Annotated in this window: 48 protein-coding genes, 1 tRNA gene and 2 pseudogenes; 36 read left to right on the top strand and 15 right to left on the bottom strand. The window is 59.0% G+C overall.

What is annotated here, in order from left to right:
- Positions 1-1,988 (bottom strand): annotated as a pseudogene (locus BGO16_RS09775) (hypothetical protein); the annotation flags it as partial.
- Positions 1,989-2,454: 466 nt separating this feature from the next.
- A complete protein-coding gene (locus tag BGO16_RS09770) occupies positions 2,455-3,006 on the bottom strand; it encodes an invasion associated locus B family protein (RefSeq protein WP_292618494.1) in 552 nt (183 codons plus the stop codon).
- A gap of 180 nt (positions 3,007-3,186) precedes the next feature.
- Here BGO16_RS09770 and BGO16_RS09765 point away from each other — a divergent pair, with 180 nt between their 5' ends.
- Positions 3,187-3,825 (top strand): response regulator transcription factor, encoded by a 639-nt coding sequence (locus tag BGO16_RS09765; RefSeq protein WP_292618493.1) that lies wholly within the window; start codon positions 3,187-3,189, stop codon positions 3,823-3,825.
- A 67-nt stretch (positions 3,826-3,892) separates the two neighbouring features.
- Here BGO16_RS09765 and BGO16_RS09760 read toward each other — a convergent pair whose 3' ends face one another.
- A complete protein-coding gene (locus BGO16_RS09760; protein ID WP_292618492.1) occupies positions 3,893-5,641 on the bottom strand; it encodes a hybrid sensor histidine kinase/response regulator in 1,749 nt (582 codons plus the stop codon).
- A gap of 19 nt (positions 5,642-5,660) precedes the next feature.
- On the opposite strand from BGO16_RS09760, the gene BGO16_RS09755 reads away from it, so the two are divergent.
- Together BGO16_RS09755 and BGO16_RS09750 are read left to right on the top strand one after the other, a co-directional pair.
- Positions 5,661-5,945, top strand: coding sequence for a hypothetical protein (locus BGO16_RS09755; RefSeq protein WP_292618491.1), 285 nt, complete (start codon positions 5,661-5,663; stop codon positions 5,943-5,945).
- A gap of 802 nt (positions 5,946-6,747) precedes the next feature.
- On the top strand, positions 6,748-7,182 hold the full coding sequence (locus BGO16_RS09750) for a DUF3016 domain-containing protein (RefSeq protein WP_292618490.1): 435 nt from the start codon (positions 6,748-6,750) through the stop codon (positions 7,180-7,182).
- A gap of 192 nt (positions 7,183-7,374) precedes the next feature.
- Here BGO16_RS09750 and BGO16_RS09745 read toward each other — a convergent pair whose 3' ends face one another.
- Entirely contained in the window at positions 7,375-8,613 is a 1,239-nt protein-coding gene (locus BGO16_RS09745; protein ID WP_292618489.1) for an FAD-dependent oxidoreductase, read from the bottom strand.
- Positions 8,614-8,943: 330 nt separating this feature from the next.
- On the opposite strand from BGO16_RS09745, the gene BGO16_RS09740 reads away from it, so the two are divergent.
- The 4 genes from BGO16_RS09740 to BGO16_RS09725 all read left to right on the top strand — a co-directional run bounded on the left by BGO16_RS09740 (position 8,944) and on the right by BGO16_RS09725 (position 13,670).
- A complete protein-coding gene (locus BGO16_RS09740) occupies positions 8,944-9,195 on the top strand; it encodes a conjugal transfer protein TraD (RefSeq protein ID WP_292618488.1) in 252 nt (83 codons plus the stop codon).
- Positions 9,196-9,512: 317 nt separating this feature from the next.
- Positions 9,513-10,022, top strand: coding sequence for a sigma-70 family RNA polymerase sigma factor (locus BGO16_RS09735; protein WP_292618487.1), 510 nt, complete (start codon positions 9,513-9,515; stop codon positions 10,020-10,022).
- Between the two features lie 112 nt (positions 10,023-10,134).
- Positions 10,135-11,085: a FecR family protein gene (locus BGO16_RS09730; RefSeq protein ID WP_292618485.1), complete on the top strand. Its 951-nt coding sequence runs from the start codon at positions 10,135-10,137 to the stop codon at positions 11,083-11,085.
- A gap of 131 nt (positions 11,086-11,216) precedes the next feature.
- Positions 11,217-13,670 carry a TonB-dependent siderophore receptor gene (locus tag BGO16_RS09725; protein WP_292618484.1) on the top strand — a complete coding sequence of 818 codons (2,454 nt, stop codon included), beginning with the start codon at positions 11,217-11,219 and terminating at the stop codon, positions 13,668-13,670.
- Positions 13,671-14,052: 382 nt separating this feature from the next.
- Here BGO16_RS09725 and BGO16_RS09720 read toward each other — a convergent pair whose 3' ends face one another.
- The gene (locus BGO16_RS09720; RefSeq protein WP_292618483.1) at positions 14,053-14,289 is read right to left on the bottom strand and encodes a hypothetical protein; all 237 of its coding nucleotides are present in this window, start codon (positions 14,287-14,289) and stop codon (positions 14,053-14,055) included.
- A gap of 296 nt (positions 14,290-14,585) precedes the next feature.
- Here BGO16_RS09720 and BGO16_RS09715 point away from each other — a divergent pair.
- Positions 14,586-15,305, top strand: a pseudogene (locus tag BGO16_RS09715) (L,D-transpeptidase); the annotation flags it as partial.
- A gap of 285 nt (positions 15,306-15,590) precedes the next feature.
- On the opposite strand, the gene BGO16_RS09710 reads toward BGO16_RS09715, so the two are convergent.
- Positions 15,591-16,145, bottom strand: coding sequence for a thioredoxin family protein (locus BGO16_RS09710; RefSeq protein WP_292618482.1), 555 nt, complete (start codon positions 16,143-16,145; stop codon positions 15,591-15,593).
- Between the two features lie 329 nt (positions 16,146-16,474).
- Between BGO16_RS09710 and BGO16_RS09705 the strand changes: the two genes are divergently transcribed.
- The 7 genes from BGO16_RS09705 (at position 16,475) to BGO16_RS09675 (ending at position 23,249) form a co-directional block, all read left to right on the top strand.
- Positions 16,475-16,990, top strand: coding sequence for an RNA polymerase sigma factor (locus BGO16_RS09705; RefSeq protein ID WP_292618481.1), 516 nt, complete (start codon positions 16,475-16,477; stop codon positions 16,988-16,990).
- Between the two features lie 138 nt (positions 16,991-17,128).
- Positions 17,129-18,100 (top strand): FecR family protein, encoded by a 972-nt coding sequence (locus BGO16_RS09700; protein ID WP_292618479.1) that lies wholly within the window; start codon positions 17,129-17,131, stop codon positions 18,098-18,100.
- A gap of 153 nt (positions 18,101-18,253) precedes the next feature.
- Complete coding sequence (locus BGO16_RS09695) at positions 18,254-20,743, top strand: TonB-dependent receptor (protein ID WP_292618478.1); 2,490 nt, start codon at positions 18,254-18,256, stop codon at positions 20,741-20,743.
- A 3-nt stretch (positions 20,744-20,746) separates the two neighbouring features.
- Positions 20,747-21,013: a hypothetical protein gene (locus tag BGO16_RS09690; RefSeq protein ID WP_292618477.1), complete on the top strand. Its 267-nt coding sequence runs from the start codon at positions 20,747-20,749 to the stop codon at positions 21,011-21,013.
- 1 nt (position 21,014) lies between these two features.
- Complete coding sequence (locus tag BGO16_RS09685; RefSeq protein ID WP_292618476.1) at positions 21,015-21,308, top strand: hypothetical protein; 294 nt, start codon at positions 21,015-21,017, stop codon at positions 21,306-21,308.
- Between the two features lie 7 nt (positions 21,309-21,315).
- Positions 21,316-22,965: a PepSY-associated TM helix domain-containing protein gene (locus BGO16_RS09680; RefSeq protein WP_292618475.1), complete on the top strand. Its 1,650-nt coding sequence runs from the start codon at positions 21,316-21,318 to the stop codon at positions 22,963-22,965.
- A 98-nt stretch (positions 22,966-23,063) separates the two neighbouring features.
- Positions 23,064-23,249, top strand: a complete 186-nt coding sequence (locus tag BGO16_RS09675; RefSeq protein WP_292618474.1) for a hypothetical protein — start codon at positions 23,064-23,066, stop codon at positions 23,247-23,249.
- 526 nt (positions 23,250-23,775) lie between these two features.
- Here BGO16_RS09675 and BGO16_RS09670 read toward each other — a convergent pair.
- Positions 23,776-24,012 carry a hypothetical protein gene (locus BGO16_RS09670; RefSeq protein ID WP_292618473.1) on the bottom strand — a complete coding sequence of 79 codons (237 nt, stop codon included), beginning with the start codon at positions 24,010-24,012 and terminating at the stop codon, positions 23,776-23,778.
- 470 nt (positions 24,013-24,482) lie between these two features.
- On the bottom strand, positions 24,483-24,881 hold the full coding sequence (locus BGO16_RS09665) for a hypothetical protein (RefSeq protein WP_363091790.1): 399 nt from the start codon (positions 24,879-24,881) through the stop codon (positions 24,483-24,485).
- A 285-nt stretch (positions 24,882-25,166) separates the two neighbouring features.
- Here BGO16_RS09665 and BGO16_RS09660 point away from each other — a divergent pair.
- From BGO16_RS09660 to BGO16_RS09645, 4 genes are all read left to right on the top strand, one after another.
- Positions 25,167-25,238 (top strand) — tRNA-OTHER (locus BGO16_RS09660).
- Between the two features lie 1,029 nt (positions 25,239-26,267).
- Positions 26,268-27,683, top strand: coding sequence for a hypothetical protein (locus tag BGO16_RS09655; protein WP_292618472.1), 1,416 nt, complete (start codon positions 26,268-26,270; stop codon positions 27,681-27,683).
- A 31-nt stretch (positions 27,684-27,714) separates the two neighbouring features.
- Positions 27,715-28,455: a class I SAM-dependent methyltransferase gene (locus BGO16_RS09650; RefSeq protein ID WP_292618471.1), complete on the top strand. Its 741-nt coding sequence runs from the start codon at positions 27,715-27,717 to the stop codon at positions 28,453-28,455.
- A gap of 671 nt (positions 28,456-29,126) precedes the next feature.
- Positions 29,127-29,279, top strand: a complete 153-nt coding sequence (locus tag BGO16_RS09645; RefSeq protein WP_292618470.1) for an aa3-type cytochrome c oxidase subunit IV — start codon at positions 29,127-29,129, stop codon at positions 29,277-29,279.
- A gap of 226 nt (positions 29,280-29,505) precedes the next feature.
- On the opposite strand, the gene BGO16_RS09640 is transcribed toward BGO16_RS09645, so the two are convergent.
- Complete coding sequence (locus tag BGO16_RS09640) at positions 29,506-29,745, bottom strand: hypothetical protein (RefSeq protein ID WP_292618468.1); 240 nt, start codon at positions 29,743-29,745, stop codon at positions 29,506-29,508.
- An 89-nt stretch (positions 29,746-29,834) separates the two neighbouring features.
- On the opposite strand from BGO16_RS09640, the gene BGO16_RS09635 reads away from it, so the two are divergent.
- The 9 genes from BGO16_RS09635 (at position 29,835) to BGO16_RS09595 (ending at position 36,748) form a co-directional block, all read left to right on the top strand.
- Positions 29,835-30,077, top strand: coding sequence for a hypothetical protein (locus BGO16_RS09635; RefSeq protein WP_292618467.1), 243 nt, complete (start codon positions 29,835-29,837; stop codon positions 30,075-30,077).
- Between the two features lie 499 nt (positions 30,078-30,576).
- The gene (locus BGO16_RS09630; protein WP_292618466.1) at positions 30,577-30,729 is read left to right on the top strand and encodes an aa3-type cytochrome c oxidase subunit IV; all 153 of its coding nucleotides are present in this window, start codon (positions 30,577-30,579) and stop codon (positions 30,727-30,729) included.
- 717 nt (positions 30,730-31,446) lie between these two features.
- A complete protein-coding gene (locus tag BGO16_RS09625) occupies positions 31,447-31,737 on the top strand; it encodes a hypothetical protein (protein WP_292618465.1) in 291 nt (96 codons plus the stop codon).
- 407 nt (positions 31,738-32,144) lie between these two features.
- The gene (locus BGO16_RS09620; protein WP_292618464.1) at positions 32,145-32,495 is read left to right on the top strand and encodes a PRC-barrel domain-containing protein; all 351 of its coding nucleotides are present in this window, start codon (positions 32,145-32,147) and stop codon (positions 32,493-32,495) included.
- A 445-nt stretch (positions 32,496-32,940) separates the two neighbouring features.
- The gene (locus BGO16_RS09615) at positions 32,941-33,312 is read left to right on the top strand and encodes a hypothetical protein (protein WP_292618463.1); all 372 of its coding nucleotides are present in this window, start codon (positions 32,941-32,943) and stop codon (positions 33,310-33,312) included.
- A 57-nt stretch (positions 33,313-33,369) separates the two neighbouring features.
- A complete protein-coding gene (locus BGO16_RS09610; protein ID WP_292618462.1) occupies positions 33,370-33,663 on the top strand; it encodes a hypothetical protein in 294 nt (97 codons plus the stop codon).
- Between the two features lie 1,246 nt (positions 33,664-34,909).
- Positions 34,910-35,110, top strand: coding sequence for a twin transmembrane helix small protein (locus BGO16_RS09605; protein WP_292618461.1), 201 nt, complete (start codon positions 34,910-34,912; stop codon positions 35,108-35,110).
- Between the two features lie 206 nt (positions 35,111-35,316).
- Positions 35,317-35,532, top strand: coding sequence for a hypothetical protein (locus BGO16_RS09600; RefSeq protein WP_292618460.1), 216 nt, complete (start codon positions 35,317-35,319; stop codon positions 35,530-35,532).
- Between the two features lie 1,078 nt (positions 35,533-36,610).
- Positions 36,611-36,748, top strand: coding sequence for a hypothetical protein (locus tag BGO16_RS09595; RefSeq protein WP_292618459.1), 138 nt, complete (start codon positions 36,611-36,613; stop codon positions 36,746-36,748).
- Between the two features lie 400 nt (positions 36,749-37,148).
- Here BGO16_RS09595 and BGO16_RS09590 read toward each other — a convergent pair whose 3' ends face one another.
- A complete protein-coding gene (locus tag BGO16_RS09590; RefSeq protein ID WP_292618458.1) occupies positions 37,149-37,298 on the bottom strand; it encodes a hypothetical protein in 150 nt (49 codons plus the stop codon).
- A 267-nt stretch (positions 37,299-37,565) separates the two neighbouring features.
- On the opposite strand from BGO16_RS09590, the gene BGO16_RS09585 reads away from it, so the two are divergent.
- On the top strand, positions 37,566-37,946 hold the full coding sequence (locus tag BGO16_RS09585; RefSeq protein WP_292618457.1) for a hypothetical protein: 381 nt from the start codon (positions 37,566-37,568) through the stop codon (positions 37,944-37,946).
- A 370-nt stretch (positions 37,947-38,316) separates the two neighbouring features.
- Positions 38,317-38,580, top strand: coding sequence for a hypothetical protein (locus tag BGO16_RS09580; RefSeq protein WP_292618557.1), 264 nt, complete (start codon positions 38,317-38,319; stop codon positions 38,578-38,580).
- A gap of 12 nt (positions 38,581-38,592) precedes the next feature.
- On the opposite strand, the gene nadC is transcribed toward BGO16_RS09580, so the two are convergent.
- The 4 genes from nadC to BGO16_RS09560 are packed head-to-tail and all read right to left on the bottom strand — an operon-like array spanning position 38,593 to position 42,966.
- Complete coding sequence (gene nadC / locus BGO16_RS09575; protein ID WP_292618456.1) at positions 38,593-39,456, bottom strand: carboxylating nicotinate-nucleotide diphosphorylase; 864 nt, start codon at positions 39,454-39,456, stop codon at positions 38,593-38,595.
- A gap of 8 nt (positions 39,457-39,464) precedes the next feature.
- Positions 39,465-40,997, bottom strand: coding sequence for an L-aspartate oxidase (locus BGO16_RS09570; RefSeq protein WP_292618455.1), 1,533 nt, complete (start codon positions 40,995-40,997; stop codon positions 39,465-39,467).
- Positions 40,994-41,977 carry a quinolinate synthase NadA gene (gene nadA, locus BGO16_RS09565; RefSeq protein WP_292618454.1) on the bottom strand — a complete coding sequence of 328 codons (984 nt, stop codon included), beginning with the start codon at positions 41,975-41,977 and terminating at the stop codon, positions 40,994-40,996. Before nadA ends, BGO16_RS09570 begins: the two co-directional genes overlap by 4 nt.
- 50 nt (positions 41,978-42,027) lie before the next feature.
- The gene (locus BGO16_RS09560) at positions 42,028-42,966 is read right to left on the bottom strand and encodes a hypothetical protein (RefSeq protein ID WP_292618453.1); all 939 of its coding nucleotides are present in this window, start codon (positions 42,964-42,966) and stop codon (positions 42,028-42,030) included.
- A gap of 251 nt (positions 42,967-43,217) precedes the next feature.
- Here BGO16_RS09560 and BGO16_RS09555 point away from each other — a divergent pair, with 251 nt between their 5' ends.
- Genes BGO16_RS09555 through BGO16_RS09540 form a run of 4 tightly spaced genes read left to right on the top strand, consistent with a single transcriptional unit; the run spans position 43,218 to position 46,580 of the window.
- The gene (locus BGO16_RS09555; RefSeq protein ID WP_292618452.1) at positions 43,218-43,511 is read left to right on the top strand and encodes a Dabb family protein; all 294 of its coding nucleotides are present in this window, start codon (positions 43,218-43,220) and stop codon (positions 43,509-43,511) included.
- 47 nt (positions 43,512-43,558) lie between these two features.
- Complete coding sequence (locus BGO16_RS09550) at positions 43,559-44,689, top strand: 8-amino-7-oxononanoate synthase (RefSeq protein ID WP_292618451.1); 1,131 nt, start codon at positions 43,559-43,561, stop codon at positions 44,687-44,689.
- Positions 44,686-45,321, top strand: a complete 636-nt coding sequence (gene bioD / locus BGO16_RS09545) for a dethiobiotin synthase (RefSeq protein WP_292618450.1) — start codon at positions 44,686-44,688, stop codon at positions 45,319-45,321. The genes BGO16_RS09550 and bioD overlap by 4 nt, the downstream gene beginning before the upstream one ends.
- Entirely contained in the window at positions 45,318-46,580 is a 1,263-nt protein-coding gene (locus BGO16_RS09540; RefSeq protein WP_292618448.1) for an adenosylmethionine--8-amino-7-oxononanoate transaminase, read from the top strand. The genes bioD and BGO16_RS09540 overlap by 4 nt, the downstream gene beginning before the upstream one ends.
- 6 nt (positions 46,581-46,586) lie before the next feature.
- On the opposite strand, the gene BGO16_RS09535 is transcribed toward BGO16_RS09540, so the two are convergent.
- On the bottom strand, positions 46,587-47,063 hold the full coding sequence (locus BGO16_RS09535; RefSeq protein WP_292618447.1) for a hypothetical protein: 477 nt from the start codon (positions 47,061-47,063) through the stop codon (positions 46,587-46,589).
- A gap of 188 nt (positions 47,064-47,251) precedes the next feature.
- Here BGO16_RS09535 and BGO16_RS09530 point away from each other — a divergent pair, with 188 nt between their 5' ends.
- Both BGO16_RS09530 and BGO16_RS09525 read left to right on the top strand, forming a co-directional pair.
- On the top strand, positions 47,252-47,923 hold the full coding sequence (locus tag BGO16_RS09530; RefSeq protein WP_363091781.1) for a Crp/Fnr family transcriptional regulator: 672 nt from the start codon (positions 47,252-47,254) through the stop codon (positions 47,921-47,923).
- A gap of 285 nt (positions 47,924-48,208) precedes the next feature.
- The coding region (locus tag BGO16_RS09525) for an ABC transporter substrate-binding protein (protein ID WP_292618445.1) at positions 48,209-49,066 on the top strand (858 nt) is incomplete at its 3' end.

Below are 49,066 nucleotides of genomic sequence, written 5' to 3'. Positions count from 1 at the left end.
GTCACCGTCACAGCGTCGGCATTGCCGCCACTGCCGCCAGTGCCGCCGTGGGCGACGACGCCAGCACCGCCGCCACCGTGACCGCCGGTACCGCCGACGCTTTCAGCGAATACGCCATAGGCTACGGCACCACCGGTGTTGAGGGTGCCATCGACGTTGACCGTCACCAGCTTGCCCGAGCCCGCAGCGCCGCCAGTGCCGCCGCTACCGCCAGCACCGCCGGCGTCGTCGCCGTTGCCGCCCATGCCTCCGGCGCTTTGCGCAAACGCGCCATAGGCGGCCGTGCCGGTCGTCTTGACGGTTCCGTTTGCATTGATGATGACGATATCGCCATCACCTCCAGCGCCACCATTGCCGCCAGCGGCGTTGAACGCGTCACCGCTATTGCCGTTGCCGCCATTGCCGCCGGCGCTCAACGCATACAGCGCCACGGCATTTGCTCCACCTGTGGTGACCGTGCCGCTGGAGGTCAGCGAGACCGCGCCGCCGGCACCGGCATTGTGGCTATTGCCCGCATTGGCATTGGTGAGCGAGAAAGCATGGCCGCCATTGCCGCTGTCGCCGCCCTGGCTGTAGGCAAAGAGACCGAATGCTCCTGCACCGCTCGTGGTGACGTTCGCTGTCGTATCGATGGTCACGCCACCGGCCGCACCGCCATCCGCACCATTGCGTGCGTTGGCGTTGAAGGAACCCAGCGCATTGGCGCCGTCGCCACCGCGGCCGCCAAGACTTTCACCAAAAATGCCGATGGCGTTGACGCCATCCGTTGTCACGCTGCGGACGCCGACGCCGTTATCGGCAATCGTCACCTGCCCACCCGCACCACCGATGCCGCCGTTGCCGCTGGTCCCGTCAACGGTCAGACTGTCGCTGGCGTCGCCACCGACGCCGCCCACGTCGCCCTGGCTCAGGGCATAGATGCCATAGCTGGTGGAACCATGGGTTTTCACGACAACGGATCCGTCCATCGTCACGGTAACGGCGCCACCCGTACCCCCGGTGCCGCCATCGCGTCCCACCGCCGTACCGCCGGTGGCGCTGCCGCCGTTGCCGCCTCGACCGCCAACGCTGTTGGCAAAAATGCCGATGGCGTCGGCATCCGCGGTCGTCGCCACGCTGCCTGAGGCCGTGACTGTCACGGCGCCGCCAACGCCACCCGCTGCACCGTAACCACCACCAGTATTGGTCGAACCCCGCTCGCCGGCCGCGCCGCCGGTGCCGCCGAAGCCGCCCTGGCTTTGCGCGTAGATGCCGTAGCTGCCGTTGCCGTGCGTCGTGATGCTGTCAGTCGTCGTGACCGTGACCGCGCTGGCGTCGCCGCCCAGGCCGGCATTGCCGCCGCTGGCGCTGCCGAGACGGTTCTCGTTTTTGCCGTCGCTGCCGGAACCCGCGATGTTGACGGCAACGATGCCGTGAGCAAACGACAGCGGATCAGTCAGACTCGATGTCCCGGAGGTTTCGATCGACCCGTTGTTTGTCACGGTGACGGTGCCGACGCCGATACCATAGGTGCTGCTGTTGGTGGTGTGACCCGAGCTTGAAAACGCGTAGATGCCGGCAGCACCATCGTTTGTGGTCGTGATTGAGGCTGTGCCGGCGTTGGTGACCGTCACCACGCCGCCCGGCGCACCGAGAGCGCCGTCGTCCTGGTTGTTTGGCCTGCCGTTACCGCCAATCGAACGGGCCAGGATGCCGTATGCATTGACGCCAGTGGTGGTGACCACGCCGGCATTCGACACGGTCACGTCACCGGCGATGCCGCCGTGTCCCTGGCTGACGTCAAAGGAATTGCCGCCGGTGCTCGAGACATAGATGCCACTGGCGCCGCCGGTGGCGTGAATAACGACGGTATCGTCCGTAGTGACACTCAGGTTCGTGCCGTCTGCGCCACTGCCGTTGTTACCCCCATCGGCGCCCTCCGACCTGAACGCGATCCCGTTCGGCGGCCCGATGTTCGTCGTTACTGACTGGACGAACAGGCTGGTCAAGCCGCTGCCAGTATTGATTTGTATGCCAGCCGATTGGTCGCCCGAGCAGGTCGCGGTCGTACCATTGATAGTGCAGGGATCAGCACGTGCCGGGCCGATCGCGCAAGTCGCAAGCGCAAAAACGGTTGTTGCCAGCGGAGAAGCGCCGGCGCGTAGCTTAGGCAATCTAAGCTGACGACCGGATAGGTCGAATGGTTGCACGGTTTGCCCCAACTGTATTCACGAGAACGCGTACAGAACGCATTTGCGTTGCTGCGCATGCCCAATGAATCGTCCCGCGCTTATCTTTGAACGGCCCGATGCGCTCTAACAAGTGCAAGCCAATCCGTTTGAGGTCTTAAGACTTAAGGGCAGCCGTTCGAGGCAAGGTCACGGCAGCGGTCTCCAAGGCATTGGAGCATGCGAACGCGACGGTCTCACGCCGAGAGGATAGGGCGGCTTAGTGCTACGCTCCGACAGCGAATGCTTACTTGATTTTATCGTAGGCCGGCACAAATCCGGTCAGCGGCATTTCGACCAGAACAGCTTGTTTGTTGGCGTTCTGAAACGCCACCTTCAACACCTTGCCCTTGCGCATGGCATCGAGCAGTTTGTCCGAAATTTGCGCACCGGCATAACATCCTGATGGCGTACAGGTCTGAATGGCCAGATTTTCGGCCGTACCTTCATCGACCCTTATAGCCATCGGTTCAACGACAAGAATACCGAGCGGAAGCTGCATCATCATGACCGGCTTTTTGGTTTCCGCCGGGACGCGAACCGTGATGCCGGTTACGATCTGGTTGTTATCACGCTGTAAAACCTGTTGGAATGCCCGACAATCAAGCACTTTACTATCGCTGGTACATTCGACCCGCCAGCCATTCGAGACCGACGCCGGTTTGGTGTTTTGTGCCTTTGCATCGTTGAGCGTGACGCAAAGACCCGCCACACTGATGCAGACGAGAGCCAGACCTATGAGACGAGCGCGGACGATGTTTCGAAATGTCGACGGTGCGATTGACGTGCTTCCCTGCATCGCTCACGCATATCCCCTGAATTGAGCGGCCGTCCATCTATTTCTGGTCGATCGCACCGCTGTCGAAGTCCTAAGACGGGCATGTACCATACGACCAAAGGGCCAGCTTTTGCTCCATGGCCGGTTACCGTGTATTCATGTCGCGTTGAGATCCGCCTCTGCTGACTGGAGCCGCCTGCCGTGAAGCTGCTTCTCATCGACGACCATTCAATCATGCGCGCTGGATTGGCCGCGCTCCTCACGCAAACCAGGGCGGATATCGAAATCCTTGAGGCAGGCGATGCCGCTGGTGGGATACGCGAAGTCGATGCGCATGACGATCTTGATGCAGTCTTCCTCGACCTGAACATGCCGGGCGAAGACGGCATGTCCGCGCTGCGCGAGATCGGCAAGCGGCGGCCGGACCTGCCGGTTATCCTGCTGTCGTCTTCGGAAAATCCGGAACACGTCAGGCAAGCTCTGGCGGCAGGCGCCCTCGGCTATCTGCCCAAATCGGCCAGCCCGCAGACATTGATATCGGCGTTGCAGCTGGTGCTGTCCGGGGAAGTTTATGTTCCTCAAATTATGTTGCGAACTGATGCGTCGCAGGCAAGCGACAGGCCGCCGACGGCTATGATAAATTTCAGCGCTCCGCTCACCGAGCGCCAGATTGATGTGTTGAAGCTGCTCGGCCGCGGCATCTCCAACAAGGAGATCGGCCGCGAGTTGCTGGTTTCCGAACGCACCGTGAAAGCGCATGTCACTGCGATCTTCAAATCGCTCGGTGTCGTCAACCGGACGCAGGCCGTCGAGGCTGCCCGGCGCGCCGCCCTTATTTAGAGGGCCGAGTCTGGCATTCAATCGCGAATTTCGCGCTCTGGTGGCCAGCTAACTCAAATCCACTACCCTAGGCCGGTTCTCCGGAACGGGTGCTGGCGATTGTCAAATTGGTGATCGCCGCACGGAGTTTGCTATTCGAAACCGGCTTGTGCATCAGAAAGCAACTGCTCTCGCTCGCCTCCCTGATGCGGTTTGGCGCGGTATCGCCTGTCATGAGAATGGCGGGAATATTCTCGTTAAATTCGGACCTCAGCTGCTGGATCGTCTCGATGCCGTTTTCAGTCGATCGTAAGCGATAATCTGAAATGATGAGATCGGGTACCACAGTGAAGTCGGCAATCTGCGCCAGCATGTCCTGACATGAGCCGGCGACGGTGACGACGTGCCCCCAGGAAATAAGCAGACTTTGCATCGATGTCTGAATCGCGACCTCGTCATCGATGACGAGAATGAACAGTGAATTCGCCGCGGCCGGTGGGCCGTCAATTTCCTGCATCGTCACGGATGGCTCTCGCTGCGATATCGGAACCGACAGCTTGAATACGGAGCCGCGACCAGCCGAAGATTGCAGCGTCAGCGGCGTTTTCAAAATGTCCGTCAATCTGGCGACGATGGCGAGGCCGAGTCCTAGTCCCCGGCTACGATCTCGTTCAGGATTTCCTACCTGATAGAACTCCTGGAAGATGAGGTCGCGCTCATCCGGCGCTATGCCGCGACCGCTATCCCAAACTTCGACACTCAGCCGCTCGCCGCGACGACAACCGACGACGACGCGTCCATTATCGGTATATCGAATCGCATTCGAGATCAGATTGCGCAGGATGCGTTCGAGCAGCACCGGATCGCTCTCAACGAGCAGCGAGCAGGGAATCAAGGTCAGCTTCAGATTTTTCCGCGTCGCTTCGGCGCCTTCATCGCGACATATTCGCTTCAACAGCGCCAGAATCGGAAACGATTGAAATTGTGCCTGAATCACTCCCGCATCGAGCCGGGAAATATCCAGCAGCGATGTGAACAGGCCATCAAGTGCACCGACCGAGTCGTCGATCTGTTTGACCAGTCGTCGTGCATCGTCATCCATCTGCCGGGTGCGTAAAGCACCGACAAACATGCTCAGAGCGTGGACCGGTTGACGCAGATCGTGGCTCGCCGACGCCAGAAAGCGGGATTTGGCGATACTCGCTTCCTCTGCCTTCTCCTTTTGCAGACGCAAATTCGTTGCCAGGTCGAGGTTTTCAAATTGCAACCGGAGAGACTTATTGAGGATTTCGCTGTGCTTCTTCGCCAGCATGGCAATAACGGCAGTCCATAATGTGGCGAGTGCAGCGTAGGTCCAGTGTAATACATCAGGATGCGAGGCTGCCCAGATCGTAGTGGGCACCATGATAGAGCACAGATTGCAATAATATGCCGGGAGATAGGTCGCGAAGGCGGTGATGGCTCCAGCCGCGATACCCGCGCAAACCAGCAGCACGATAAACTGCAATTCGACGCGGCTCGGACTCATCAGCAAGAGCGAGCCGAATCCCCAGGTCAATCCGCCGGCAAGAGTACTGGCTATGGCGCGTTGCGCCCAACGACGCCAATCCGGCGGCGCCGGCCTTGATTTCCAGTAGGCGCGGATGAGCACGAACCTCGTCATGGATTGTCCGAAGACGAGCGTCACAAAGATCACAGCCGCCGGCAATGGCACCGCGCCGAGGCTCACCAGCATGCCGGACAGGATCGCAGCCGCAATCAGGCTTCCGACCGTCCCTTCCACCGCGTTTCCGTAGAGCGCGGCGACCTGTTCGGCACGTAATTTGTCGTGGTGCAAAATAGACATTGGAAATGTAATGTGTGGGTCCGTTGCCTCGATCCTGGTCGGCAACAAGCCACATCGCTTCCGCGACATCAACATGGATTTCCTCCGCAGTCACGTTGCAGCGGCAAGCTATGGCCTGACCGGCGACAGCTCCTGGAGGCGAGTACAGTCTCGCGAGACATCCTTTTTGATCGCGGATCGCTGCGCTCGCGTCGGTGACAAGTGGGAATCCTACAACGACGAACTCCGTGAGGCTCGCCATTGGGCGATCGGCCTCGCCGAGGGGATCTCGCTGGTTGCGCGCGATGGCGGCTGAGCAGCCGCGTCCGTCGTCCGCTCATTCACGCTTCAACAAATGCCCGGCCCCGCGCCGGGCATTTCGCATTCAACGCACTTATTGAAAGGAGGCCCATGATGGGATGGCTCTATATGCAATCGTTCGACAGACATTCGGGGCCCCGCCGGTGCCTCGACGCGCAATTCACCTGTCAGTGTGACGATGTGAGGTTGAAAGTGTTGCGCTCTGCGCTTGTGCGTATGCGCACCTATTTGCGCCACCCTCGAATACGCGCGCGTTACAACCGTCACTCCGTCGTCGTCATCGTCTGCCTCGTTCGCTATAACCCTGTTCTAGAAAACCGGCCTTGGGCTAGGCGCGCGCTCGATCGAGGTTTGCCTCGAACGCCTGTTTCCTAGTTTGTCGCGCCTTCAATGATCATTGTCAGGAGGCTAACGCATGACGCAGATCAAACGCTAAAAAAACCCTTTGCAACTTCCGTAGTCACTTAAGGAGACGGCGACTCGTCTTACTATGAAGGATGTCCGAGGCGAAATTGGACAGTCTCACCGCCTGGCTGTTGGACCTGCCGCAGGACATGCCCAACATCTAGCCCGGCACCGCGGGAACCTACCGACGCAGGATCGAGAGCCTGACTGCCGCTCTCCCATCTTGATGACGTGCTTGTAGTCTCCGCCGGGAGGCCGCAAATCTGGATCGTTTGCCTTCCGTGCTTATGTTCTGTTGACACAAGCTGAAAGGTGAAACAATGCGCTGGAATTTTAGCCTTGCCGTGGTTCTTGCTATTGTCATCCTTGCGCCGGCATCGAGCTTCGCCGGCGTGCAGGTGCGTTTTATCGGCTCGGACCGCTATACCGATGCCGGCTCGTTTGAGTCCTCGCGCGCGTCGACCGAAGCCGCGTTGCGCGCTCATCTCAATCGCCTCGGTAAGCGATACCTCACGCCCGGGCAGACCCTCAGCATCGACGTTCTGGATATCGATCTTGCCGGTCAGAATGAGCCATTGCGCTTTGGCCCCTCCGACCTGCGGGTGATGCGCGGTGTAACACCGCCCAGAATCAAGCTGCGCTATGCTCTGACCGAAAGAGGCCGGCACCTACGGAGCGGTGAGGAAACCCTCAGCGATATCAACTATCAAATGAATCCTTCCGCGCATCTTTCCAGCGACCGCTACGTTTACGAAAAAGCGCTGCTGGACGACTGGTTCGGGCGCACCTTCCCCGGCCGGCAGATCGATCGGCGTCACAAGTTCTGACGAGCGCGGCGCTCGCCCGCCCGATACGCACAGCGCGAACCGGGTGATCGGGACGGAACGAAAGAGTGATCGGCAGAGCACGGTCGATCATCATGCACGATTCAGCCCTTTGACGCGCAAGGGCCGCTCTTGGTGATCGATGCAGGCTGCCGTGCGCTCAGCGCTCAACTTGCTCCCATGCGCGGAGTAGTATTAAGATTCCACGTCGCCAGCGCGAGGAGTGCGTAATGTCCGTTCCTGTACGCATTCCGATCTGAAACCGAGCCCGACGAGCCGGCCCGCGAGATGCGCAAGAACGGGCCAGCGGGCGATGTAGCGCATGAAGATCGGCGGCCCTTGGCGTTGTTTTTCGGCGGTTTCTCGGTTGTTTCGGTCGCGCTGCATCATCAATTGCAATTTCTGCGTCGCCTTTGTCGGGAATGACCGTCGTGCCTCGACAGCGATCAGATGCTTGTCCGTCAGCGTGCCGTCGCGCAGCGGCCCGGCCAGGATATTCGCGGCGGCGACTGCATCCTGAATTGCGAGATTGACGCCGAAGCCGCCGATCGGCGACATCGCGTGCGCGGCATCGCCGATGCACAGAAGTCCCGGTCGCCACCAACGCTTGAGGCGATCGATGCGTACACTCAGCAGATGAACATCGTCCCATGAGCGGACCTCGTCCATGCGTTCAGGCGGCAGCGGCGAGATCGCGGCGACGGTCGTGCGAAATGCTTCGAGTCCCGCAGCCTTGACGTCGTCGAACGAGCCTTTGCCGACGACGTAGCCGCATTGCCAATAGTCGCCACGGTCCACCATGACAAAGCCCTGTCGCGGACCGCCGTGGCCCATGACGTAGGGCGGGTCGTCGGGCTTGTGCGACAGCCTCATCCACAACACGCTACGCGGACTGCCGAAGCGCTCGATCTCAAGGCCAGCCTTGTCCCGCACGACCGAATTGCGGCCATCCGCGCCAACGACGAGAGTCGATCTGATTTGCAGGTCGCCGGTCGGGGTCGCGGCCCTGATACCAACGATCCGCCCGGCTTTCTCGATCAGCTCTGTCACCGCTGCCTGCATCACCAGTTGGAAATTCGGGAAAAGGGCCGCTTCTTGCGCTACGTAATTGAGGAAGTCCCATTGCGGCAGGAACGCAATGAAGCGGCATTTGGTCGGCAGTCGTGAGAAGTCGGCAAGCGTGACGTCCTTGCCGCCGATCTCGGCATGAAGCCTCGGAGCCTGGGTGTGCGGCAGCTTCAGAAGCCCGTCGAGCAGAGCGAGCTGGTGCATCACCTCGAGGGTCGAAGGATGTACTGTGTCGCCACGAAAATCGCGCAGGAAGTCGCTGTGCTTCTCCACTACGGTGACATCGATGCCGGCACGGGCAAGCAACAAGCCGAGCATGAGGCCGGCGGGACCGGCACCAACGATGCAGCAAGTCCGGTCGGTCATCTCGTGACACTTCCCGGAGTACGTCGTCTCAACGAACTGATCTCCTGATATTCCGATCCGGCGATGCTGGGACGTTGGCACAGTTGACAGATCGCGGAAGGAAAAGCTACCCAGAAATGTAATATTATAACATTATAAAACGTACGTCGATATGGCGACGGCCCGCACTGCTTTATCCGGGCGCATGCTCCACTTGTCGAGCAGACGGACGCGCGATGGATGGCGCGGGTGACGGAATTCGCGGCGTTCAAGCGCAATATCCGGTTGCGTGGGCGTGGGAGTCTGTGATCGTGAAGGTCGACGAGGCTGACGCCAATCATTTCGCATGACATGCGCACCTGGCAGGTCGAGCGCCGCAACCGCACGCGGCATCTGATCGAACTCGGTGGCCTCTTCGTCAAAGCCGGGATTGTGGACCTGACCGGCGACGACTGCGCCACCATCAATGGCGCTCTTGTCTGGATTGCCGACAAGCTCCGGAGCGAGGACGGTGAACGGGCGCGCGCGCGTCTGGACAAAATTGGGAAAGTTGGCGTTCTGGCGGATCGTTCGGCAGGCGAAAATAACAGGATGAAGTCGTAACGGGATAAAGCGTGACCGATGGCGGCCGGCGCGGAGATCCCGCATATCGCAGCGCCGCCGCCATCGCGCGGCTTGCCGTGGAACGGTGGCGGTGCTGCCGTTCCGCGTTGCCCCTGCAAATTCTCGAATCAAATTCAATGTCCTGGATCGTCAACCGTATTTGGGCATCAAGTGCGGTCGGGCAGGGTGGGTCGACATCGTTTAGAGCCGATCTAATTTATTGAGATTGCCACCGTTTTCGTGGCTCACTATAGGAGCCTGACCACCGCGACGATGAGAACCAAGCGCGCCTTCGCGTACCTAAGCGGCGTTATGCAATGACCGAAGCCATTGTTCATCCAATTGGTCAACTGATCGAAAGCCATTATTTCGAGTTGCGGTTGTTTGCTCGCCGCAAGCTCCGCGACGCGACGCTTGCGGAGGATGTGGTTCAGGAAGCGTGTCTGCGGGTCGCGAGTGCGCAGAATGGGGAGATCGAAAACCCTCGCGCTTTCCTTTATCGCGTTGTCAGCAATCTCGTCATTGACCACCAACGAAAAGCACAGCGGCACGCATTAACGACCGGGTGCTCTGTCGACGATCTGGAGATCGTCGACGAATCGGCGGATGCTGAACGCCAGCTTGTCGCCAAACAACGGCTTGCACTGTTGTCCAGGGCCATTGCCGAACTGCCGCCGCGCTGCCGCGAGTGTTTCGTTCTTCGGCGCTTCGACGACCTCGACTATGACGAAATCGCCCGACGCATGGGTATCAGCCGCAACATGGTCGCGAAGCATCTTCGACTGGCAATCACCCATTGCACCCGGCGGGTACGAGAAGGCGATTGATTTTTTTCCGATCCGACCTCCTGTTCTTTTGAATTTCGTCGTCATACAGGCGAGAGTGCGGGTTCGACCGCAACATCCATCCTGCGGATGCGCGAGGATGCCGAACTGAACCATGGAACACGGCGAAAAACCATCGACCCTGGATGAGGCTGCCGAATGGTACATCAGGCGCGATGGGGAAGCTTTGTCGGCGGCGGAATATGCCGATTTCGAGCGATGGATAAGCGATCCGGCGAACCGGGCCGCCTACGCGGAAATCGACGCGACGTGGCGTGACGTGGCGGCGCTTCCGCGCCCGGCCGTGGTATCTGCTTACACGTCATCCCGCCGCTCTTTATGGCGCGGCGTCCGCCAACAGGCGCTGGCGGCGGTCGCCGCCATCGTCGTGATCTTTGGGGTCGGATATGGCTTCGACCTGCCGATGCGCTTCAAGGCCGATGCGTATACCGAGACCGGAGAAACGAGAACGGTTACGCTTTCGGATGGCTCAAGTGTCGTTCTCAATACCGCGAGCGCGATCGCGATCGATTATTCCGCCGGCGCGCGGCGCATCCGCCTGCTTCGCGGCGAGGCGTTGTTCACAGTGGCCAAGGATGCCTCACGACCATTTCTCGTTGACGCCGACACCGGCGAGGCTCGGGCGCTGGGGACAGCCTTTGCGGTTCGGCGGGAGTATGAAGGGGTGTCCGTAACGGTGCTGGAGAGCCGTGTCGGCGTGTCATACCTTGCCGGCCAACCCCCCATGGTCGAACTGTCGCCCGGCGAGACCGTCAGTTATTCGAAGGCTGGGGTCGGTGCGGTCCGATCGGTCGATGCGAATGCGGAAACGGCCTGGCGGCGTGGCAAGCTGATTTTCGTCGATAAGCCGCTCGGTGACGTGATCGCCGAGCTTAATCGCTATCACTCTGGACGTATTCAAATCACTGATAGCTCGATCAGCAGCCACCCCGTGAGCGGCGTGTTCGACACGCGAAACCCCATTGGCGTTCTCGATGCCATCGAGGGAACGCTCGGGCTGCATTCGACCCGGCTGACAAACCTCCTGATCCTCCTTCATCGCTGACGCGATTTTATTTTCATTCGCGACCTCCCCGTTTGGAGCCGTGCGGCGTCACACCAATGAACGCCCGACCTGCGGCACCTTGAATGGCGCCGCTGCCGCGGGGCGCTGACGGGTTTAACGGGGGCACGGGAATGCAAGCGAAGACGGGCAGGGCCAGCCAGATAGGTGCGAGCTGGAAGACCTTAGCGGCGGTTCTGACCGCAACGACAACACTCTCGACGGTGCTGATACCGATTCCCGCGAACGCGCAATCCGCGGCTCAAGCCTCAGCCGCTTCATCCACCCGAAACTACGCCATTCCTGCCGGCCCGCTACCCACCGCGCTCAATCGTTTCGCGGATATTTCACAACTCCAACTGCTTTACAGCGGGGAAACGACGCGCGGCCTGCGGACCGGCGGTCTCAACGGCACCTACACGTCGCAGCAGGCGTTGGCGCAGCTTCTGAAGGGCACGGGACTCACTTATCGATTTACAGGCCGCTCGAACGTCACGATCGAGCGGCCGGGGGCACCCGTGGCTGTGGGCGGACTTCCAGCCGGCGCGATCTCGCTCGACACGATTGATGTGCAGGGCGAGACCGCGTGGGGGCCGGTGCAGGGCTTTGTCGCCAGCCGCAGCGCCACGGGCACGAAGACCGACATTCCGATCATCGAAGTGCCGCAGTCGATCTCGGTCATCACGCGAGATCAGATCGAAGCCCGGAAACCGTCCGTCCTCGTCGATGCCTTGACGTATACGCCGGGAGTGACTGCGGAAGTCAACGGCATCATGCCGAGTGATAGTGTTATCAAAATTCGCGGCTTCGATGCGTGGGACAGGAATACTGGAAAGGGCGCGTTTTACCTGAATGGTCTTCGGACACCCAATGGCGCTTATGAACCTTACGGACTTGAGCGCATCGAGGTGATGCGGGGGGCAGCCTCGGTCCTCTATGGGCAGGGTCAGCCGAGCGGCATCGTCAACCTGGTGACCAAACGCCCGACCGAAACGCCCGTTCGCGAGGTCATGCTTCAAGGCGGGTCATTCGACCGCAAGGTCGGCGCGTTCGATATCAGCGGGCCTGCGAACGACGACAAAACATTGCTCTATCGTTTCACGGGCCTGATCCGGAACGCGAATTCCCAAATCGATTTCTCGAAGGATGATCGCGTATTTTTTGCCGGAGCCGTGACCTGGCGTCCCACTGACGCGACGGATATCACGCTCTACGGGAACTATCAGAAGGACCGCTACCGATATAACTACGGTCTGCCGGCGCAAGGAACAGTTTTACCAAATCCGAACGGGCGGATCCCGCTGACGCGCTTCTTGGGCGAGCCAACACCTGACCTCATGAATTCTCACGAAGAAGCCTCCATCGGATACAACGCCGAGCACCGCACCGACATCGGCTGGACGTTTCGGCAAAATTTCCGATATGACGATGGCAGCAATTACCGTCAAAACATGGGACTCTTGGGTCTTCAGGCTGACCTGAGAACAGTTAATCGCAGCCATTTCGTCTCTCCGCGTTTCGAAAGCGCGCTCGCGGTCGACAATCAAGCTGAACTCAAGGCGACTACGGGACCCCTGAAGCACACGCTCTTGGTCGGGCTCGACTACAGGCGGACAAGCTATCGCGAGAAGTACTACTGGAATCTGGCTCCGCCCATCGACGTCTATGCGCCGGTCTATGGCCAGCCTCTGGCTCCAGTTCTGTTCGATTGGGACCAGACTTCCACCCTGCAGCAGACGGGATTTTACCTGCAGGATCAGATCAAGCTCGACCGCTGGATCCTGACGCTGGGCGGCCGCTATGACTGGGCGACGTCCAAAGCATACGACAATTTGACGAATGCAAATGTGGAACACCAGCGCGATCGTGCTTTCACCAAGAGAGTCGGGCTTGGCTATGAGTTCGATTTCGGACTGGTGCCCTACGTGGGGTACTCGGAATCCTTTGAACCGCTTAACGGCATGACATTCGACGGAACGCTGTTCAAGCCCGAGACGGGCAGGTTGTATGAAGCCGGAATCAAGTTTCAGCCGCGAGACACCAATATGCGGCTTACCGCCGCTATCTTCGATCTACGACGCCAAAATGTCCTCGCGCCGGACCCGGATCCAACGCATCTGTTCGAGAGTATCCAGATCGGCGAGGTGACGTCGCGCGGGCTTGAGCTTGAAGCCGTTGCGAGCCTGACAAACAGCCTCAATCTGACCGCTGCTTATACTTACAACAATGTAAAGATTACGAAGAGTTCAAGCATCGATGAGACTCTGGGCAAGCGCCTTCCGCAGGTCCCTCAGCACATGGCATCGATCTGGGCCGACTACACTATTCGCGAAGGAGTGCTAAGTGGCCTGGGATTTGGCGGGGGCGTGCGCTATGTCGGCGACAGTGCCGGCGACGATCTCAACACCTTCTACGTGCCCGCCTATACGCTGGTGGACGCCATGATCCGCTACGATATCGACAACTGGCGCTTCTCCGTCAACGCAACCAATCTATTTGATAAATACTACGTCCCATCGTGTTACTACGCGACGTGTAGCATCGGTCGGACCCGGACCGTTCTCGGAACAGTGACGTATCGCTGGTAGCGGTCATCGACAAGAATTGAGACGTGACGCCTGTTAGTCGAGAGCGTCTCCATAAGGAGAACCAGAATCAGCGAAGAGTTGGTTTGTGGTCCTCGGTTGGCTGGCGCTCCCGATCTAGGTGTTCCTGGTTTTGTCTGCCTGACAAGGGCAATTGCCGCCGTCAAGCAGGAGATCGTGTGGCTTGCAAACCCTGCAGTGCGGCCAACGCGCCGGCCGCGAATGTGCCTCTGCTCGACGATGAGAGCTTCGCTTCGGCGATTGCCCGAACGACCAAACTTGCGAAGCAGCAGCCCCGATCAAGAGGCTGGCCCTCCTTTATGTGAGGACATGCCGATGCTGACGCCGGTTTAGGATGTGTCGGATCATCAACACCTGACGCCGCTCAATCGTCGATCAGAGCCGCAATCGCCGAAGCGATTATAACCGCTGCCGCTTCGTCGGCTCGCTGCGCGACGAGATGGCGGTGCTGCGTGCTCTCGGCATGGATGATCGCCGCATCGCCGCGCAACTTGACCTCGAGAAACATGACGTGCGGGTGTTCTCTCCAAAACCAAGGGAGATAATCCTGCGCCGCAACATTCAGTGCAGCAACAATCGGCGCATCTTCGTCCGTCGGCATTGGATGGCCAAAAGGAAGCCCTGAAACTCGCTGCAACCTTCCTGGCGTGTGCAATCGAGATGATCGCAGGTCCTCGACGCCCTTTAGCCAGGGTCGTAACACCGAATTTGGCCGAGGTCTGCGGCCGCCCTGATGATGGGAACTTCTTCTGAACGCTAACTTGATGGTTCCCTCTCGGACAGCCCACATCAAAAGCTTCTCCAACCATGAGTTCTCGGCCTCAAGCGGGAATCGCTTCAAAGTTTATTATAATTTGCTGAGGTACCGCTTTCAGGAAGATCTCTCTGGGGAGAAATATGAGGAAGCGGACAAAACGGGGAAAGACAAAGGCGATAGCACTTCCGCTGGCAGGAAGAATTGTAATTGGCTCCGTGGCCGTCGCCGCACTGGGGTACGGTTTGCTGTCTCAGCCTGCGAGCGTTCAACCGATTCAGAGGCCGTCCGTGCACCAAGTCCAGACACCGTCGACCTCAGCTCACGTATCAACGCCGGTTCATGTAACGTCAGCTCCAACTGTAATCTCGGTCCCGGCACCTCGGGTCGAAACACCAAAAGCCGCTGACGCTCCAGATAGACTTGTTCGGCAGGTGGTTAACTATGTCAGTCACCAGGCGCCAGGTACTGTCATCATCGATACCAGAAACACATTTCTTTATCTCGTTCTGAACGAGGGGCAAGCGATGCGCTACGGCATCGGTGTTGGCCGCAAAGGTTTCACATGGTCCGGCCAACAGACTGTGGCCCGTAAAACTGAATGGCCGGATTGGCGTCCACCGGCAGAGATGCTATCGCGTCAACCTTATTTGCCGCGGTTTATGGCAGGCGGTCCCGGCAATCCGCTCGGCGCTCGGGCGATGTATCTGGGCGAGACCGAATATAGAATTCACGGGACCAACAAGCCGGATACGATCGGAAAGCGGGTTTCGTCCGGCTGTATCCGGCTGACCAATGACGACGTCATGGACCTTTATGATCGGGTGAACGTCGGAGCGAAAGTGATCGTGCTTCCGGCAACCGGCGCCTCGCAAGGAACTCCGCCCCGCGCCGTCTTCTGATCGCCGGCTCCGCCGAACCGGTCCTCGGCAACCAATGCGCAGGTATTGTCAACCGAAGATGGCCGACGCCCAGTACTCAATTCTGCAGTTTAGTTCTGTAACCAAGGACACGCGGACATTCGAGAGTATGCCAACCCTCCCAACTATAGCGATAAGGAAAATAACGCGTCATGCGCTCCCAGAGCCGCAGCGAGGAGCCATGACTTTGACCACGTAGTTGGTGCAGCTTATGGTGAAGGATAGGTTTTAGGCATCTTTCCATTTGATCGAGCAGCCAAGGGATGGGTTTTGATCAGCCGGCGCCTCACCGGTCTTCGCAATCGCGCGCATGGCTTCGACGAGCTCTCGGGGCGCTCCCGCGCGGGGCGGAGTTTTGCGGCCTTCGTCGAGCCGGCCGCGGTACTTAAGCTTGCGATCAGCGCTATAACCGAAGAAGTCCGGCGTACACACCGCCCCATACGCTCGCGCAACTGCTTGGGTCTCATCGTGCAGATAAGGAAATGGAAAACTATGAGCCTTGGCGAAATGCTTCATATTCTCAAATGAATCTTCGGGATGGCTCGCCGCATCGTTTGAGCAAATCGCCACAAAACCAATGCCCTCCGACATCAGCACCCGCGCGTCCGCAACCATGCGGTCGATTATCGCTTTGACATAGGGGCAATGGTTGCAGATGAAGACGACGACGGTGCCCTTTCCGCCGGCAAGGTCGTCCAGTTCGTAAGTCTTGCCGTCGGTTGCCGGAAGCCGAAACTCTGGCGCCGGGGTGTCGAAGGTAACCTGGTCGGCTGTCATCGCCATGTCGCGTCTCCTTGTGACGGAAATAAAAATATATGTTAGCGGATTTCAAAGTTCGGCTTTTTTCGACTGCAAACGGTGAGCCCTCGAGGAGCAAATCTCGCAGTCGTCGCGACCACTTGCAAGGCGCCAGCACCTCGCGAAGCAGCTGGCGAGCCATCGGTCGCTCGATGAAGAGGCACTTCATCGGCACCGGCTTTCAGTAACCGACCATCACTCTAGATCCAATCTAAATCATCGAGTTTGCGGGAAAAGCGTTCGCCCGCTATTCGTGTGGCGAGCGGTCCCCAACGACGCGGGCTGTCGGACCGTTAGCCCCCGGTGTTGCGTTTATGAGCGACCTGACGACCAATTTGGCGGCGCTTTATGCGGATGAACAAGGGAAGCTTCAACGCCTCCTGATGCGGCAAGGCATGTCCAGGACAGCCGCTGCCGATCTCGTCCAGGAGGCGTTTCTGCGTCTGCTCGGTGCCCCCCGCGATGACGTGCGTGACCTGCGGAGCTATCTCTTCCGAACCACCCGGAATCTGTCTGTCGATCACGCGCGTCAGCGGCGCCGGAACACAATCAGCAACGCTGTTGAACTGGACGAAAATATCGTCGATCCAGCGCCGCTGCCAGACGCCGTGCTGATCTCGCGGCAGGAGTTTCAGGCGTTGCACGCGGCGCTCGCCGACCTGCCGCCACGTTGCCGCGAGGTGCTCATCCTCCATAAGTTTGAAGGCCTGAGCTACGCTGAGATTGCCGACCGTTTGGGCGTCGCCAAGAACACGGTCACGGTTCATATGGTGAAGGCCGTTTCCTGCCTGAAAGCCCGCTTCAGTAAAGTTTCTTTGCCGGGTGGCTAATTGGTTTTCCGCACAATAACGTCTTAATCTTGTAAGCTGGGCGGTATTCGAATCTCACGCGAGATCGAATCGCCAGGGAAGGCTCCTTGTATCATGGTCGATCATTGACCGCGAAATCGTTGCACCTCCTGAGGCCGCATGGACAAGCATGATATGCAGTCTGTGGACGAGCAGGCTGTCCAGTGGTTCGTCCTTCTGCGCGATGACGACGCGACGGCCGAAGATCGGAGCGCGTTCGCGAGCTGGCTTGCCGCCGACCGGGCGCATGAAGCAGCGTGGCGCTCTGTGGAACGGATGTGGGGTGGTCTCGATGCGCTGGCGCCGGACGCGGCCCGGTTGCGGCGTAAACCGAGGCGCGCGGGCCGATTGAAAGGAATTGCCGCGGCGTCCGTGTTGCTGGCTGTGCTTGGGATCGCCTGGCAGATGACCCCGGTCGGTCTGCTCGCCGACTATCGAACGGCGATCGGCGAACGCCGGGTGATCGCGCTGCAAGACGGGTCCCAGGTCGAACTCGGCGCGGCGAGCGCGCTTGATGTCGCCTTCAGCGCTGGTGAGCGCAGGGTCAAACTTTTGTCGGGCGAGGCATTCTTTACTGTAACAAAGGACGAGGCCCGACCGTTCGTCGTTGCGGCCGAGAACGGAGAAGTCAAAGTCTTGGGCACTGCGTTTGACGTCAAGATCGCCGATGGCGTCATGGTGGCGGTCACACGGAATGCAGTCCGCGTCTCCGCCCGTGCCAGCACCACCTCAAGCGCGCCGATCGTCGTCACGCAAGGTCAGGCTGTTCGCTACGATGCAGATGGGATTTCCGCCGTCAGCGCGGCCGATCTGGATTCCATCCAGGCGTGGCGACAGGGCCAGCTCGTCTTCCGCAATGTCCCCCTCGACGCGGTGCTCGCTGAGCTTCAACGTTACCGCTCCGGCCGCATTGCCTTGATTGGCGGTGCGCTGGGCCAGCGGCGGGTCACTGCGGTGTTCGACGCTCACAACGCGGATGCCGCGCTCGATACTATCGCTGAATCCCTGTCGCTGCGTGTCTATCGCGCCGCCGGCTTGCTGACCGTCATCGTTCCAAACAACGACGCTGAAAAAATTTCAGCGGGCGACTAATTACCTTTCCCAATTCCGTCGTCTTCAACACAGAGAAGGCCGCGCCGGGCTCGCTGACCTTCTGTCAACAAATGTTGAAGACGGGGGCGATTGGGCATGAGATGTGAGAACGGAAGCCGGAACGCGTGTTTTACCCGGTGTCGGACGCTGCTGATGGCGGGAACCGCGATTGCATCGGCAATGACCACCGATATCGCCAAGGCCCAGAACGTGCAACCCGCCCGCGTCGATGCGAGCGCCGGCAGCCTCAAGCTGAATATTCCGCAGCAGGGACTGGCCAGCGCGCTCATCGCATTTTCGCGGCAGACCCGCGTACAAATCTTCATCGATCAAACCCTGGCATCCGGCAAGAGTTCGCCCGGCGTCAGCGGCGTACTGACGCCTGCGGTAGCGCTCAACCGTCTCCTGTCCGGAACCGGGCTCACCTATCGCTTCACCAACGCGAGCACCGTTGCGATCGAACCTCCGGGTGCTGCGGTTACCGCTGGCGCGCTGCCAGCGGGCGCGATCCCGCTCGACACTATCGATGTACAGGGTGCGAGTAATCCTAACTCCACGATGACGCTGATGCCGGCTTATGCAGGGGGACAGATTGCGAGGGGCGGTCAGGTCGGAATGCTCGGCAATCGCGACGTGATGAACACGCCGTTCAGCCAGGCAAGCTACACCAAGAAGCTGATCGAGGACCAGCAGGCGCGCACGCTGTCGGACGTCTTAGCCAATGAATCTTCGGTAATCACCAGTTCGGGTCCCGCAGGCAGCACAAATGAATTCTGGAGCTTTCGAGGCTTCATGACCCAGACTTACGCGGCAGGGCATAGTTTGAACGGGTTGCCGGCGATGTCGCCGATGCAATTCCCGAGCACCGATTGGATCGAACGCGTCGAGGTGCTGAGAGGCCCTGCTGCTCTGTTGAAGGGCGCAGCTTTCGCCGGGCAAGGGGCCCTAGGAGGTTCTGTCAATCTAGTCACCAAGAAGGCCGGCGACGAACCGCTGGCGCAATTGACCACCCGCTATATGTCGGACTCGCGGTTCGGCGCTCATGTCGATCTAGGTCGACGCTTTGGCGATAACAAGGAGTTCGGCATCCGTTTCAACGGCTCTCTCGACGGGGGAAATACGGCGGTGGATACCCAACAGTCGAAGTTCCGGAACGCGGCATTGAATCTCGATTACCGTGGCGAACGGGTCCGGCTGTCGGCAGACTTCGCACATCAGTTCCAAAGCCTGACCGCGCCCGCAAGGAACATGGACCTCGGCAACGTAGCCGGCGGCCTGGCAAATCTCAGACAGGTTCCCTCGGCGCCGAGCACCAGCCTACCCCTCTCGCCACCATGGGGGCGATCCGAACACGAGATCACGCTGGGTATGGTGAAGGGCGAAGTCGACATTCTCGACAATGTGACGGCCTACGGGGCGGTCGGTCAACAACGATACGACGCCTTCGGCAATGTGGGAAATGTTACGTTGCTCAACTCTTCAGGTGCGATCGGCATTCGATCGCAATCGTATCGCGAGCGCTACGATGTCTTGTCCGTGCAGGGCGGCGTCAGGGCCACTGCGGATACAGGTCCCATCGCTCATGCGCTTAGCCTCGATCTGTCGCAGGTTCAATACGCCGCAAGCTTTACTAATCAGGCCAGGTCGACCAATGGTGTCGGCCCGATTGTCCCAGTCGGAACCATCTACAATCCCGATTTCTCGCTCGCCCCGATCCCGGCAGATCCAGGAAATCCTCGTAAAGCGAATGAGATCAACCTCTCGAGCATCGGCATCGCCGACACGCTGTCCATCCTCGATGAGCGAATTCAGTTTATCGCCGGGGTCCGCTATCAAGAAATACAGACGAAATATTTTGGAGGAATTAGCATCGTCGGCTCTGCTGGAGACTACAAAGCATCGGCGTGGTCGCCATCCTATGCGGTCGTCGTAAAGCCCTGGGAAAACGTTTCCCTCTACGCAAACTATATCGAAAACCTTCAACCGGGCACGACCGCCGGCAGTCGTTATGCCAATAGCGGGGCGGTATTTCCGCCGTACCAGAGCAAGCAGTATGAGACGGGCGTGAAGGTCGATTGGGGTCGCGTGACAACGACTTTGGCGGCGTTCCAGATCAGCCAACCGAGCACGCTCTCCGTTGCCAATCCCAATGGCGGGTTGCCGACGCTGGCGCTGGACGGCGAACAGAGAAACCGTGGTATCGAGCTGAATGCCTATGGCGAGTTATTCGAGGGCGTCAGATTGCTTGGCGGCGTTACCTTCCTCGACGCTCGCCGAACGAAAACCGCAAATGGCACTTTCGACGGCAAAAAGGCCGCCGGTGCTCCGGACTTTCGTGCGGTGATCGGTGGCGAATGGGACACGCCGTTTATCGATGGTCTCACCTTGTCCGGGCGCCTGACCTATACCAGCGATGTCGTGGTCGCTAACAGCGTACCGAACCTGACCGTTCCATCATGGACGCAGTTTGATTTGGGTGCCCGCTATACCTTCGCATCGCCTTGGAATGCCAAGCCAATTACCATCCGTTTCAACGTCGATAACGTCTTTGACAACAGCTACTGGAAGGTGATGCATGTTATTGGAAGTGTTTATAAGAGCGATCCGCGCACTTATCGCCTTTCGACCACGTTCAATTTCTGAATCATGGTCGTGATTCTGGCGTTGACGCTGACCATCTGCGGCTGTGCGTGCTGCTACCTTGCCAGCCCCAACCAGAAATGGTTGTCGTGGTTTCCATCGCGATGGCCGTTTCTGGCGGCGGCGAGTCTGCTGCTGGGGGCCGGTCTTGTCTCATGGATTGCGGCATTGCGGCCCTTGGCTGGCTTCTTCGTAACGCTGCACGTAGCGATGGTTTGTCTCTTCGTCTTTCCTTATTCGGCTGCCCTTCGCAGCTTCGGCCGGGGCAACTGAAATGGCCGGCGGCATTCGCCCCGACTGGTGGAGCAAGGCCAGCGCCGGCGCAATCCTGGGTTTGGGCTTGGCGCTCTCGCTGGTCGGTCTCTACGCTTATCTGGGTCCGGGCGGCATCAACGCACCGGGCGGACGCTACTCGCTGATGCGCCATTTGGAGGCGTTCGTCTGGATCATGGTATTCGGTTTCTGCTTTCTGTTTCGCAGCGGGCGCGCGGCCTGGGCGTGGTTGGGCGCGGCGAACCTGATCGCATTTGCGGCGCTGTTTGCCTGTCGCTTCTATTTCTTCGCGTGAGGGCGACATGATCCGCGCTGAGATCGTCAAGCTCTACAAGACCGTTCACACTTGGATCGGCGTCAGTTGCGGACTCGCTCTGTTTATCGCCTTTTATGCGGGCGCGCTCACGATGTTTCAGGAGCCAATCGCACGCTGGGCATCGCCGCCCGCCGTGGGGGTGGAGGCGGTATCGCTTGAGGACGCGCCCCGTCTCCTCGAACTGGTAGCCGCCGCCTATCCTGAAGCTCGGGAGGAAGGCATCACGCTGCATCTGCGGGGGCACGAGAACGAGCCTGCGCGGGTGACATGGGTAGAAGACGAGCCGCATGAGGCGGGTCAGCCGCACGGGCATGTACACTGGTGGGCAACGCTCAAGCCTGATGGCTCGCTAATGGCAAAGCAGGAGGAGCCGTCCGACCTAGCGGAGTTCATTAATGACGTCCACATGCGCATCGGGATTCCGAACCCATGGGGCTCCTATTTCATGGGAGTGGTTTCACTGCTCTACGGCGTGACGTTGATCGCCGGCGTGATCGTGCTACTCCCGTCGCTCGCCAAAGATTTCCTGGAGCTGCGGATCGGCAAGAACCTCAAGCGCATGTGGCTGGACGCGCACAACGTCGTCGGGATTACGGCGCTCCCGTTTCACCTTGTGATTGCTGTCACCGCGACAGCATGGGGGTTTGGCGTTCCGCTCTGGTCTGCGCAAGAAAGCGTAATCTTCGGCGGAAAGCAAAAGATCGCGATGGCACACGATCTCGAGCGGTGGCGCGCGCCACCGCCGACCGGCGAAGCAGGCGCGATGATGCCGCCTTCGCAGTTGCTCCAACGCCTGAACGCTCAGGTGCCCGATTTCGAGCCTAAAGTCATGGTCTTCAGAAATTTTGGAGACAAAGCCGCTGCCGCTAAATTCGCTGGAGCCGAGCGCGGCTACGTCGGGGATACACGCTTTGGAGGCGTCATTCTCAGCGCCGTCACCGGCACGCTCATCAAAGATAACCGCGCATCGCGCCAAGATCTGGATCGACGAGTCGGAACAGTGATCCTCGCGCTGCACACCGGGGAATATGGCGGGATAACGATTATATGGGCCTATTTCTTCCTCGGATTTTCCGGCGCATGGCTGTTCTATAGCGGCAACCTGCTATGGATCGAGACACGCCGGAAGAAAGCGCGCAAGGAAGGGGAGGTCGAGCAATCGCGTTCGACGCGCCTTTTGGGCAGCGCGACCGTAGGCATTTGCCTCGGCTGTGTGGCCGGCCTTTCGCTTACGATCGTTGCGGCCAAATGGCTGCATGGTCGCGTCGCCGATCTCGACGCGTGGCACGCATATATCTACTATGCGGTGTTTCTCGGCTCAATAACATGGGCCTTCGCATGGGGCGCGGCGCGCTCGGCGGTGCATTTGACGTGGCTCTGCGCCGCCTTCACCGTTGCCATTCCGCTGACCACACTGCTGGCTTGGGCTTTCCCTATGCTTGGAATGTGGGCGCATGGCAGCGCCGCGACCGTCGGCGTCGATATCGTCGCCTTCATCGGCGCGCTCTGCTTCGCCTGGGTAGCGACCGCTACCGCGTGGCGCGTCAAGAACGGCCCCGCCGATAGTGTCTGGTCCATCCGCAAGGCCGAGGGTCGCACGGCAGCGCGACAGTCTGTCGCGATTGCGGCAGAGTAACCAGCAGACGTGAAGTCTCCGTAACAATGGAACGGAGGTTCCTGAGGAACGCATTGCGGAGCGTGCCGTTGTCTCCTTCTCAGCAAAAGGAGATGCAGATGGGCAGCGATAGCAGCACGAACTTTCCTCCTGCCGGACAGCCGAAGGAGGACCCGAAGAAGACCCTCGGCAAGAGTATGCAAGAACTAACGGACGAGGCGGATAAGCACCTCTCCGAAAAAGAAAAGAAGAGTGGCGAAAGCATCAAGCACGCCCCGCCGGGCCGCAGCGACATCATTCCGTAGCACGCGAAGCTAAGTGACGAGAAAGCCGTTAGCGGCCGTAAGGGGCTGACGGCTTTTTTGGCTTGGAGCGCTTCAGGCTCTTGGATACGGCATTCCTTGCCGTGGATCGGCGCTGAATTTGCGATGACCGAGCGAGTTGCGCAGAACTATATGCGGTCTGCAACAAGTTTGTAGCAAATACTGACCGAGTTTCGGATTTGAGCTTCAGCGCATTTGCCGCCTTGACCGCGCTATTAACGCCACCAGAAGTCTGCGCGAGCCGGCCGCCTAAAAGCGCGATGGACAAAATTCCAGAGTGCTTCAAATAGGTAAAGTGTAGAGCAAACAACTGTCGCAATGACCGTTCACGATGCTTGCGACTACATCATTGTGTACTATCGAACAAACTCATACAGAACTATTTGGGGCGAGCTCGAAATAAGCTCGATCACATGAAATGCCCGGACGAACACGATCACTCAGGGTGAGTGGCACGATCTCACCGTCGGTGAATGAGCCTTTGAGCAAGAGGAGCATCGCTTACAGCCTACGGCGTTTGCATATTATTCTCAGAGTCGGCTTCGGCGACTCCATTAAGATAGTCTGCCATCGCCACGAGGTCGAAGCGCCCGTCGAGCGCAACGATTCCATCATTCCCCAAGGTGCTGCCGTATGCGTCCAAATCCGCAGCCGCTGCCCGCAGGGCATCATATAAGTCTCGTGGCGTAATCGGTTTTATTGCGGCCATCTGGGTTGGGTTGCCGGCTCTTGCTTCGGTGGACATGGGATTCTCCTTTGTCAGGACGGAGCAACGCGATCGGCGCGGAAAATGTTCGCACCGCCGCGATCCCTCGGGCCGGAGCGTGCACCGTATGAAAGAAGGCGAGCAGCCACCATAACAATCCGATAAGCAGGAGCAGCCCGGTCGTTATTGCAAGAATGAAATAACGAGACATACCCGCCAACGCGGCTGTGAAATGTTGGTTTCGAGGCGCGACAAAAAAATGGTGGCAGTTCAGTAAGCTGCCTCCTGTCACCACGATGAACGGCAGGCGTTAACGTGCGTATCAAAGGTCGCGGCAATGAGGGTGCGTCAACGCGCGCGAGTTCCACTCCCGCGACGGAACCGGAGTTGCCCGGAACGCGTGCTGAGCGCGCCGGTTGCTCGTCGCTTCCAAGTCGGCAGCCGGATGAATGAACGCTTCGCCCAACGCCATCGCCTGTCAAGCGATCCCAAAATCGTATCTAGCCAAATTAGTCGCCTACCAAATGCTCTAGCATCGCGTCGCAGGCGACCTCAGCCTCTTCAAGAGACTTAAATGGCGATCCTGTGATCCCGATTGCGCGACGGCCTCCGTAAAGCGGACGCCATGACGCCACATAGCCTGATCTTCCGTGAAATCCGGGGCCGCTAAAACTTTTAAAGAAACTGATTGCGAAGGAATAATCGTCGCTATTCGCGCTCCAAACTTCCATCTCCCCGACGGCACGCTGGAATTGGAGCGCCGCCATTCGATAGGGCAGGTCTCTCAAGGTACTGGGCATCGCGATACTCCACATGCGATGCAGGAAATCTATACCCAGCCGCGCCAATTGGGGAGTCCCGGTATTGAGCAGGATCGACTGGTTAGGAGGGACAAACACAATCAGCAAAGGCGGCTGCGCTCATGTTCGCACTCGCATCATTTGGCCGGAATGGGTTTACCTCAATCCGCAGTTCCGCTCATCTGGCCGCTATGTGGCTAAACTCGAGGCCTCTTGGAAGTTGGCGTTTGGGTTCCCGAATTAACTCCGAGCGCCGATATAAAGCTTAATTTTAATCGATTGTTGTGCGCACCGCCCGGGGTGCTACGCCTTTTTCACCGGACATTGCCCTACGTCCGGGCCCACCTTGACGAAGTCGCCGACCGATTATATTCCGTTCGGTGACTTCGTTTCGCGGATTTAGCTCAGCGGCAGAGCGGCGCGTTAACGACGCAGGACCATGTTCGACTCATGGAATCCGCACCACACACCATCATCCTTTACAGGTCGAGGCTTTGAGCCGCCGATTGGCGGCAAACAACGCGCCACGCATAAAAACGCGCTCGTTTCCGTCTGGCCGAGCGCGTGACATCAATAGAAGATGATCAGCCACTCAATTCACGAACAGCGGGAGAGGATCAGTTTCTCGCCGGTTGCGCAGTGTTGAATTCCATCAGTCCTCCGGCAATTCAGTTCGCCTCTGCTCGAAAACTGAACGGTTGATCGCCATGAACCCTTGTTCAATGCAGGATCGTCCAATATTCAGCCAACGCTTATCCGTCTCTGGAGAGACCTCGTATCGATCGAGTAATCTGAGAATGCGTTCCTCCAGCTTCCGATGATCCTTGACCCGCAGCACTCCCAATCTCTCCCGATCCCTACAAGCTTTGGTCTTGGTTACGCGCTTTGACATCGAGTTACCCTTCGTACGGAAAACAAAATACTCTGCCCCGCCTTTGATAAATCAGTCTCCATAATGCTGCCTAACAAAAAACCGCTCGCGGATTTCTCCGGAGCGGCGGATGCAGTTATTATGCATGAATACCGTTAGCGGATGACTGTCATACAGTCAAGCCGGGTCCGCAGGGAAAGCGGTCTGTGACGCGTGACGCGTTCTACTGAAACGAAGGAAGTGGCATTCGCCATGCCAACGACTTGGCTACAGCATCCGCGACCAATGCACGATGGTCGCGGGATGGGCCTGCCTTTTACAGACCGTGGTCCATCCTTGAGGGGGCGCCTCGCCAGAGATCATGAGCGATGTGCATTCACCCGCGTCGCTGTCATGCCAAACTTGCGACTACAAACAGAACGGTTGCGATTGGGTCCATCGCCACATTAGCGCCCTGACTTACCCCTTGAATAAGGGGCGAGCCTGCCTCGTGCAATGCCGCGCGCGATGCGCCAGGCGAAACTTCGAAAGCCCTTCGGAAATCGAAACGCAGGTATCACACCCGCCCGGCTAAATATCTGGAGCCGTATGATGATGGTGGCTTAGGACGCCAGGGGAAGGCGATGATGTGGACAGCTCCATACTGGGCGATACGTCTGTTTGTCGTGCTTGCGACGGCAGCCTCGGCGCTCCCTGCCGCTGCCCAGCAGGTGGACAAAAGCAGTCCTTCCGCCTCAGCAACCGCCTCGTCAACGAAGGTAACGTTAGGCGCCATTCGGTGGGATAATTGGAGTCTCGACAGTCCTTATGGGCAGGTCTTGGCCGACCCTGGATTGCGAGAGCGCGTTCCGTATTACACCGAGCGTCTGCCAGATGGAAATCTGGGTTTCCCCGGCAATACCGAAAGAGTACTGAATGCCGATGTGCATTACGCGAAGGCTGCAGGCCTGGATTATTTTATCTTTGGCTATTACCTGGAGAGCGCTGCTTGGGGACGTGATCCAAGTCGTGCGGTGGCGCTTAATCAGGCGCTGACAAATTTTGTTCGCCTCCCGGACAAACTCGGCATCAAGTACGCTCTGAATTTTAACCTGTCATTTCCTTCTCGTGACGTGCCGATGGTTAGCGCTGCAATCACCAAGGCGCTAGCCGGGCCTGATTACATGCGTACGAATGACGGCTCGGCGCCAGTGTTTTTCCTTGTTGGTTCGATCTCGACGTGGCTAGAAGGTTTGGGCGGCGAGCAAGGCGCAAAGACCGCCATGGCCGATTTGAGAAAGCGAGTTAAGGCGGCAACTGGCCGAAATCTTTATCTGGTTGCCTTACTTTTCAACCTATCTGAATCAGGGCCGGTTGCCCACGCGGTCGGTTTTGATGCGACTAGTACATATGCGACGGCCCTTGGAGCGAATGGAAAATCTCTCTCGTACGCCAGTTGCGCCGCTCTTGCACAGCACGCATGGCATTTTGAAGCTAAAAATGGCTTGGGAGGCTTTCTGCCAACCGTTACACTTGGATGGGACTATCGTCCGGCTTTACGCGATCCTCATGAAAAGAAAAGTCGGAAGCCCAATCCTGATTGGTGTCAGCCTGCTACCGATGTGGAATGGACGCGGCAAATCCGTGACGCAATAAACGAGGCGGCTAACAATCCGCGCAACAATCGGTTCCAGAGCGTTGTGATTTATGCCTGGAACGAAAGTTCCGAAGGTGGCTGGATTCAGCCAACGCTGTCTGAAGGCGTGCGACGGCTCAAAGTGATAGCTAACGCGGTGGGCCGGCACCCGACGATTTCGCCTTTCAAGCTAACGTGGCCAACCCGGATTGATCCAAAGACGTGTCCCGTTGGCGCTTCTTCCATCTCGATAGCGGCGGCTGGTGCCGGATGCAAACCCGCCAACGATACGATGACGATGGCGTGGCCATGCCCGCCAGGCATGCACGTTGCCAACGAGGAATTGCGCCGGGGACCTTCAGAGAAAGGAGAAAAAACACCGCTTATCTGGCAGGAGAGGCTTTGTGTTCCGCAGGGCAGGTAGCAGCGACGCTTTTAATCGATGGGGGATCCCAATGGACGAAGTCTGGAGCGATGAGAATACTTTCGTGATCAACGGTATGAAGTTTTGCCTGATTAGACAGAACTTCAATGACGCCAGGACAACAAAGGATTCCATAGCGCTCATCAAGAATCGCGGGATGATTGATCGATACAAGAACCTAATTCGTGATAACGCGGTTACCAATATCCTGGAGTTTGGTATCTTCGAAGGTGGCTCAGCCCTGCTTCTTGCCGCAATCGAGGAACGCATCAAATTCGTCGGCATCGATATTAGACCGTCGAGCCCTGCGGTCCTTGGGCTGATACGGGACCATGGTCTAACGGATCGTGTAAAATTATACTACAACACATCACAAGGCGACACTGCGCGCGTCCAGACAATCATTAAGACGGAATTTCCTGAAAAACGAATAGATATGATTATCGACGACGCCTCTCATCAATATGAGCTCTCCCGAGCAAGCTTTGAGGCGTCTTTTCATTTTCTCAAGAGTGAAGGCCTTTACCTCATTGAAGATTGGGCCTGGGCTCATTGGGAGGAACCCTATCAGACGCAGCAATGGGCCGATATGCCGGCACTTACCAACCTTATTTTCGAACTTGTCATGCTTTGTGGGAGCAGGCCCGATATCGTCTCAGAGATGAGTGTTCAAAACGCGATCGCCATCTTTCGGAAGGGCCGACAAGAGGTCGGTAACTTCAGCCTGTCGAGGCTTTATCGCCATCGTAACAGGTGGACCCCCGCGCTGTAGGGAGGGCCATCTCCAGCATGACAAAAAGCCGGATGCAAATCGAAACTCTCGACGAACGCTAAGGCCGTGAAGGACAGGGAGCAGAAGAAGGTCGGGCTTGCGTCGCTCGGCTGTAAGAGCGACTCAACCCTGCAACTGCCTGTCGATCCCCACCAAGGACAAAGATACAAACCCTAGGCTCCAAGCAGGGTTTGCTCTTCTTCTGCCAGTCGCGCCGGCGACGGAGACGATCATCTTCGGGTTTGCCGCGCCTCGCGATCAGATCCGTCAGGTCACGAGCAGCGCGGCGGCCGGAGATCGAGTGTCCGCGATTGCGGTCAGACATTTGCGTGTCACGGTCGTCAACGACGCGGCGGCACCTGATAGGGGCTGGGTTGCGGTGCCGCTCCAATTGGCGGCCCTTGCCGGAAGCGGGCTATTAAATATTTACGCAGCTTTTTCGGCTTACCCGCACGGGCTGGCCGCGCCCTCTCGGCTCGCTGGTCCTTGGCCGGCGGCCATTTTCGTTGTCCCATTTGCGCCTGGGCAGCCATCCACGCCACGCATTGCTTTGGGCTAGAGCAAAAACATAGACATCGAATGTATGTATCGTTGCTGCGTCGCATGGCGGCGGCCGAGAGTCATGGTCACCGTCGTGAAAGAGGCAATGAACCTACATTTGGAGACTTGGCATGTCTGATCATGGCGGACCTGTGTATTCGACGGCGGAAGGAATGGATTATCGGGAGCATGAGCGAACGTATAAGGCCTTCGTCAAATTAGGAACGATCTTCGCATCGACCGCCGCCACTGTTATCGCGTTGTTGGCGATCTTCCTGACCTGATCCTCAGAGCAGAGCCCTTTGGGCTGGCCTGCTCGGTATCCGTGTCAAGAATGGTCGCCAAGGTTCGCCTCCAATGCCTTGGCGACCTTTCACGACGCACAGCGCTAGCCGGCGGAGTATGTTCGCCGGCAGCGCTGGCCTAAGGCTGGTCCTGAAATTTCCCAGCGGTGATGAGACGTTGGACATCGATCAATGGTTCAAACGCGATGTTTCATCCGCGACGCGGTCAATCGGCGCTCCGCAGGCGCTTCATCGTGAACTCGATCTCGCCCCCCGGAAGTTCCCGCCAGGATTCAACGGCTGACATATAGGCCGCCCCCGGCCAGCGATCGAGAAACGTTCTCGCTGTCTGGCGAGCTTGTTCTCGCGGCTGGGTGAACGTCTCTCGCGTGAATCCGTCGTCGGCCAGCGATCGGGCGTGCGCCGTTGCCATCCGATCGGCTAAATCTTTGGGGGTGCGAGGCATCACCATGCTCCATGCCGGACGTCCTTCTTACTTGTTCTGTCGCCACTTTGGCCGGTCCGGATTTCTGCTTCATCTTCCCTGCAGTTACGATGAAGCAGAAATCCTTCTATTCGGGAGGTTTCCTAATTGGTCTCAGAGGTGCTGACAGCAACAAGCCAGAAAGGATCGTGCACGCGGCCGCGGACTGGCACGCCAACACACCCGGCGACTTGCTTCGGATACGGGTGGAACTGGGATTAGACACCTCGCAGACCTGGGATCCTGCAACCAGCCTTTCCGTGATTGATGCGGCAGTCTTCAGTGAAAAAATCCGAGACTGGCCGCAACAATAAGTCCGAACCCCATAATAAATGCGATAAGCCCGAAGCTGCCTGCGACGAGGAACAGATTGTTTGTCGGCTGCTGAGGCATTCGGTCAGCCCTGTCGTGGTCCATGATGATCCTCCTATTTTCTTAGATTACACGCTGGTTCCGACAATGTTCCCGCACGTTGCGAAAACCTTGGGCTATAGGCGGAGCGATGTAAGGTCCTCAGGGACGCCGAAGGCTCAATGGATCGCGGTCGCAAGTTGTCGACATCCGGTCTGTGACGGCCAGCGCATTGCGTAAAAGCCACAAAACGACTTCTTCGCCTGCTGTTAAACACGCTGCGACCGCGATCCCCTACTGATTCCGCGAACGTTTCGTTGTTCAGGTGATTGAGACTAGTAGGGATCGAGGTCGCTCTATTACCCAAATGTGTCACATGATCGTGACGCGCTGAAGGATCGACAGCAATGGAGATTGCGCTAAGCTCGTGAGGCAAGCTCAACCTACCTTGGGAGACTTGACATGTCAGATCATAGCGAAATCGTGTATTCGACATCGGAAGGGATGGATTACCCGGCGCACGAGCGGCAATTTAAGGCTTTCATCAAGATAGGGATGATCGCCACAGCGGCCGTGGCCACCGTTGTCATTTTGTTGGCGATTTTCCTCGGTTGATACCCCGGTCGTTGTTGCGGCCGTCCCTGATTTAGTTCGCTGGCGATGTGGCCCACCACATTAGTTATGTGAGTTGTGTGCGGGATCCGATGCCACGCGCCATCACAAACCACCGGCACGACGCCCGTTGGGGCATGAGAATGAGGCTCTTGCGCACGTTGTGAGTGCTTCGACTTCATCCCGATCGATGGGCGCCGTGCCGTCTTTCGCTGTGTAAAGCGCTATATTATTAAGCGCCGGGATCCGCTAATAGCCCCGTCAACTTCGATCCGACGTGCTATCTCACCGCCGGCCGTCCCCCCAACTTGGACATATCAGGGGTGAAGATGCGGGAGGCCTTCCAGCTAATTTGCAGCTAATCTAGGCATATGGTCTTTTCGCTGCGAACCCGTCGAAGCGGCTCAACCTCACCTCACGTCCGTCCGGAAGGTGATGTGCTATCCCGTGTACCGATTACCTTCGTGAAGGATGACGTGTGCGGCGGGTGGAATGCGCGTATGCCGGCATACGTAAAAAGAACACCACGGAGGCGAGAATTGACCTCAGAATCAGACCGCCGAGACCGGCGGCCAGCGTCAAGAAAACCTTGAGTATGGCAGTCATTGGACCATTCCTTCTCTCAATAAACCCTTTGCACGTTAACTCAGCGTTGCATCACTCCGTTCCGCGTCAGGATAAACGACCCCGTGAAGCCTGGTGAACCAATCCTGTTTCGAAATGTTAGCATCCATCACCGCACGGCCCTTGGCTTCCATCGGTGATGAGAACGCCAGTGGCGCTCCCGCCTTCTTCCCTGGAAAGGAGTGCGCCATGTGCATACGGCAGCGTTTCAAGAAACCGTTTCAAGAGCGTCTTTCAGATTTCATTGCCGATGCCAGTGCGAAAGCTGGCTCCCTTCCGGATGGTCGGGAACGAGATGATCTGCTCAATAAGATCGATACGGCGCATGCTGCTGCAAATCTCTACAAATGGGCAAACTCGCCGGGATTGCAGTCGCCGAAGAAGTAGGGGTCGTCTCTCTATTTCGACTTTTTATCCGGAAATTTCTCTCCTTCGAAGGAAGCGCCGCGGGCCTAAGCCCCACATGTCGCGTTGTTGATTTTCTGAGCAAACGCAGGCCAGCCAGTCCGATATAAGCTGGCGGCTTGTAAGTTGTTTGTCGCTACGTTGTTTGTCGCTACGTTCTAAGTTCTAAGGCAGACTTTTTCCTCAGTTATCTTTTTCTCGCTTCCTCGGTCAGCTGAAGGACCGCGGTTCCTTCCTTACGGTTTGTTCACTCGCATGAGCTGCCTGTCTAAGGCGCAGCCCACTCGATTCTGGACGCAATCTCTCTCAATTAAGAGGCCGAAGTTTCACCGGAACGCATCCGGAGCATACCGGTTGACATCACATGGCTAACCGAAACGGAGTTTCTGATGACTGATCAGAGCGACCTAATCGCCAGCGATAAAGAGGCGGGCAAAGCTATCTATGGGGCCGAGAACAAGAAGATAGGTTCCATCGAAAGCGTCATGATCGATAAGGACAGTGGGGAAATTGCCTACGCAGTCCTGAGCTTTGGCGGCTTTTTTGGTGTCGGGGACGAGCATTATCCGGTGCCTTGGAAACTGCTCCGATACGACTCCGAGCTTGGCGGCTACCGCAGCGACATAAGTGGCAACCGCTTGAAGGGCGCGCCCAAACATGGCTCTGAACTCTATGACTGGACGGCCCGCCGCGCGGAGCTGGACGACTACTACAACGATGTCGTGATACGCCCGGGTTAAATGGCCCTGGATGATGGGGTGCAGAGCGATCGGGGCTGAAGATCGTGGCCCGTCTGCTGTCAACAAAGCCTTTCTCAGGAGGAACGATGGTAAAGGAAGAAAACGGACGCATAGTCGAGACTGCAATGGAAGCGCGAGGAGCTGAGCGAGGTCCCACAATACGTAACGTGCTGGTTGCGGGGACTGGGCTGGTCGTGGCGGCCTTCGTAATTGTCTATCTCGTCTATTTTGCAGCCTGAGTTGACCGGGATCGATGAGACGGGCCGCCGAGAAATCGGCGGCCCTTCCTGTAATAAACTAGCTGTAGCAAAAGGCGGCTTGCCCGAAGCCAACACGGCCGGTTGCACATTGTAGCCATATCAGATTCACCGAATGACCGCACAAACCTCCGGCGTTCGACATTTTCGGGCGATATATTGCGGTATCTACCTAAACCGGAGGGATCATGCGCGCATTTACATTATCAACAGTCGCCGCTTTGCTTGTAGCTGGATCGCCCTGGGCAGCAGCGCAAACTGCACCAGCGCCTTCTCAGTCCCAGACTTCATCATCCCAGACGAAATCTGGGGAAGGCATCGCAATTCGAAGTATCCAGGTTATCGATGTTGAAGAACTGAAAGCGGATGCCCGCTCACAGGTTGAGGCTCTTGTCACAAATGCAAAGCAGGAAGAGATCAAATCCCTGCGGGCCTCCATCGAGGCGATTCCACAGGCCGTGTCAGCGCTAAAGGCAAAAGGTCGCAGCTCGGCGCAGGTTGTCGCCGTCAATATCGACAAGGAAGGCGTTCTGACCATGTTTACGAAGAAGCCCACCTGATCTGGCGACATCGTTTACAAAGACCAACAAGCTTTTTGAACCAGCATAGGAACAGCCATGAAACTTACTGCGACTCAGGTGCAGCAGACCCTGAACCAGATGGATGCACAGGTTCTGCCAGACGATCATCCGGCAGCTCGTAAATTGAGTGAGGTGTTCGGTGACCACACCTTCTTTGTAGACGGGACCGGCCTGAAAGTTCTGGAATCGACAGGGCCGGCGGCAGCGGAAGCTCAAACGGGTTCGGTAGTCAGTCTCGCCGATTGGAACGATGAAAAATTCAGCAGCTTGAAGCCTCACGACCCGACGCTAACGGGCACGGTGATCGTCCTGGGACAGTCGAAACAGTGATGCGACTGCTAGTCTCGTTCCGTGCCGCCGCTTCTTTCATTCATATATGGCTCGACTATTTCGCCCAGTCGATCCTCAGGCCATTCTTACGACAACCAGATGTTGCTCAATGGACCATCTGTGTTAAACAACACTTCTAACGATTAATAGGAGTGCTGATTTGTCTAAGAAGACAAAGACTATTCGCCGCGAGTGGACTAAGGACGACGTGAAAACCCTGAAGTCACTTGCAAAGCAAAAGGCCGGTGTCACGCGGATTGCAAAAACGTTGAAGCGCACTCCCGGCGCAACGGCGGCGAAAGCTCATATACTCGGAGTATCGCTAAGCACGCAGTAGTGGGTCGTCCAGCGCCGTCTCGCTATCAATTCTTGACCCACCGCTGATCGCCAGGCGCTGTACGTTGGCATAGCAGGACCGGTGATCCTGCCGGCGGTGAGTACACTGACGCGGGTGTGTCGCGACTCGCCTGGTGTTGGTGCCGGGCGATGAGGCGCAGGCCGGTTGGTGAAAGGCGATGCCAGACAAAGAAAATTTCGCCGCAGCGGTTGATTCAGGGAACGGCTTTCACTCACTCGTGAGATAGCCTGGCCGCTTCCGGATATAGTCCATGGAGCCTGTTTCAACTGCGTTGAATCGGGCTCGTCGCCTATCTTTTTGTTTGAGCATGATCTTTTTATCTTTTTCAAAAACCGGTTTCCACTTTTCGGGATCATGCTCTAGGATCGGGAAATGGTCGGCACTCGACAGCCGGTCTGACGCCCGGGTCCCGCGCGGGTCGGCAGTCCATTCCCGATAGGGTAGGAGGGCTCGATGAACGAGCGCCAGGCTCTGATCTCGATCAAAAGATTAATTAAGGCGACAAACGAGCTCGATGACATCGAAGCTGTTCGGGATCAGCTTCATACGATGCTCCTCGTCGCAAATCATGCGCTTCGTCCTATCGAACGCAGGCCAGCGAAGAGATAGAAGCCCTGCCGAAACAGTGTCTGTGAGTCCGGCATCGGATTGTAGCATCATCGTGTGCAAGATCGTGCAGGGGATACAGGAGACCGCCGCTCGCAAGCGTAGATCCAGTATAACGCCCAACTACCCTCCGAATCAGCATTGCGCCGCGCCGATAGCGCCTGAGTACCGTGCCGGAGCAGGATCTCCACGCTGGCTGCGAATCAAAGAACACGGGGTTGACCGGAACACTTCTCGTCTCCCGCGGTTACCCAAAATCTCGGGGGCGTGAGGCCAGCCGACATGACCTTATTCCTGAGCAAAATTCTGGTTCCAATTGCGGTGGCCTCGGTGGTCATCGTGTTGCTGATGGGTCTGATTAACATGATGCGCGGCGGCAGCCCCAACCGCTCGCAGAACCTGATGCGAATGCGCATCCTCATGCAGTTCATTGCGATTGTCATCACCATGACGACGATCTGGATGATGGGGGGACAGCAATAGGTCGCGCGCCATGCCGGAAACCCTGCGCATTACTTTACCTGGCGCATGGAGGGTGCGTGGTCGGCCAATCTCCGCCTCGGTGGTAGAGCAGCCGCTTCTTTTTGCCGGCAGCCGCTTATTGTCCAATCCGGATAATTTTAGGCGTCAGTGAAAATTGATCTCAGCACTTTTTAGCTATGTTCAGGCGTCGGCTGGAGATCGTTACAATGCCTGCGCTGCTCGAAGATCACGGATTACCCCTTGTCCAATTGAAAGAGCGGCGTCGCGACCTGATAGTCGCGCTGATGGGACAACATGGCCCACTGTCGAAACAACAGATCGCGGAAATCGCCTCCATCCAAAGTGCGATCGTTGCCTTTGAGGCAGTTCTCGATGACCTGGACGCCGAGGCGGAAGTCGCCTTGCGAGAACGCGCGGCATAGTCCCTCGCTCCGACAACTGCATCCAGTCGTTTACCGGCCATTCACCATGGGAATCCGACCTCAGCTTCAGGGGGTGGAGAGGCCAGCACGTTTCGCCGTCATCTCCGAGTTGTGGTGAATCGAATGTATGCGGCGCGCCTCTCAGAGAGACGTGCCCGCAAAGTTGTGGACTAGCGTTTTCCAGCGAAGTGGATCCTGTTCGCGTGAAGAAAGCGCGTCAAATCAAGAATCCGGAGTTTTTGACCGCGCTGTGTGTATCGGGTGGGCGAGCGCCGAAGGGGCGCTCGCCCGTTGCCGTGAAGCGGGAAAACTCTAGCCGCAAGAACAGCTCTGCTCCTCTTTGAGGTCCGCGGCGGCTTCAGTGCGTGCGCCGTCGGCCACCTTCGACACCGACTGAACGGTTGGACCCTTGTTGAACGGGCAGGGACCCGTCGAACCGATCGTTGAATCGGAGAAATAGGTCCGTGTCTGGTTGATCCAGGGACCGTTGCCGGTGCCGAATGGCGACCAGGTCCAGAAGGACCATCCAAAGAGCGCGCCATTGCAGCACCCTTCGTAACTGCGACGGAAGGGGGACCAACTGAACCTGGTGCGCCAGGGAAGGAAGTCATACCGGTATTTAACTTCTGTTTTCGTCTTCCTGCAGGGATAGGGGATGAAGCCCCACTTCCAGCACACGCCCCAGTAACGAATCGTGATTGTCTCTCGCATCCCGCAAGTCATGGCAATTTTCTCCTCTTTTGAGATGAGACCCCTTGGTCTCCCATGACGTGCATGATGAAGCTCTCGATCGGCTCGCACAGTGAGGTGAATCACACAGGCTCGAAACCCTCAGGACGAACTGGTTTAACGGGTTGCGCCATTGAACTGGCAAGACGTTGATCGCCGGGAGCAAGCCTACAGGGTCCGCGTTGATGAGGTGGACTGCCACCGCAGCGCCGACCGCCGGTTTGGCGGCGTAGCGTGTTGTTCGTCTCAATCCGGCCGGACTGGGCAAGACGGGGGCCCTCAACCCGTCTTATGATTTATGATTGGTTATGATTGTTCTTTGGTTTTCCAACCTTTAAGAGTGTCTGTCATGCGCACGCTGCAACGCATGGTCGATTTTGTAAAAAGCCAGTTTTCTTCAGAAGACGACAAGCAACTTTTATTTGGCTTTTTTCTAGCCATGGCTTTTGGTTTTGCGATCATCATCGTACGTCGATGGTTGAGCTAGGGCGATGCTTGTCGAGACACTCACAAGAGTGCGCACCTGCCCCCAAGGCTGGCAGCCCGGCGGCGGACGGGATGGTTGTTGGCAGTCGCCGTGCCGCTGGTTACGGGCTGCTGGAGTGGGATCAGAAAAAGTATGATGCGGGTTCCCGCCCACATCCGCTTCTTAAAATACTGGAATGCCGCTCACGATTGCTGGTCATGACTTTGGATCGGTTCGATCCGAAATCGTCGTAATCTAGTGGTCCAATTCTAACATTTGCATCCCGTTGCCGCAGGGAGTTCTTGCAAATGTTAGAATCAAAGGACCACTAGCAACTATCAGGTTTCTAGTGGAGTTTTGAATTTGACATTCGCCTGACAGGTTCGCTGCAAAGTGGGTAGCGAATGTCAAATTCACTCCACTAGGGTACGCCGAATTTGACAAGCCCGATGACGGCAATGAATGCAAGCAGCACCACCAGGGCGCCGATCATGTAACTGTTGCGGCGGCCTCTGTCTCTGCCGCCCTCGAATTCCCGGGTTGAGCTGCGCCAGTGGCGAAGATCATTCATTCTGGTTTGCTGCTGTTGTCATGGAAACCTCTATTCATTTTACCCCTGAATGCTCGTCGAACAAGCGGCTGTGGTGGGAACGCCCGGCATTTGTCCATTGTGAGCGCGGTGACGATTCTCACTCGTCATTGAAAAAGCTGCGGTTTTTAGTCGCGGCCAGTGTTCTGCGTCGCCGGCTGCGCACCCGATTGTTCTTGATCGCGTAAAATTGGTGTTTATCCTTGCCGCCGATGTATCGTTGTTGGCTCCTGAAAAAGAACGAATTTAATGCTGACCATCATATTTGGCGTCGTCGGACTCGTTTTGAGCTTCGGATTTTCCGTTCCGCCAGAACTCTCGATGCTTCGGCTCGTCGCGCCGGTGGGAGTGATGGCGGGATATCACGCTGGCCAGCTTGTCGGCAGGTTCGTTAGACCGCGCCCCAAAAGATTCCTGACCTTGTTCGTGAGCGCGATCTTTTGCGCTTACTTTGCGTTTGCTTATGTCCAGACGTTGGGTTTGGGATCAGCCGACACGTCAGACATCGTGAATCTTGGTGTGCTCCTCGGCCTGTCTTTTTTCTGGCTGGGATTTTTGCTGCCCTTCACGCGTGCTCCGAAGGAAATCATGAACCTGCTGTCAAAGGCGCGCGAACGTTCCCGGGATTAAGCCGACAAATCGGGTAGGGCTGACCAGAATACCAAAATCCGCCAGGCGCGCCGCAACGCCGTCCGCGAGGTATTCGCGGCGGTCGCAGGTGCCATGTGTCCAAGACCAAAAATTAAGCCCGGTTCCCTCTTACATAATCAGATGTCAGGCTGTATAAGATATATAGAAAATATATCATTGAGTGCCGCGATGTTGAATTTACAAGTTCTGTAAGGCACCGAAAACTTCCGCTCGCGACTTCGTCTGGTTTCCCCGTCCGGGGGCGCGGAAACCGCACGATCATGATTTCGACACGCAGGCCGATTCGCGGTGCTCCGATTCCGCCGGAGCCACCCGAAACGGTCAGCTCAGCAAAATGAAAGGCATGGCTATGGAAGGTATGGGCAAGGGTCGAATCGTTATTTTGATAGCGTTGGTGACCATACTCTTTGGTGCAGGCGTTTGGGCGATCACATTCTGGAATGAGACCTCCGGCGTCGAGATGAGCAAACACGGTTGGATCGCGCTCGGCCTTGGCACGTTCTTTTCACTTGTCATCGGTTGCGGATTGATGGCGCTGATGTTCTTCAGCAGCCGCAGCGGGCATGATGAGGCGGCGGATCCGTTCCGGAAACACAACCCGCCTTCGACATAACCCTTCGAGCGGTCAGGCGCTTGGCTCGGTTTTGAAATCAAGACCGATGTCGAGAATACTGATGCTGTGCGTCAGCCAGCCAATCGAAATCAGGTCAACGCCGGTTGAGGCGACCGATGGCGCGGTCGCCGGCGTGATGCGGCCAGAGGCTTCGGTTACCGCCCGGCCGCCAACCATCGCGACGGCTTTCCGGAGCGTGTCCGGGTTCATGTTGTCGAGCAGCACTGCATCGATCCCTTGATCGAGCGCCTCGCGCAGTTGATCGAGCGTGTCCACCTCCAGCTCGATCTTGACCAGATGTCCGACGCAGGCCTTTGCGCGCTTCAGCGCCTCGGTGACGCCGCCGGCGATTGCCACATGGTTGTCCTTGATGAGAACGGCATCGTCGAGGCCGAACCGGTGATTGCTGCCGCCGCCGACACGAACCGCGTATTTTTCCACCGCGCGCAAACCGGGCGTCGTCTTGCGGGTGCAGACGATCTTCGCCTTGTAGTCTTGAACCGCGGCGACCACCGATGCCGTCGCCGTGGCGATTCCGCTCAGGCGGCACAGGAAATTCAGTGCGACACGCTCGGCAGTCAGAATGCCTCGGGCGGGACCGGACAGGGTCGCGATCACGTCGCCCGGCTGGACAGTTGCGCTGTCGTCGTGGGCGATGTGCATCTCGATCGCCGGATCGATGAGTTGGAAGGCGAGCCGCGCCAGATCGAGCCCGGCGACGGTTCCTTGCTGGCGAGCGACGATGAGGGTGGTGGCCCGGTGGCCGCTCGGCACGATCGCATCGGTCGTGAGGTCGCCTGCGCGGCCGAGGTCTTCAAGCAAGGCCGCGCGAACCAGCGGTTCGATCAGGATGCGCGGAAGGGCCGGGGAGGGCATCGTGTTCCTTAGCTGACGGGATCGGCGATGTAGTTTTGTGCTGCGTCGAGCGCATCGCACAGGCGCAGCGTCGTTCGCGTCGCGCGGGTTGCATGTTCGGGAAAGTCGGTGCGCGCATGTGCGCCGCGGGTTTCCTCGCGACGAAGCGCGGCGGTTACGATCATCAAGGCGACGATGGCCGGATCGCTTGCGGCCTGCTGCGAGGTCGCAAGCGGTAACAAAGCGCGCGCGGCTGCCCGCAATCCTTCTCCGTCGCGCAGCACCCCGGCCGCGCGCGACAGGATCGGCCGGATCAAGGCGGGATCGCTGCTGCTGATGCGTCCGGCGGGTATCCTGGCGTCCTGCCGCCTCGCAGACGGCGTGCCGGCGATGTCCTGCGCGACAAAACCACCGCATACCACCGCCTCGAGCAGCGAATTGCTCGCCAGCCGGTTCGCGCCATGAAGACCCGTGCAGGCGACTTCGCCGCATGCCCAGAGACCGTCGATCGACGTGCGTCCGCGTCTGTCGACGGAAATTCCACCCATGTGATAATGCGCGGCCGGACGGACCGGGATCGGTTGCGCTGCGGGATCGATTTCTGCCTCGCGACAGAAAGAGGTGATCGCCGGGAAACGCCGGGCGAAGTCGACCCCTCGCAAGTTCCGCGCATCGAGAAAAACACGGTGACCCATCGTCATGTGCCGCCACACGGCGCGCGCGACGACGTCGCGAGGCGCAAGCTCGGCGCCGGGCATATCCGCCATGAAGCGATCGCCTTTTTCATCAATGAGGATCGCCCCTTCGCCGCGCACGGCCTCGCTGATGAGTTTCAGCGGGAAGGAGCCGGTGTCGAGCGCGGTCGGATGAAACTGGATGAATTCGAGATCGGCCATGAGCGCGCCGGCCCTTGCCGCGAGTGCGAGGCCCTGGCCGCACGATCCTGCCGGATTGGTCCCGTAGAGGAATAGCCCGCCGACGCCTCCGGTCGCGATGACGACGCGGTCGGTGGCGAAAGCCACGGGATCGCGGTCGGTCTGGCACACGACCCCTTTCACCGTATTGTTCTCGACGATCAGTCGCTGCGCGCGGGTCGCCTCGCACACGGTGATCGAAGGTGTCTCGTAGACCCGGCGAGCGAGGGTGCGGATGATATCGCGTCCGCTCGCGTCCCCTCCCGCATGGACGATCCGGCGGCGCGAATGGGCCGCTTCAAGGCCAAGCGCGAGGTTTCCGGCGGCGTCGCGATCAAAAGCCACGCCGAGATGAGACAGCCGTTCGATCGCAGCCGGCGCAGCGCCGAGGATTGCCGCGGCGACAGCCTCGTCGCAAAGGCCGTCGCCCGCGGCAAGGGTGTCCGCCAGATGCAACGATACGTCGTCATCCGGCCCGATGCTGGCGGCAATGCCGCCTTGCGCCAGAATGCTGGATGTTTCCAGGCCCAATGATGCGCTGCTCAGAAGCAGCACCGGCTGCGGCGCCAGCGCGAGCGCCGTCATCAGCCCTGCGAGGCCCCCGCCGATGACGACGGCGGCGCCGCTCGTATCATGAAGCGCCGTCATCCGACCGCCAGCATGCGCTCGACAGCAAGGCGCGCGCGGGCGGCGACCTCCGGCTCGATCGTGACTTCGTGCCGCATCGTCTCCAGCGCCTGGCGGATGTTGCCGAGCGTGATCTTCTTCATGTGTGGGCACAGACTGCAGGGACGGATGAACTCAAGGTCGGGATGATCGGCGGCGATGTTGTCGCTCATCGAGCATTCCGTCAGCAGTACGAGACGGCTCGGCCGCCGGGTGGCGACATAAGATGCCATCGCGGCGGTCGATCCGGCGAAATCGGCTTCCGCCACGACTGAGGGCGGGCATTCCGGGTGCGCCAGCACCACGACGCCGGGGTGGTTTTCCCGAAGTTGCCGCACCTCGTCGGCGTTGAAACGCTCGTGAACCTCGCAATGCCCGGTCCACGCGATGATCTTGACGTGGGTCTCGGCAGCGACGTTCTTCGCCAGATATTCGTCGGGCATCATGATGACGCGCTCGACGCCGAGCGACTCGACGACGGCCTTCGCATTGCCTGATGTGCAGCAGATGTCGGATTCAGCCTTCACCGCCGCCGATGTGTTCACATAGGTGACGATCGGAACGCCGGGATAGGTTTGCCGCAACAGCCGCACGTCTTCCGGCGTGATGGAATCCGCAAGCGAGCAGCCGGCGCCGCGGTCCGGGATCAGGACCGTTTTCGATGGATTGAGCAGCTTGGCCGTTTCGGCCATGAAATGCACGCCGGCGAGCACGATCACGTCGGCCTTCACCTTCGTGGCCTCGCGGGCCAGCGCAAGACTGTCGCCGACGATGTCGGAGATGCCGTGAAAGATCTCGGGCGTCTGGTAGTTGTGCGCGAGGATGACGGCGTTACGTCGTTTCTTCAGCTCGATGATCGCATCGACATCGTCGGCGAATGTGAGCCATTCGATCTCGGGGATCGCGTGCCGCACTTTGGGGTAGATCCGGGTCGACGGTCGTACTTCCAGGATTGCCGACATGACTACACTCCACTCAGACGCTATTATACTGATGTTGAGTATAAGTCTTGTCAAGACCCGGAAATGGGTAATTTGGTCCCAGCGATCGCGCGCTCAGCCAGCACCGCGCGCCGGAAACGAAAGAGTTTTGCCGGCCGTCCGCCTGTTTCCTGGCTCGTCTCGCCGGTGTCCTCGACCAACTCCTGCTGCTCGATCAAGCGGCGAAAGTTCGGTTTGTGCACAAGTTTTCCAGCCAAGGCCTCAACGCAGCGTTGCAATTGCAACAGCGTGAACGTGTCCGGCATCAGTTCGAATACGACGGGGCGATATTTGATCTTGGCCCGGAGCCGCGCGATCCCGGTCGCCAGAATCCGGCGGTGGTCCAGGATCATGGAATCGCCCGGCACGACAGTTGCTGCTCGGGCGGACGGGCGATCGTCGCCGCGCAGGGCTTCGGGGATCAGCCGCGCCTCGTAGAGCAACTCGTAACGTTGCAGGACCAGTTCCTCGTTCCAGACATGGCCGTCGAAACCGAACAGCATCGCCGCCCGTTGCTGGCGAGCGCGCCGGGCCGCCCGGTCAGGCGCTTCTTCGCTCCAGGCGGCGAGGCCGGCGCGCAGCATCTTTTCCATGGGCGGCGCGCCGAGGCGATGATCCTCCCAGGGGAAATAGCCATACCAGCTTCGCCAGTTCGTCTCATGGCGGCCGGACCCCGCCTGTTCACGCGTGAGACCGAGGTAACTGATCGAGATGACGCGCTGGTCGACGGTCCCGGTGCGATCCCGGTCCGCGAAGGTGTAGAGTTGCTCGACATAGCCCAGCGGCAGCCGCGTCTGGCGCTCGACCCAGGCTCGCAGTCCCGATTGCAGCGACCGATGCGCCAGTTCGAACGGACCGGACGGCAGCGCGTGCTGATCCTGAATTGTCAGGACACGCGGGTCGCCGGAGTTGACGGCGACCAACAGCGCGATCAGATCCGCCGCGATTCCCTGTTTGGAGGCGGCAGACATCGAACGCGTACGCGTCCTGGGCCGGATGTTGCCGAGCGGATCACTCATTTGAAGGTCAGGCGCCGGTGTGTCGGGTTGCGGACATTGGCAGGCAGTCGTGTCTCATATGGGCAGTATTCGGCGCAATATTCAACCGCACGTCCCCGGCCCGTGGCCCCGACGATGATATCGCCCAGCGTCGTTAGCGTTGCGTTAGAGGTGACGGCAAGATAGTCATGCGGCCAGGATCACCCTCCACCTTGCGGCCAGCCATGATACGTCACATCGTTTTGTTCACCGCGAAAGACAAGTGCGACATCGACAAGATGATCGACGGTCTGTCGCTTCTCATGGCGATCCCGCATGCGCGCCGGCTCGAGGTCACCCGCAACCGGAAGACCGATCAGCTTGGAAACGATATCGATGTCGTCGTTTACGGTGAGTTCGACAGCGAGGCGGAACTCGCCGCGTACAAGGCGCATGAGCTGTACCATGAATCGACAAAGCGGGTGCGGCCGCTCCGGGACTTGCGGTTTGCTGCGGATTACGACGTCAAGTCGGAGTAGCTCGCAGCACGGGCCTGGTGCTTCGGGGCCGGCCGGGAGACATCGTAATGCATGAGATCTACACCGCCGATCTGAAGGCGCTCGCGGACCGCGGCCGTTTCCGTTCGCTGCGCGGTCACTCGGGCATCGATCTCGCCTCCAACGACTATCTTGGTTTGGCTGACTCTGCGGAACTGCGACAAGCCGCTGTCGATGCGCTGGGGCGAGGGGTGCCGGTGGGAGCCGGCGGGTCACGGCTGTTGCGCGGCAATCATCCTGAACACGAAGCGCTGGAGCGCGAAGCGGCGGCCTATTTCGGCGCCGACGCCGCGCTCTATTTCGGCGGCGGCTATGTCGCCAACTTCGCGATTTTTTCGACGCTGCCGCAACGCGGCGATCTCGTGGTGCATGACCAACTGGTCCACGCCAGCGTTCATGAAGGCATTCGTCGTGGACGCGCCGAAGCCGTCGGCGTTGCGCACAACGATATCGATGCGTTTGATGCCGCGATCTCGAAATGGCGTGCGGCCGGCGGCACGGGCCGGCCCTGGTTGGCGGTTGAAAGCCTTTACAGCATGGACGGCGACAGCCCCAATCTCGCGGAGCTGTTTGTTGTCGCCGACCGTCACGATGCAATGGTCGTGATCGACGAGGCGCATGCAACGGGCGTGTTGGGTCCGCAGGGACGGGGGCTTGCCGCACCGTTCGAAGGGCGCGACAACGTCATCACGCTGCACACGTGTGGCAAGGCGCTGGGAACGTCCGGAGGCTTCATTCTCGCGCCGAAGACCATCCGCGACTTTCTGGTCAATCGCGCGCGTCCGTTCATTTTTGCCACCGCGCCTTCGCCCCTGATCGCTGCGGTAACGCGCGTGGCGCTGGAAATTTCCCGAACCGATCCCGAGCGTCGGGAGCGCCTGGCCCGCCTGGTGCGGTTTGCGGGAGGCGAGCTGCGGCGTCGTTGCAAGATTGAGCCGTCCGGCTCGCAGATCCTTCCGGTGATCGTCGGCTCCGATCCGGCTGCGGTCGCGCTGGCGGCGTCATTGCAGCGCAGGGGGTTCGATGTTCGGGCAATCCGCCCGCCGACCGTTCCCGAGGGCACCGCGCGGCTTCGCATCGCGCTGACGCTCCATGTCGATGAGGCGATCGTCACCGGTTTGTTCGCAGCTTTGGCCGAAGACATGCGAGCCGTTGCGTGAGTACGCGCATTGTCGTCACGGGCACGGACACCGGCATCGGCAAGACGGTTTTTTCAGCGGCGCTTGCCGGCGCGCTCGATGGCTTTTACTGGAAGCCGATTCAGTCGGGGCTGGACGAGGAAACCGACTCGCAAACCGTGATGAAATTGTCGGGGCTTTCCGCCGATCGTGTGCTGGGTGAAGCGTATCGGTTGCGGACGCCGGCGTCGCCGCACCTTGCCGCCGAGATTGACGGCGTCACGATCGACCACCAGAACCTAAAGATTCCCGAGACGGAACGCCCGCTGGTCGTCGAAGGCGCGGGCGGCTTGCTTGTGCCCCTGACGCGCAGCATCACCTATATCGACCTTATGGCGCGCTGGCGCGTTCCGGTGGTGCTCTGCGCCCGCACCACGCTCGGCACGATCAACCACAGTCTGTTGTCGATCGAGGCGCTGCGCGCGCGGGGCGTCGCGATGTTGGGCATCGCCTTCATCGGCGAAGAGAACGTCGAATCCGAGCGGATCATCACCGAGATGGGCAAGGTGCGGCGCCTCGGCCGGCTGCCGCACCTTGCGCCATTGACTTGCGATACGCTGCGCGAGGCTTTTGCCGGCGCGTTCAATATCGATGGCCTGAAAGCGTCGGCATGACGACATCGGCATCTCCCGTATGGCACCCGTTCACCCAGCATGCGGTGCAGCCGGATGCGATACCGATTGCAAGGGGCGAGGGCGCATGGCTCGAGACCGCCGACGGCCGGCGCATCTTCGATGCGATTTCGTCGTGGTGGGTGGTGACGCACGGCCATCGTCATCCTCGGATCGTGCAGGCGATCAAGGATCAGGCCGAGCGTCTCGATCAGGTGATCTTCGCCGGTTTCACCCACGAGCCGGCCGAGCGTCTGGCGCGCCTGCTTGTCGCCATGACGCCGCCGGGACTCGACTACGTCTTCTTTTCCGACAGCGGCTCGACCTCGGTCGAAGTCGCGCTGAAGATGGCGCTCGGCTTCTGGCGCAATCGCGGCGAGCGGCGCAGCCGCATCCTGACGCTGGAAGGGGCCTATCACGGCGACACCATCGGCGGCATGTCGGTCGGCGAGCGAGGTGTTTTCAACGCGCCGTATGACCCGCTGCTGTTCGATGTGGAGCGCATTCCCTTTCCCGCGGCGGGCCGCGAACAGGCGACGCTGGATGCGATCACGGCGGCATGCGGGAACGCCGGCGTTGCGGCGTTGATCGTGGAACCATTGATCCTTGGCGCCGGCGGCATGCTGATCTATCCGCCCTGGGTGCTCACGGAAATGAAACGGATCTGCGAGGCGCATGGTGTCTTGTTGATCGCCGACGAGGTGATGACCGGATGGGGCCGCACCGGAACGCGCTTCGCCTGCGAGCAGGCCGGCGTGACCCCGGATATCGCCTGCTACTCCAAGGGCCTTACCGGTGGTTCATTGCCGCTGGCGGTGACGCTGTGCCGTGCGGCCATTTTCGATGCGCATTATTCAACGGATCGCAGCAAGACCTTTTTCCACTCCAGTTCCTACACCGCGAACCCGATCGCCTGCGCGGCGGCTTGCGCCAACCTTGAGATCTGGCAAGACGAACCGGTGATGGAGCGCATCGCGGCAGTGGCGCGCGCGCATACGCACGGCCTCGACCGGTTTCGCGGGGACCGTCGTTTCATCAACGTCCGTCAGATCGGAAGCATCGCCGCGCTCGATGTCGCAACCAGCGACCCGGGCTATCTGGCCGGCATCGGGCCGCGCCTCTACGATGGTTTCCTTCGCCGCGGGTTGCTGGTGCGGCCGCTCGGCAACACGATCTATCTCATGCCGCCATATTGCAGCACGCCGCAGGAGCTTGAGCGCGCCTTCGATGCGATCGGCGAGATCGTCGACGGAATCGGATAGTTCCGATCAAAAGATCGACCATCCATGGCTTCCCGCGACCGCACCGAACACGGTCACAAGGCTGAGCCCGAGCAGAATCCAGTGCGCCCGATGCAGCCATGCGAAGGCGGTTTCCGGCCGCTCGGTTGCAAACCGATGGAAGTGGCGTCGCAAGACGAAGGGCTCGCCGATGAAGAGCACGATGGTGAACAACAGCCAGAGGCCGACCATGGCGTCCATCCACCAGAACGACGGCATCCGGAACCGATCCCAAAGATCAAGCTGCCACGTCATGTAGAGGCCGCTCAAGCCGACGATGATGACTGACGTTCGCGCCTGCCAGATGAAACGGCGCTCGATCGCTTCGAACGCCTTCAGCGGATTCTCCCCGAGGTCGCCGCGCCGGATTGCCGGCAGCGCGACCGTTGTCGCCATCGAGACGCCGCCGATCCAGACAACCACGGCAAGGACGTGGAGCGCACGCGCGACGATGATATCATCCATGAAGCACCCGCATCCTTGGTGACGATGGCAGCCGTTGGCCTTTCGAAGCGTATGGCAACGCCATTCGACAGGAGTTGCGCAAACGCAACTCCCTATCATTTTCGGCAAGCCGGGATTATCTTCGGCGAATGAGCAAGGCTCCTTCTCTGTCTCGGCAGGTCCTTTCAAACCTTGAACTCTTTCGAGGCTTGCCGCCGACAGCGCTGGACGAGGTCCTTTCCTGCGCCGCGACGCGTTCACTGGCCCGCGATTTTCGCGTGTTCAACCAGGGCGAAACCCGCGTGCGAGCCCATGTCCTCATCAATGGCTGGATCAGGATTTCTCAATCCGGCAGCGAGGGCGCGCAGATCGTCGTGCGCTTCATCGGACCCGGCGACATTTTCGGCGCGATCTCCCTGTTCACGGATCGGCGCTATCCGGCCGATGCCGACACCTTGACGGAGGCAACCGAGGCCAGCTGGAGTGACAGAGCCTTGCTCGATCTGATGAACAATCATCCTCAGATCGCCATCAATGCCGTCCGCATCGTCGGTCAGCGGCTTCAGGAGGCGCAGCATCGGGTTCGCGAACTTGCCACACAGCGTGCCGAACGACGCGTGGCTCATGCGTTGTTGCGGCTGTTGCGCCAGGTCGGCACCACGACGTCCCGAGGCATCGTCATCCGCTTCCCGCTTCGGCGGAAGGACATTGCCGATATCGCCGGAACGACGCTTTATTCCGCAAGCCGCATTCTCAGCGCCTGGGAGAGAGCCGGCTGGCTGAAGACGCTCGACCGGCGCATTGCGGTCGAAAGCCTCTCGGAGCTGATGCGAATCGCAGAGGACGAGAGTGGAAGGGACATCGCGGCGCCATCGCCGTAAGCGATCGAGAATGGCTCAGGTCCCGCCTCGACGATGAATATCCGGAAAGGTTCTGTGGCCGCTTTGACAATGGTGGCCCGAAGGTCGGACCGCGCCGGACAGACGTCTGATTTTTCGGCGGAAATGCCGTTCTCTTCGACGAAAGTGACATTGACAGATCTGTGACGAAGGGGACTTGTAGTAACGGTACCCTGATCGGCGCCGGCTAACGAGCGCTGCAGCCTGTCTGTCAGATTTCGGTGATGAGCTGAGTTTGCACATAAACATTTGGGAGGAGCATGCGCGATGAAGAAGATTTTTGAACAGGAATTGAATGCGGCGGTATCGCGCCGCTCCCTGTTGCAAGGCGGCGCGGCCCTGATCGGCGGCGTGATGCTGCCGGGCGGGCTGATCATGCCGGCCTTCGCCGACGACAAGCCGGCGATCGGCACCTGGCCGGCCGGCTCGTCCGGTTCGTCGGTGTCCATCGGCGTTGCGGTGCCGCGCACCGGCACCTACGCCGTGCAGGGCGAGGATGAGCTCAAGGGCTGGGAGCTGGCTGTCGACCATCTCAACTCCGGCCACGAACTGATGAAGAAACTGTCGCCGAAAACCAAGAAAGGCGTGCTCGGCAAGGAAGTGAAGCTGGTGGTCGCCGATTCCGGCGCCAAGCCGAACGAGGCCGTGCAGGCGCAGCAGCGTTTCATCACCCAGGACAAGATCGTGCTGATGACCGGGTCGACCTCCAGCGCGGTCGCGGTCGCTCTCAACAAGCTGGCGCAGCGCGAACACGTGCTCTACGTCGCCGGGATCTCCGGCTCCAACGACACCACCGGCAAGGATTGCGTGCGCTACGGATTCCGGCAGGGCTTCTACGGCCAGACCGCGGCGGCGGCGATCGCGCCGGTGCTGATCAAGCAGTTCGGCAAGGACAAAAAAGTCGCGTATATGACGCCGGACTATACCTACGGTCACACCGTGACCAAGTCGATGCAGGATATGACCAAGGATGCTGGCTGGACCACCGTGACCAACCAGGTCTCGCCGCTCGGTGCGCCGGACTACTCGTCCTACCTGCTCAACGTCGCCAACTCCGGTGCGGACCTTCTGATCAACGTCAACTGGGGCCATGATGCCGTGCTGTCGATCCAGCAGGCCAAGCAG

Source organism: Nitrobacter sp. 62-23 (assembly GCF_001897285.1).
Taxonomy (GTDB): domain Bacteria; phylum Pseudomonadota; class Alphaproteobacteria; order Rhizobiales; family Xanthobacteraceae; genus Nitrobacter.
This window is presented reverse-complemented; position numbering and strand designations above follow the sequence as displayed.

What these genes read in the sequence shown, in the direction of transcription:
- BGO16_RS09645 (WP_292618470.1), top strand. Translation starts at nt 29,127, where the DNA reads ATGTCTGATCATGGCGGACCTGTGTATTCGACGGCGGAAGGAATGGAT.
- BGO16_RS09580 (WP_292618557.1), top strand. Translation starts at nt 38,317, where the DNA reads ATGGAAGGTATGGGCAAGGGTCGAATCGTTATTTTGATAGCGTTGGTG.
- BGO16_RS09705 (WP_292618481.1), top strand. Translation starts at nt 16,475, where the DNA reads ATGAGCGACCTGACGACCAATTTGGCGGCGCTTTATGCGGATGAACAA.
- BGO16_RS09740 (WP_292618488.1), top strand. Translation starts at nt 8,944, where the DNA reads ATGCGCACCTGGCAGGTCGAGCGCCGCAACCGCACGCGGCATCTGATC.
- BGO16_RS09600 (WP_292618460.1), top strand. Translation starts at nt 35,317, where the DNA reads ATGCCTGCGCTGCTCGAAGATCACGGATTACCCCTTGTCCAATTGAAA.
- nadC (WP_292618456.1), bottom strand. Translation starts at nt 39,456, where the DNA reads ATGCCCTCCCCGGCCCTTCCGCGCATCCTGATCGAACCGCTGGTTCGC.
- BGO16_RS09605 (WP_292618461.1), top strand. Translation starts at nt 34,910, where the DNA reads ATGACCTTATTCCTGAGCAAAATTCTGGTTCCAATTGCGGTGGCCTCG.
- BGO16_RS09650 (WP_292618471.1), top strand. Translation starts at nt 27,715, where the DNA reads ATGGACGAAGTCTGGAGCGATGAGAATACTTTCGTGATCAACGGTATG.
- BGO16_RS09700 (WP_292618479.1), top strand. Translation starts at nt 17,129, where the DNA reads ATGGACAAGCATGATATGCAGTCTGTGGACGAGCAGGCTGTCCAGTGG.
- BGO16_RS09685 (WP_292618476.1), top strand. Translation starts at nt 21,015, where the DNA reads ATGGCCGGCGGCATTCGCCCCGACTGGTGGAGCAAGGCCAGCGCCGGC.
- BGO16_RS09690 (WP_292618477.1), top strand. Translation starts at nt 20,747, where the DNA reads ATGGTCGTGATTCTGGCGTTGACGCTGACCATCTGCGGCTGTGCGTGC.
- BGO16_RS09610 (WP_292618462.1), top strand. Translation starts at nt 33,370, where the DNA reads ATGAAACTTACTGCGACTCAGGTGCAGCAGACCCTGAACCAGATGGAT.
- BGO16_RS09585 (WP_292618457.1), top strand. Translation starts at nt 37,566, where the DNA reads ATGCTGACCATCATATTTGGCGTCGTCGGACTCGTTTTGAGCTTCGGA.
- BGO16_RS09695 (WP_292618478.1), top strand. Translation starts at nt 18,254, where the DNA reads ATGGCGGGAACCGCGATTGCATCGGCAATGACCACCGATATCGCCAAG.
- BGO16_RS09675 (WP_292618474.1), top strand. Translation starts at nt 23,064, where the DNA reads ATGGGCAGCGATAGCAGCACGAACTTTCCTCCTGCCGGACAGCCGAAG.
- BGO16_RS09590 (WP_292618458.1), bottom strand. Translation starts at nt 37,298, where the DNA reads ATGAATGATCTTCGCCACTGGCGCAGCTCAACCCGGGAATTCGAGGGC.
- BGO16_RS09755 (WP_292618491.1), top strand. Translation starts at nt 5,661, where the DNA reads ATGTGTGGGTCCGTTGCCTCGATCCTGGTCGGCAACAAGCCACATCGC.
- BGO16_RS09620 (WP_292618464.1), top strand. Translation starts at nt 32,145, where the DNA reads ATGACTGATCAGAGCGACCTAATCGCCAGCGATAAAGAGGCGGGCAAA.
- BGO16_RS09640 (WP_292618468.1), bottom strand. Translation starts at nt 29,745, where the DNA reads ATGCCTCGCACCCCCAAAGATTTAGCCGATCGGATGGCAACGGCGCAC.
- BGO16_RS09670 (WP_292618473.1), bottom strand. Translation starts at nt 24,012, where the DNA reads ATGTCCACCGAAGCAAGAGCCGGCAACCCAACCCAGATGGCCGCAATA.
- BGO16_RS09725 (WP_292618484.1), top strand. Translation starts at nt 11,217, where the DNA reads ATGCAAGCGAAGACGGGCAGGGCCAGCCAGATAGGTGCGAGCTGGAAG.
- BGO16_RS09535 (WP_292618447.1), bottom strand. Translation starts at nt 47,063, where the DNA reads ATGGATGATATCATCGTCGCGCGTGCGCTCCACGTCCTTGCCGTGGTT.
- BGO16_RS09735 (WP_292618487.1), top strand. Translation starts at nt 9,513, where the DNA reads ATGACCGAAGCCATTGTTCATCCAATTGGTCAACTGATCGAAAGCCAT.
- BGO16_RS09630 (WP_292618466.1), top strand. Translation starts at nt 30,577, where the DNA reads ATGTCAGATCATAGCGAAATCGTGTATTCGACATCGGAAGGGATGGAT.
- BGO16_RS09655 (WP_292618472.1), top strand. Translation starts at nt 26,268, where the DNA reads ATGATGTGGACAGCTCCATACTGGGCGATACGTCTGTTTGTCGTGCTT.
- BGO16_RS09595 (WP_292618459.1), top strand. Translation starts at nt 36,611, where the DNA reads ATGCGCACGCTGCAACGCATGGTCGATTTTGTAAAAAGCCAGTTTTCT.
- BGO16_RS09570 (WP_292618455.1), bottom strand. Translation starts at nt 40,997, where the DNA reads ATGACGGCGCTTCATGATACGAGCGGCGCCGCCGTCGTCATCGGCGGG.
- BGO16_RS09635 (WP_292618467.1), top strand. Translation starts at nt 29,835, where the DNA reads ATGAAGCAGAAATCCTTCTATTCGGGAGGTTTCCTAATTGGTCTCAGA.
- BGO16_RS09550 (WP_292618451.1), top strand. Translation starts at nt 43,559, where the DNA reads ATGCATGAGATCTACACCGCCGATCTGAAGGCGCTCGCGGACCGCGGC.
- BGO16_RS09720 (WP_292618483.1), bottom strand. Translation starts at nt 14,289, where the DNA reads ATGCCGACGGACGAAGATGCGCCGATTGTTGCTGCACTGAATGTTGCG.
- BGO16_RS09555 (WP_292618452.1), top strand. Translation starts at nt 43,218, where the DNA reads ATGATACGTCACATCGTTTTGTTCACCGCGAAAGACAAGTGCGACATC.
- BGO16_RS09730 (WP_292618485.1), top strand. Translation starts at nt 10,135, where the DNA reads ATGGAACACGGCGAAAAACCATCGACCCTGGATGAGGCTGCCGAATGG.
- BGO16_RS09680 (WP_292618475.1), top strand. Translation starts at nt 21,316, where the DNA reads ATGATCCGCGCTGAGATCGTCAAGCTCTACAAGACCGTTCACACTTGG.
- BGO16_RS09710 (WP_292618482.1), bottom strand. Translation starts at nt 16,145, where the DNA reads ATGGCGATGACAGCCGACCAGGTTACCTTCGACACCCCGGCGCCAGAG.
- BGO16_RS09615 (WP_292618463.1), top strand. Translation starts at nt 32,941, where the DNA reads ATGCGCGCATTTACATTATCAACAGTCGCCGCTTTGCTTGTAGCTGGA.
- BGO16_RS09625 (WP_292618465.1), top strand. Translation starts at nt 31,447, where the DNA reads ATGTTAGCATCCATCACCGCACGGCCCTTGGCTTCCATCGGTGATGAG.
- BGO16_RS09770 (WP_292618494.1), bottom strand. Translation starts at nt 3,006, where the DNA reads ATGCAGGGAAGCACGTCAATCGCACCGTCGACATTTCGAAACATCGTC.
- BGO16_RS09745 (WP_292618489.1), bottom strand. Translation starts at nt 8,613, where the DNA reads ATGACCGACCGGACTTGCTGCATCGTTGGTGCCGGTCCCGCCGGCCTC.
- BGO16_RS09560 (WP_292618453.1), bottom strand. Translation starts at nt 42,966, where the DNA reads ATGTCTGCCGCCTCCAAACAGGGAATCGCGGCGGATCTGATCGCGCTG.
- nadA (WP_292618454.1), bottom strand. Translation starts at nt 41,977, where the DNA reads ATGTCGGCAATCCTGGAAGTACGACCGTCGACCCGGATCTACCCCAAA.
- BGO16_RS09540 (WP_292618448.1), top strand. Translation starts at nt 45,318, where the DNA reads ATGACGACATCGGCATCTCCCGTATGGCACCCGTTCACCCAGCATGCG.